This is a genomic window from Aeromicrobium piscarium, from assembly GCF_007421815.1.
GTDB lineage: Bacteria > Actinomycetota > Actinomycetes > Propionibacteriales > Nocardioidaceae > Aeromicrobium > Aeromicrobium piscarium.
Window position 1 is genome coordinate 56,401 of sequence record NZ_VLNT01000002.1, and the last position, 56,513, is coordinate 112,913.

The following is a 56,513-nucleotide window of genomic DNA, read 5'->3' on the forward strand; positions in this document are numbered from 1 at the left end:
GGCGCCACGGGCGGCCTCCTCACTGTCGCCCTCGAACTCCACCAGCACGCCGACCGCCGGGGGCAGGTCGGTCGCACGACGGTGCATGTAGGTCGCGACATTGCCGTCGAAGGCAGCGACGCGACCGAGCTCGATCTTCTCGCCGATGACGCCGGCGAGCGAGGTCACCGCCTCCTCGACGGTCTGTCCGTCATCGAGCTGCGCGCTCTTGAACGCCTCGGCGTCGGCCGGCTTGGCCGCATCGGCCGCTGCGGCCAGACGCTCGGCCAGCTCGATGAACTGCTCGTTCTTGGCCACGAAGTCGGTCTCGGAGTTGAGCTCGACGATCGCAGCACCGGAGTTCGCGACCAGACCGGCCGAAGCCTCACGCTCAGCGCCACGCTTGGCGGCCTTGGCCGCGCCGCTGATGCGCAGCAGCTCGACGGCCTTGTCGTAGTCGCCGTCGGCCTCGGTGAGGGCCTTCTTCGCGTCCATCATGCCCGCGCCGGTGGCGTCGCGGAGCTTCTTGACGTCGGCAGCAGTGATTGCCATGGGTTTCGTCTCGTTTCTCGTTCGGGTCAGGTGGTCACTCGGCCGGCGTGTCGGCGCCGGGAGCGGCAGCCTCAGCGGTCTCGGCCGGCGTGGGCTCGGCGGTCTCCGCCTTGGCCTCCTCGACCGTTGTGGTCTCAGCGGGCGCTGCGGCCTCGGCCTTCGCCGGCGAGACCTGACCGGTCTGCGCGGCGTCCTTCTGCTCGAGCAGCTCGCGCTCCCAGTCGGCCAGGGGCTCCTCGGCGCCGAGCTCGGAGCCCGGGGTCTCCTCGCCCGTCTTGGCGCCGCCGCGGGCCATCAGGCCGTCGGCAGCCGCGTCGGCGACGACGCGCGTGAGCAGGCCGACCGAGCGGATGGCGTCGTCATTGCCCGGGATCGGGTAGTCGACGTCATCGGGATCGCAGTTGGTGTCCAGGATCGCGACGATCGGGATGTTGAGCTTCCTCGCCTCGTCGACCGCGAGGTGCTCCTTCTTGGTGTCGACGATCCAGACCGCATTGGGCGTGCGGTGCATGTCGCGGATACCGCCGAGCGTGCGCGAGAGCTTGTCGTACTCGCGCTTCATCTGCAGCAGTTCCTTCTTGGTGCGGTTGGAGCCCGCGACATCGTCGAAGTCGATCTCCTCGAGCTCCTTCATGCGCTGCAGACGAGCGCTGATGGTCGAGAAGTTGGTGAGCATGCCGCCCAGCCAACGCTGGTTGATGTAGGGCATGCCGACGCGCTTGGCCTGCTCCTCGATCGGCTCCTGCGCCTGACGCTTGGTGCCGACGAACAGGACCGTGCCGCCGCGAGCGACGGTGCTCTTGACGAACTCGTAGGCAGCGTCGATGTAGGCCAGCGACTGCTGCAGGTCGATGATGTAGATGCCGTTGCGCTCGGTGAAGATGAAGCGCTTCATCTTCGGATTCCAGCGGCGGGTCTGATGCCCGAAATGAACGCCGCTCTCGAGCAGCTGACGCATGGTGACGACGGCCATGGCCGTACTTCCTCTCTACCTGGTTGACGACACCGCCGGCGGCGGTGCCCCTGGCGTCCGAACTGAGGCAGGCCACCCGCCGGGGCGGGACCAGGTCTGCGACGGTGCATTCGGCGAAACGCGTCATGCACTTTCGGGCGCGCGAATTTCGCCTCTTTCGAGGCGATGGGGCAAGTCTAGCCGAGGCAGGTGCGGGAGCGAAATCCACACCCCGCCGTGTCGTCGGCGTCGTCCACAGATCGCAATCGACGCCTTCTCCTGAGGTCCTCGTTCGGGTCGACTCGACTCATGACTGCCATGCTCCTCGCCACCACCCTGCTCCTTCCGCACGGCCTCTCCTACGACGGGGCCTGGCTATGGCCGGTCCAGACGCGCTCGGTCGAGCGAGAGTTCGCACCTCCTACGGACCCCTACGGCCCCGGCCACCGCGGTGTCGATCTTCCTGGGCGTGCCGGTGAGACCGTCGTCGCGGTCGCCACCGGCACCGTGACCTTCGCCGGTGATGTCGCGGGCGTCGCCACTGTGACCGTGGACCACGGCGTCGAGCGATCGACCTACCAGCCCGTGCGAGCGACGGTCAGCGCCGGCGATGCCGTGCAGGCCGGTCAGCCGATCGGCGCCTTGCTCGCGGGACACCCATCGTGCCGCACCACCTGTCTGAATCTCGGCCGTTTGCGCGGTGACGACTACCTGGACCCGGCGGCCCTGCTCGGTGCCGACGATGTGCGGCTGATCTCGCCCGACGGACCTCCGCCGTCGCCGCCGTCCTGGGAGCCCGAGGGCATCGTCAACCTCCTCGGCGGACCGGTCACGTCGCCGTTCGGGATGCGCCGCCACCCGGTCACCGGCGAGGTCAAGCTCCACGACGGCGTGGACCTCGGGGCCGCCTGCGGAACCCCGGTCCCCGCCCTGCTGGCCGGCACCGTGACCTTCTCCGCTCACCGGGGGGCCTATGGAGAACAGGTCGAGCTCGCCCACGGCGACGGCCGGGTCACCTCCTACAGCCACCTGAGCAGCCGCGAGGTGCGCGCCGGCGACCGCGTCGAGGCGGGCCATGTCATCGGCCGTGTCGGCACCACCGGCATGTCTACCGGCTGCCACCTGCATCTCATGCTCCTCATCGACGGCACCCCCGTCGATCCGCTGTCAGCGGGCGGCGCGGGGTGAGGGGGTGGGAATCGGTGGTCGAGCGGGGGCCGTATCGAGAACACCTGCCGCCGACACGTGGCCTCGACTCAAGCTCGGGGGTGGGATTGGCGGTAGGCGGCGCGCAGGCGTTCGTTGGTCACATGGGTGTAGATCTGCGTCGTGCCCAAGGAGGCGTGTCCGAGGATCTCCTGCACCGAGCGCAGATCGGCACCGCCCTCCAGCAGATGCGTCGCCGCGGTGTGCCGGAGCCCGTGCGGTCCGAGATCGGGCACACCCTCGACGGCATTGAGACGGCGGTGCACCACCTGACGTACCGTGCGGGGGTCGATGCGGCCGCCTCGCGCGCCCAGGAAGAGGGCCGGGCCACTCGCCGCGGTGACGAGTGCGGGCCGCCCCTGGCTCAACCACCGTTCGAGCGCCTCGGCGGCGGGCACACCATAGGGCACCGTTCGCTCCTTGCGCCCCTTGCCGAGCACACGCAGCACGCGACGCTCACGATCGACATCGTCGAGGTCGGCACCGGTCAACTCGCCGACGCGGACGCCGGTGGCATACAGCACCTCCAGTATCGCCAGATCGCGCCATCCCACCGGATCGTCGGCCGGGACGGCATCGATGACCTCACGGATGTCCTGCTGGCTGAGGGCCACCGGCAGCTCTCGGTGCGCCTTGGGAGACGCCAGCAGCGCGCCCGCGTCCTGCTCAGCACGCCCCGTCCGCACCAGCCAGGCGGTGAACACCCGGACGGCCGTCGACCGCCGCGCCAGAGTCGTCCGAGCGGCGCCCCGCGTCTTGAGCGATGCCAGCCAGCTGCGCAGAGCGCGCAGGTCGAGGCCGGCAGGATCGGCGATCGTGAGACGTTCGGCGTGGACCGCGAGCGAGCGCAGATCGGTCAGATACGCCCGGACCGAATGCTCGGAGAGATCGCGTTCCCGGCGCAGATGATGCTCGTACTCGCCGAGCACCGCGCTCCACCGCTCGCCGATGTCCTCGCTCATGACCGAGCTCAGCCGCCCGCGAACGGCGGAAGCAGATCGACGGTCTGTGCGCCCTCGACCCGTCCTGCACCCGAACGACGCTCGCCGTCCACGAGCACCGAGCATCCCTCGAGGACCGGTCGGGCACTCGGCGAATACGCGCTCAGGGCCTCGATGACGGCGCCGACGGTCGTGGGATCGGTCAGCTCGAGATCCTCGAGCCCGAACTCGGCACGCCCCACGGAGTGCCGCGCTGCGGCGAACAGACGGATGCGGGTCACCTCAACCACCGATCTGGCTCATCGACCGCTCCGGGGCCTCGAAATGCTCGTCGATGCCGTGGCCCGCGGGCTTGCCCCACATCGCCTCACGCCACAGGTCGGCGATCGCGTCGTCGTCGGCGCCCTCACGCAACGGGCCCAGCAGGTCGGTCTCGGTGCGCGCGAACAGGCAGTGGCGGATGGTGCCCTGCGAGGTCAGTCGCGTGCGCCGGCAGTCGGCGCAGAAGGGCTCGCTGATCGAGGCGATGATGCCGATCGTGCCGCGCGCAGTTCCGTCACCGCCCAGCACCTCGAAACGCTCGGCCGGTGCGCCCTCGCGAGGGGCGGGGTGCGGACGCAGCCGATACCCCGCGTCACCGAGGATCTCGCGGACACGAGCGGCGGGCACAAAGGTGCGTGCGTCCCACACTCGGTCGGCGTCGAGCGGCATCTGCTCGATGAACCGCAGTTCGAAGTCGCGGTCGAGACACCATTCGAGAAGCTGTGCGGCATCCTCGCCGTCGTTGATACCCGGCATGAGCACCGCGTTGACCTTGATCGGCGAGAGACCCGCCACTTCAGCGGCGTCGATGCCCTCCAGCACACGTGGCAGCAGCGAGCGCCGGCTGAGCAGCTGCGCGTGGGTCGGGTCCAGGGTGTCGAGGGAGACATTGATCCGCTGCAAGCCCGCGTCCACGAGTGCCTGGGCTCGCGAGGCCAGGCCGACGGCATTGGTGGTCAGGCTCAGATCGACATCGAGTTCTGCGAGATCGCCGACGATCTCGATGAGATCGCGGCGCAGCAACGGCTCCCCGCCGGTCAGCCGGACGGATCTGACACCCAGGTCACGGACGGCGATGCTCGTGAGGCGGGCGATCTCGGCCCGCGTCATCAACGCTTCGTCGGGAGCGAGCGGCAGTCCTTCCGCCGGCATGCAGTAGGTACAGCGCAGATTGCATCGCTCGGTCAGCGAGATGCGCAGGTCGTCGGCGACCCTGCCGTGACGGTCGGCCAACGGACGCGCCACGGGGTGAGGGAGCATCGCTGAGGCAGCCATGGATCCAGTATGACCCAGGACACCAGGGCGCCCCGCCGGGCACTCACCGCGCGTCGTCGCTGGTCTCGACGATGACCGTCGTGGCCTTGACGACCGCCACCGCCACGGCCCCTGGCTCGAGCCCGAGTTCACGCACCGATTCGGTGCTCATCAACGAGACCACGCGATGCGGTCCACACTGCAGCTCGACCTGTGACATCACCGTGTCGCTCACGACCTCGGTGACGATCCCCACGAAGCGATTGCGCGCCGACCGCGCGACGCCGAGTCCGTCCGAGGGCACGACCGCGTGCTCTCGTGCGTAGCGGCCGAGACTCGCACCGTCGACCGAGGCCGGCGATCCCCCACCCGATTCCAAGGCGCCCGAGGACAGCAATCGCCGGACCGTGTCGTCGCTGACTCCGAGGAATCTCGCCGCCTCGGCCACGCGGATCTGCGTCATGGCGCCTGAGTCTAGGGTCCGAGCGGGATCCTCGCTCGGCCGACCGTGGGCGGTGGGCCACGCACGTCTCACCACCGTCGAGAGGTGCGCAGCCCACCGCCCACCGTGACCAGAGGTGCGCAGCTCACCGCCCACCGTGACGAGGCCCGCTAGGCCGGATAGGTCGTGACCTCGGTGGCCTTCACCACGGCGAAGACCTCCGTTCCCGGCACCAGGCCCAGTTCGGCGAGAGCTCCCGCCGTCACCTCGGCGCTCATCTCGGCACCCCCGGGGCCGTCGACGCGCACCCGCACGGTCGCCCCACGCGGCTCCAGCTCGCGGACCCTCGCCGGGAGCACGTTGCGGGGGCTGCCGACCGGGGGCTCGAGGTAGAGGGCCACCGCCCGTGGAGCGAAGGCGGCGATCGCCGGCTGTCCCGGATCCACCGCGATGTGGGCAGCACCGTGCATCTCGGCCCCGCCCGTCGACCGCACACCGTCCTTCGTGGCGGTTCCGGGCCACAGGTTGACATCGGCGATCGACGCGCCGAAGGTACTGCGCGGTCGGGCGAGCACGTCGGCGGTCGGCCCCTCCTCAGCCACCCCACCGTCCTCCAACACGACCACCCGGTCGGCGAGGAGCAGCGCATCGAGCACATCGTGCGTGACGATGACCGACGTCCGGTCGGCCAGGACCCGGCGCAGCATCTGGCGCACCGAGGGCACCATGGTGACGTCCAGCGCGGCCATCGGCTCATCGAGCAGCAGCAACCGCGGCTCGGCGGCGAGAGCGCGGGCCACCGAGATGCGTTGAGCCTGCCCTCCGGAGAGCTGCGACGGCTTACGCCCGGCGTACTCGCCGGCCCCCACCTCGTCCAACCAGCGTCGGGCAGCCTCTCGTGCCGCACGTCGCGGCACGCCCCTACTGCGAGGCCCGAAGGCGACATTCTCGGTCACCGTCAGATGGGGGAACAGCAGGGCATCCTGTGCCAGCAGCGCGATACCCCGGGCGTGGGGCTGCCGCCATAGTCCCCGTCCCCCGGTGTCCACGTCGAACAGCGTCTCGCTGCCGAGGCGCGCGCTGCCCCGATCGGGACGCAAGGTCCCCGCGATCGTGGACAGCAGCGTGGACTTGCCGGCGCCATTGGGACCGAGCACCGCGACCGTCTCTCCGTCCGCGACCTCCAGCCGCAGATCCACTCCCCGCTCCTCGAGGAGAATCTCGCACTCCAATGCCGGCGTATCAGTCACATCTGCCCCCTCGACCCACGCACGAGGCCGATGACGAGCACCGCCACCACCACGAGAACCAGTGACAGCGCCACCGCGGCGTCCGGGTCGACCTCGCGCTGCAGGTAGATCTCCAGCGGCAAGGTGCGCGTCACACCCTGCAGGCTGCCCGCGAAGGTGATCGTGGCGCCGAACTCCCCCAGCGCCCGCGCGAAGGCCAGGATCGCGCCGGAAGCGAGGCCCGGCAGCACCAACGGCAGGGTCACGCGCCGCAAGACGGTGGTCGGCTTGGCGCCGAGGGTTGCCGCCACGATGTCGTAGCGTTGGCCCGCCGTGCGCAGCGTGCCCTCGAGGCTGACCACGAGGAAGGGCAGCGACACGAAGGTCTGAGCGAGCACCACCGCCGCGGTCGAGAAGGCGATCTGGATACCGAGGACCTCCAGGTGCTCACCCAGCAGGCCGCGGCGACCGAAGGTGTAGAGCAGGGCGATGCCACCGACGACCGGGGGGAGCACCATCGGCAGCAGCACGAGCGAACGCAACACCGACTGACCCGCGAAGCGGGTCCGGACGAGCACGATCGCCATCGGCACGCCGAGGACGAGGCACGCCACCGTGCTGATCGAGGCGGTGATCAGGCTCAACCTCAAGGCTGCGACCGATGACTCGGAGGTGATCAAGGAGATGAACTGCGACCAGTCGACGCGAGCCATCAAAGCGAGCAGCGGGAGCAGCACGAAGGCCGCTCCCGCCACCGCGGGGACATAGACCCAGGCCGGGAGGCCGGAGTACTGAGGGGATCTCACGTCACTCAGACTGCACGAAGCCCGCCTCGCCGAGCACCTCCTGGCCCATGGGGCCCAGCACGAAGTCGACGAAGCGCTGAGCCACGTCGCCGTGCTCGCTGTCGGAGAGGACCGCAATCGGGTAGTCGTTGACGGCCTCAGCGGCCTCCGGGAAGGAGATGCTCTCCACCGCATCCCCTGCGCCCACAGCATCCGTGACGTAGACCAGCCCGGCGTCGGCCTCCCCGGAAGTGACCTTGGCGAGCACGTCGGTTACGGCGGACTCCTCGCTGGACGGACTCAGGGTGACACCCGAGCTCTCCTCGACCTCCTTGGTGGCGGCGCCGCACGGCACCTCGGGAGCGCAGATGACCAGGGTGACGTCCTCGGCGGCCAGGTCCTCGAAACCCTCGATGTCCTTCGGATTGCCCGGAGCGGTGACGATCTGCAGCGTGTTGGCGGCGAACAACGTCGGCTCGCCCTCCACCAGGTCATCGCCGGTCGCCTTCTCCATGTTCTTCTCGTCGGCTGAAGCGAAGACATCGGCCGGAGACCCGTTCTGGATCTGCGCCACCAGATCGGAGGACCCCGCGAAGTTGAACTCGACCGAGACTCCTTCGTTCTCCGCCTCGAATCTCTCACCCAGCTCGGTGAAAGTACTGGTCAGCGATGCCGCGGCGAAGACGGTCAGCGTGACCTGCTCGGTCTCCGCCTCGCTCGAGGCCTCGTTGTCTCCATCGCCACCGCACGCGCTCAATCCGCCGATCAGCGCGAGAGCTGCGGCGGCGCCCAAGAAACGTCTCATAGGCGATGATTCTACGCATATGCGATAGATCTGGCCGATTCGACCCGCAGGTGCGATCCCCTGTCGTCCGTCGCGGCACGACCGGTAGCGTTCGGACATGACCGTGAGCCTGGAAACACATCGCACCGAGGTCGAGCGACTGCTGGCCCTCGCCGACCAGAGACGCCGGGCCCGGCCGGCGGACTCGTGCTCCCTCCCCCAGGCGCTCGGCCGCCGACTTGCCCGAGATGTCGCCGCACCTGAGGACGTCCCCGCCTTCGACAACTCCCAGATGGACGGATTCGCCGTCCGGAGTACGGACTTGCGGTCGGCGAAGACCGCACCGGTGACGCTCCCGGTCGCGGCGCCCATCGCCGCTGGCGCATCGGCCGGCTCCCTGACGCCCGGCACAGCCGCCCCGATCATGACCGGGGCGCCGATTCCCGCAGGCGCCGACGCCGTGATCCCGATCGAGCGAACCCGGCCCGGCGATTTCTCCGCCCCTGAGGTCACCTTCGACGCCCCTGCCCCCGGGGGACAGTACGTCCGTCCCCGCGGCGATGACATCCGCGCCGGTGCGGTCCTCATGCCTGCCGGCACCTCGATCTCGGTGGCGGGCATCGGTGCGCTCACCGGGGGCGGCCTGACGTCGGTCGAGGTCGAGCCGACTCTGCGGATCGCGATCATCAGCACCGGTGACGAGATCGCCAACGGCCAGATCCCGGACTCGAACAGCGCGGCACTCGCCGCTGCCTGCGCCGAGATCGGAGCGCACGTCGATCGCTTCATCTGCTCGGACTCCCCGCACGAGTTCGACGAACTGCTCGATCGCCTCGACCACGACCTCGCGCTCACGATCGGCGGGGTCAGCGCCGGCGCCTACGAGGTCGTGCGCCAAGCCCTCTCCCCGCTCGCCGACGCATGGTTCGATCACGTTCCCCTCCAACCAGGCGGCCCCCAAGGTCGCGCCGTACGCGCCGGACTGCCGATCCTGTGCCTCCCGGGCAATCCGGTCAGTTCGCTGGTGTCCTTCGAGTTGTTCATCCGTCCTGGGCTCGCACGTCGATGCGGGCAGGTCGATCCTGATCGCCCTCGTGGCACAGCGCCTCTGGCTGCGCCGCTGACCTCGATCCCCGGCAAGCTCCAAGTGCGGCGCGGGACCCTCGACGAGCACGGAGAGGCGCGGGTGATCGGTGGAGCGGGCTCGCATCTGCTGGCCGCCTACGCTGTGGCCACCCACCTGATCTTCGTGCCCGCCGAGATCGAGGAGTTAGCGGCCGGCGATACAGTGGCGTGGTGGAGGATCGCAGCGCTCTGAGCCATTACCGGGACGACGGCTCGGCACATATGGTCGATGTCTCGGCCAAGGAGTCCACGACTCGCACCGCGGTGGCCGAAGGCCGTTTCGTGACGCGCCCCGATGTGGTCGACCAGATCACCGACGGCCGACTCCCCAAGGGTGAGGCACTCGCCACCGCACGCATCGCCGGTGTGCTCGCCGCCAAGCAGACTCCCACGCTCATCCCCCTCTGTCATCCCCTGCCGTTGTCGAAGATCGAGATCGACCTCCTTCCCGAGACCGATACGGTCGTCATCCGCGCCACCGTCCGCACGACGGCTCCGACCGGGGTCGAGATGGAGGCGATGACGGCGGTGAGCGTGGCGGGACTGACGCTCTACGACATGGTCAAGGCCGTCGATCGCGCGGCCTCGATCGAGGGCATCCGGGTGATCTCGAAACAGGGCGGCACGCACGACTGGGAGGCCGGGGATGCGTGAGCCCACCGGCCTCGTCGTCGTGGCCTCCACCAGTGCCGCGCACGGCGAGGCCGAGGACCGCACCGGCCCGGTGATCGCCGACTGGCTTCGCGAGCAGGGGGTGTCCTGCGGCGATCCGGTGGTGGTGCCCGACGGGCCTCCGGTCGAGACCGCGCTGCGCGATGCCGTCGGCGGCGGCATCGCGGTGGTGCTGACGACCGGCGGGACCGGCATCACCGTGGATGATCTGACTCCCGAGGCCACCGACGCCGTGTTGGAGCGACCGTTGCCTGGAGTCGCCGAGGCGATGCGGGCCCGTGGTCTCGAGGCGACACCCTTCGCGGCGCTGTCCCGAGGACGCGCCGGCGTCGCGGGGCGGACCTTCATCGCGAATCTGCCGGGCTCGCCTGGAGGGGTCCGTGACGGCCTGGAGGTCCTCGAGCCCCTGGTGCATCATCTCCTGGCGCAGCTCGGACATCTCACCGACGACGACCCGCACCCACCCCGAGGAGAAGACCGATGAGCGTTCAGCTGGCCGATATCTGGGACGACGACCTCGAGCTCGACCAGCTCGTCGCCCTCGTCGGCACCCCCGGGCACGGCGCAGTGGCGACCTTCACAGGCTGTGTACGCGATCACGACGGCGGCCGGTCGGTGACCCGCCTGGTCTACGAGGCACATCCAGAGGCGGTCGCCCGTCTGCAGGCGTCGGCGGCACGGATCGCCGAACGCGGGGTCTCCGTGGCGGTCCTGCATCGGACCGGGAGCCTGGCGATCGGCGATGCGGCGATCGCCGCTGCGGTGTCCGCCCCGCACCGCAGCGAGGCCTTCGCCGCGATCGCCGACCTCATCGACGATGTCAAGGCGACCGTCCCGATCTGGAAGCACCAGTTCTACGCCGACGGATCGGACGACTGGGTCAACTCGCCCTGAGCTTCGACACGACACCAGCCCGCATCGGCCTGCCAGGCCAGTCCAGCACGTTCCAGACGATTCAAGGCACGCAGTGCATGGGACGTGCCGATGCGCAGCCGTCGCGCCAGTTCCGCGGGAAAAACCGGGACGCGATCGAGCGCATCGAGCACAGCTCCGGCGACCGGGTCGGGCAGCTCGCTACCGCCGACCTGCGCGGAGAAGCCGAGGAGCTCGGCCACGACATCGGTGCCGCTGCCGACGAGAACGGCTTTGCCGCCGCGGATCGCCTCGTGCGTGCCCTGCGACTGCGCTGAAGTGATGGGCCCCGGTACCGCCATCGTGACCCGACCCAGCCGATCAGCCCAGTGCAGCGTGTTCAGCGAGCCGCTGCGCCGGGCCGCCTCCACGACGACGAGTCCGTCGCTCAGGGCCGCGATGAGCCGATTGCGCGCGAGGAAGCGCGAGCGGGCCGCCGGCGCACCCGGCGGGTACTCCGAGATCACCACCCCGCGCTCGGCGATGCGTCCGAGGAGGGAGGCGTGGGCGCGCGGATAATCCAGGTCGGCCCCGCAGGCGAGGACGGCGATGCCCGGATCGCCCACCAGGATCCCGCCGCGATGGGCTGAGGCATCGATGCCGAAGGCCGCACCGCTGACGATGCTGAATCCGGCATCGGCACCCACCGCCGCGATATCCGCCGCGGCCTCGGCACCGTAGGTCGTGCAGTCGCGGGCGCCGACGACGGCCAGAGCATGGTCGCTGAGGAGCCGAAGGTCCCCCGTGCCTCGGCACCACAGCCCGAGGGGTGCGCCTGCCGCGCCCGATGCCCCCTCGGTGTGCTGGAGGTCGCCCAGCTGCACCGGCCACTCCTCGTCCTCGGGCGTGACCCATCGCACCCCGTTGTCGCGACCGCCACTCTCGACCCCGGCACGATCACGTTCCGCCCGTCGCAGGCCTCTAATCCACGTCTCGGGCCAGCTTGCGGTAGGCGACCTGAGCCGCTCCAGCAGCCCGATGGCACCGCCCGAGGCCTCGAGCGCGGACGGCAGTCGCGGATCACCGGGCTCGACCGCCAGGGAGAGCAGCAGCCGCGCCTCCCGCACATGTTCGCTCGCGTCGCCCATGTCAGGCTGCCTGCAGTCGCTCACGCAGTGCCCCACCGATCGACGTGCCCCTCCGCAGGGCGAGCGCGGTACTGACGTCGTCATCGTCCGGCTGCTCGTGACCGACCAGATCCGCCACGGTCCACGCCACCCGCAGCACCCGGTCGGCCGCCCGAGCACTGAGCTTGCCGCCCTGGAGCTGCTGCTCGAGCACGGCCCTGGCGGGGGTGGTCGGTGGGAGCTCCTTGCGGATCACGACACCTGAGACCTCGCTGTTGAGCCGGGCGCCGTACGGCTCCAGACGCAGCCGTTGACGATCCCGCGCGGAGCCGACATCTTCCGCCCATCGCGCACTCGTTCGCCGGCACGCCAGGCTCTCGGCGAGCTCCGGGCGGGTGGGAGCGCGCAGCACCCGATGCAGGTCGATCCGGTCACGCACCGGCCCGCTGATCTTGTCACCGTATCGGCGGCGCTGCACCGGAGTGCACTCGCACCGTTCGACGACCGAACCGCTGTAGCCGCACGGACAGGGATTGGCGGCCAGCACCAATTGGAAGCGCGCCGGGAACACCGCCGTCTGCGCGGCTCGTGAGACGACGACCGTGCCGCTCTCCAGGGGCTGACGGAGAGCATCGATGACATTGATCGCGAACTCCGGAGCCTCATCCAAGAACAGAATCCCTCGGTGCGCGAGACTCATCGCGCCGGGACGGATCTGCCGGCTGCCTCCACCGACGATCGCCGCGGCGCTGGCCGAGTGATGCGGATCGATGAACGGCGGACGGCTCAGCAGCGGGGCGTCCGCGGGCAGCACCCCCGCGACCGAGTGGACCGCGCTGACATCGAGCGAGGCGGCCAGGTCCAGATCGGGCAGCAGGGCCGGTAGGCGTTGGGCGAGCATCGTCTTGCCGATGCCGGGAGGCCCGGTCATCGCCACATGGTGGCCGCCTGCCGCCGCGATGACCGTCGCGAGTCGAGCGTCGTCCTGTCCGGCGACATCCGCCAGATCGAGCTGGTCGACCCGACGGCTCGACCATCCCGCCTCTTGCGTGGTCTCCAGCGGCTCGACCGGTGGGTCGTCCGCCGGGGGTTGCTCGCCGGTCAGCACCGCGATCACGTGACGCAGCGATCGCACCCCGAGCACCTCGACTCCGGGGACGAGGCCCGCCTCGGCCGCATTGGCCTCCGGCACGACGACTCGCTCGACCCCGGCTTCGGCCGCCGCCAAGACCGCCGGCAGCACCCCGCGGATGGCGCGGACACGGCCGTCCAGCGCCAGTTCACCGAGGAAGACCGTGTCGGCGCATCCCTCCGCGGGAACGAGGCGCTTGGCCATGAAGACGGCCACGGCGATCGCCAGATCGTAGTGGGATCCGTTCTTGGGGAGCGAGGAGGGCGCGAGGTTGATGGTGACCCGATGCTCGGGCCAGCCGGTGCCGGAGTTGACGACGGCCGAGCGCACGCGGTCTCTGGCCTCGCTGACCGTCGCATCGCCGAGCCCGACGATGACCGTGCCGGGCATGCCCGAGGAGACATCGACCTCGACCTCGATGGGGCGTCCACGTAAGCCGTCGAGGGCGACGGACCGGGTCGCGCCGGCCATCAGGCGACTCCCGCCACACGCTCGACACGTGGGGCGCCCCGCGCCGGGACCACCACCGCGACCACGTCGATCCGCACCGCCGGCGGATGCAGCCCGCTGACCTCGAGCCAGTGCGCCGCGAGCCGTCGTAGCGTGGCCGCCTTGCGAGGACCCACTGCCTCCAACGGCGTCCCGAAGGCGTCTCCCGACCTGGTCTTGACCTCACAGATCACCAGCGTGTCGCCGTCGCGCGCGACGATGTCGATCTCACCGAACCGCGAGGTCCAGTTGCGATCGAGCACCACCATGCCCGCTTCTCGGAGGAAGTCGTACGCGAGCCGTTCCCCATAGGCGCCCAGCGCCTTGTTCCGTGCGTAGGTCATGCAGCGATCGTGCGGCCGCAGCGGCCCTCGGACCAGACCCGTCCGCGGATCTGTGGACGACCGAACGCCACGTCGATCCTGTGGACGAACCGCCATCCGCCGTGTGCGTCAGCGCGCGAACATGCTCCGCACGCGCACCCACAACGGATCCCCTGCGCCGAGCCCGTTCGCCAGGCGCATGGGGCCGGCGATCAGACCGCCACCGCAGAATGTCGCCAGCAGCGCGAGATAGAGCGCCGCGGCACCGTACGCCGCGTTCTCACCGAATCCGAGCGAGAGATCCCGCGGCGAGACGAAGGAGACGATCGCGACACTCCACGCGCAGACCGCCAGGAGCGACACGAGGCTCGCCAGCGCGATCCGCGCGAAGATCGGCGGCTCGACGTTCACCGTGCGGGCCGCGACCCAGCCTCCGAGGCTCGTCGAACGTTCACCCGATCGGAAGGGCACCACGACCCAGGCGGCAGCCGCGCGTGTGAGGACACGGCCCGTGCGCCGTAACCGGACGAGCACGACGACACCGCACGGCGCCATGAGCAATGCCACGAGTCCGATCACGAGATCCTCCCCGCGAGGAAGGACCCGCCAGGCAACAGACAGCCCGGCGAAGAGGACGGCGACGCATCCGCCTCCAGCCGCCGCCGCGAAGGCCACGACGCCCACGAGCAGACGGGACCAGCGCTCATAGTCCGCGCGCAGGCGGCGCACCGCCTGGTCGGTCTCCCACGCGCTCGCGTCACCGGTTTCCGGCCCTCTCAAGAACGCGCGCGACTCCGGAAGGAGGAAGGAGAAGGACACCGTCTCCTGCTAGTCGCTCTCAGGCAGTTTGAAGTCCGAGTCCTGGAGCTCTTCGACGTTGACGTCCTTGAAGGTCAGCACCTTGACATTCTTGGCGAACCGAGCGGGGCGGTAGATGTCCCACACCCACGCGTCGGCCATCGTCACCTCGAAGTAGGCGTCGCCGGTCTCCGAGCGCACCTTCACATCGACCGCATTGCACAGATAGAAGCGTCGATCGGTCTCCACGACGTACTTGAAGATCCGCACGACATCGCGGTACTCCCGGTACAGCGCAAGCTCCATCTCGGTCTCATAGCGTTCGAGATCCTCAGCGCTCATGCCGCCACCACCTCAACGAATCGAGGGCGGCATGGGATAGTCCCGAAACTTCGCTCGCTACGTTCGCTCATGGCTGCCCTCCTGTCGCGGTCATCGCCGCTTGAACGTTGACGTACGTCATCCGATGCTCCGCACACGGACCGTGTTCGCGCAAGGCCTGCTCGTGCCGCGCGGTCGAGTATCCCTTGTGCACCGCGAATTCGTACTGCGGGTACTTCTCGTGCAGATCCACCATGATCCGGTCGCGCGTCACCTTGGCGATGATCGACGCCGCCGCGATCGACGCGGAGACCCGGTCGCCCTTCCACACGGCGAGTCCTGGTGTGCCCAGGCCGTCGACGCTGAATCCGTCGGTCAGCACATAGGCGGGGACGATCTCCAACCGGGCGAGAGCGCGACGCAGAGCTGCCACATTGGCGCGATGCAGCCCCAGGCGATCGCACTCCCCCGGCTCGACCACGACGACCGACCAGGCGCGCGCACGTCGAGTGATGAGCTCGAAGCAGGACTCGCGACGCTTGGGGGTGAGCAGCTTGGAGTCGGCCAGGCCGTCGATCGGCTTGTCGAGCACGGCCGCGGCGGCCACCAGCGGCCCCGCACAGGCTCCTCTGCCCGCCTCGTCGACACCCGCGATCGGCGTCAACCCACGGCGGATCAGCGCCCGCTCATAGCCGTACAGGCCGGCATCGCGGCGGATTGTGGGCCCGGAGAGGAGTGTGGTCACGGCACCTTCTCGAAGGCGTCGGTCCCTCCGATGAAACCGAAACGGCTGAACGGCCAGACCCGCAGCCAGGCCTTGCCGACGACATCGTCCTCGCGGATGAATCCGCCGCCGGGATCACCGAGGTGGTAACGGGAGTCCGAGGAGTTGCCTCGATTGTCGCCCTGGACCCACAGATAGCCCTCCGGCACCTCCACCTCGAAGGTGCGATCGGCATTCGCCTCGGCATCGGCGAGGTACGGCTCGTCGATGGATTCGCCGTTGACCTGCAGCCGGCCTTCGTCATCGCAGCAGGAGACCGTGTCTCCCCCGACGCCCACGACGCGCTTGATGAGATGCCCGCCGGAGGGGTACAACCCGATGACCTCGAGCGAGCGCTGGACGATATTCCCCGGCCCTGCCGACTCGGCGGAGCCGAGCCAGCCCCCCGGATCGTCGAAGACGATGATGTCTCCGCGCTTCGGATCGCCGGTCCAGTAGGAGACCTTCTGCACGAGCAGCTTGTCGTCGATCTGCATCTCCGGCTCCATCGAGGCGGAGGGGATGTAGAACGCCTGGACGAAGAAGGTCTTGACGATGACGGCCAGCACGACTGCCGTCACGATCAGCAGGATCGACTCCTGCCACACAGGCAGCTGGCGCTTCTCGGTCGTCACTCGATGAAGCGTACCGGGCACCTAGACAACGCTGTCGGGGGCACGCTGGAACGCGAGACGACCCCGCCGCGGCGGGGTCGTCTCGGGTAGGGAACGCGGAGGTCAGTCCTCGCGCTTCTCCTTGATCTTGGCAGCCTTGCCGCGCAGGTTGCGCAGGTAGTACAGCTTGGCGCGACGGACGTCACCGCGCGTCGCGACCTCGATCTTGTCGATGACCGGGGAGTGAAGCGGGAACGTACGCTCCACGCCGACACCGAAGCTCACCTTGCGGACGGTGAAGGTCCGTCCGACGCCCGAGCCCTGCACCTTGATGCAGACACCCTGGAACACCTGCACACGCGAGCGGTTGCCCTCGACGATGTTGACGTGGACCTTGAGCGTGTCGCCGGCGCGAAACTCGGGGATGTCGCTGCGCAGCTGGCTGGCAGCGATCTGATCGACGACATTGGTCATGACTGCTCCTCATCGATGCCACAGGTCACCGACGGATTCGATGAACGATATTGGACGGTGCTGCAAGCGACGGGTCTCCCCTGTGGCAGAGGCGTCGGCACCGAGGGTCCATTCTGCCACAGCAGTCGATGACCTCGGTAATCGGCATACCGCTCCGTAGCCGCGAAGCGATGATGCGTCGTGGCCGCCCTCGCGACCACGACGCATCATCGTTCTTTCACCCGCAGCGTATGCGGGGGCTCTGGAGGTCAGTCGAACTTGTATCCCTCGCCGTGCAGCGCGAGGTCGATGCCGGCGATCTCGTCCTCCTCCTTGGCCCGGAAGCCGATCATCGCGTCGATCAGCTTGCCGAGCGCGTACGCGATGACGAAGGAGTAGACCGCCACCGCGACGGCCGGGACAGCCTGCACGATCAGCTGATCGATGCCGCCGCCGTTCAGCAGTCCGGAGCCGCCGCCCTGCAGCGCCACGCCATCGCCATTGGGCTCCCAGGAGACGAAGCCCAGGTAGATGCAGCCGATGAAACCGGCCACGAGGTGCAGTCCGACCACGTCGAGCGAGTCGTCGAAGCCGAGCTTGAACTTCAGGTCGATGGCGAAGGCACAGACGGCGCCCGCGATGAGACCGAGCACGATGGCCGCCAGCGGTGTGAGATTGAAGCAGGCGGGCGTGATCGCGACCAGGCCCGCGACGACACCCGAGGCGGCGCCGACCGCGGTCGCCTTGCCGTCCTTGAAGTGCTCGACCACGATGAAGCCGATGATGCCGGCGGCCGGAGCCGCGATGGTGTTCAGGAAGATGATGGCACCCGAGCCGTCGTCCTCGGCGGCGCCCGCATTGAAGCCGAACCAGCCGAACCACAGCACCGCGGCGCCGATCAGCACTAGCGGGACATTGTGCGGTGCCGAGTCCTCCTTGCTGAAGCCCACGCGGCGCTGGCCGAGGACGATGGCGAGAGCGAGCGCTGCCGCACCGGCGCTGATGTGCACGACGGTGCCGCCGGCCCAGTCCATCACGGCTCGTCCGCCGACCTCGAACTGCTCGATCCAGCCGCCGCCCCAGACCCAGCCTTGGGAGGGGAAGTAGACGATCGTCGCCCAGAGGCCGGCGAACAGCATCCACGGGAAGAACCGGGCGCGATCAGCGACAGCTCCGGAGATCAGCGCCGTCGTGATGACCGCGAAGGTCGAGCCGAAGGCGATGCCGGCCAGGTCCGCCGGGGCCTCCTGCGCGGTAGTGGTGAGCCCGAAGTCGGAGAACGGGTTGCCGACCAGGAGGCCGATACCCTCGCCGCTCAAGGTGCCCAGGTTGTTGCCGTAGAGGATCCACAGCACGAAGACCAAGCCCATCGCGCCGAAGCTGAGCATCATCATCGAGACGACGCTCTTCGCCTTGACCAGACCGCCGTAGAAGAAGGCCAGTCCGGGGGTCATGAACAGAACAAGGGCCGCGGTGACCAGCAGCCAGATCGTTCCGGGTTCCATATCAACCTCTTTGCGTGTCGGTGAAGGTACAGCCTCGACACGGCGGCGCTGCCGTGACTGGCACTGCACCGATGCTCATCGGACGCGGTTACGAACTCCCGCCGCGGCTGTTTCAGCGCGGTAACACGAAACGCGTTGAGGTTAAATCTAGGTGGCCTGCCCCGGGAGTTCGCCCCTCATGCGTGTTCACCAGGACGCCTGGATCCTTGGGTGGTGGCCTACGCACCCCTCACCTCCTTGGGTGGTGGCCTACGCACCCCTCGAAGCCGACGAGAGGTGCGTGACTCACCGCTCGAGGTCCGGGCGGCGCGCTCGGGTGCGCTCGACGGCCTGCTCATGGCGCCAGCGCGCCACATTGCCGTGGTGACCCGAGAGCAGCACCTCCGGCACGTCGCGCCCGCGCCAGCTGGCGGGTTTGGTGTAGACGGGGTACTCGAGCAGGCCATCGGCGTGCGACTCCTCGACCAGGGAGTCGGGGTTGCCCATGAACCCCGGGATCAGCCGCACCACGGCCTCCGTGATCGCCAGCGCGGCGACCTCTCCCCCGTTCAGCACGAAGTCCCCGAGGGAAAGCTCCGCGAGCCGCCAGCGATCGGCGATCTCATCGATGACACGTTGATCGATGCCCTCATAGCGTCCGCAGCAGAAGACCAGGTGGCGCTCTGCGCTCAGCGCGGCCGCGCGACCCTGATCGAAGACCTCGCCCGAGGGTGTCGGGACGATGACCACGCTCTCCTCGGTGCAGACGGAATCGAGCGCCTCACCCCAGGGCTCGGGGCGCATGACCATGCCTGCGCCACCGCCATAGGGAGTGTCGTCGACCGTGCGGTGACGATCGTGCGTCCACTCGCGTAGATCGTGGACCTGGATGTCGAGCAGCCCTCGCTCGCGAGCTCGCCCTGGCAGCGACAGGGCGAGTGGATCGAGGTACTCGGGGAAGATCGTGATGATGTCGATGCGCACGCCGGTCAGGCCCCTTCGGGACGCGAGACCTCGGCGGTGTCGGGATCGAGCAGCCCCGGGACGTCCACGACGACCACACGGCCGCCGTCGAGATCGACCTCGGGGACCAGCGCCGCGACGAAGGGCACCAGCACCTCAAGTCCGGACGCGTCGATCGCCAGGGTGTCGTGGGCGGGCAGATGCACGACATCGGTCACGACGCCGATGGGCGCTCCCGCCTCGGTGACGGCGTCCAGCCCGATGAGCTGACGGTCGTAGAAGGCGTCCTCTTCGTCGGGCAGTTCGTCGGGATCGATGCGAGCCTCCAGCACGCTGCCCCGCAACGCCTCGGCCGCGGTGCGGTCGGCGACTTCCTGGAACTTCACGATGAAGCGTCCAGAATGCGGCCGCGCGGACGCCACGGTCAGGGTCCCGTCCCCGCAAACGACCGACGAGCCCGGAGCGAAACGTCGCTCGGGCTCGTCGGTGCGGACGTCGACCGTGACATCGCCGCGCACGCCGTGCGCTCGGCCGATCCGGCCGATGACGACCAGCATGGCCGGGTCAGCGCTGGCGGTCGACGTCGACGAAGTCGATCCGCGCGCCGCCCGACCCGGCGATGGCCGAGCTGACGGTGCGGATCGCTGTGGCGGTGCGTCCCCCGCGGCCGATCACCTTGCCGAGGTCATCGGGATGGACCCGGACCTCGTACAAGTCACCGCGCCGGGTCTGCTTGGTGCGGACCGTGACGTCGTCGGGATGCTCGACGATGCTGGCGACGAGGTGCTCGACGACCTCCCGCAGGGGCGCACCCATGATCACTCGGCCTCGGGAGCCGGGGTCTCGTCGGCCGGAGCCTCGGCAGCGGGCTCAGCGGCCTTCTCCTCGGCCTTCGGCTTGCTCTTGCCCGTCGTGGCACCCTTCTTGGGCTCGCTGTGGAGCTCCTTGAGGGCGGCGTCGAACAGGTCGGCCTTGTTCGGCTTGGGCTCGGGCTGCTTCAGGGTCGCCTGCCCGCCGATGTCACCGGTCAGCTTGAGGATCGCGGTGACGGCCTCGGTCGGCTGAGCGCCGACACCGAGCCAGTACTGCGCGCGCTCGGAGTCGACGTGGATCGTCGAGGGCTCGGTCTTGGGGTTGTACGTGCCGATCTCCTCGATCACGCGACCGTCGCGCTTGGTGCGCGCGTCGGCGATGACGATGCGGTAGAACGGGGTGCGGATCTTGCCCATCCGCTTGAGGCGAATCTTGACTGCCACGGGTGTGGTGTCTCCTTGTGATCTGAGCTGTCGGTGACGACGCCACGGCATGTGGGGCAGGCCGCGCGACGTCGGGGGGCCGGACCGTGCAGTTGAGAGGGACCGCATGGCACCGGACGCAAGGCACCATTGTGCCAGAGGAGCACGGCGGCTCCAAACACCCCCTGACGCCCGGAGCCCGAACCGCGAGCGGTGGCTGGCGGCGAGCCGTCAACACCCGGGAGCCCCGGGTGGTTGACCACGCACCGCAATCCTGACCGGGCCGACGGCGGTGAGCCATCCCGCACGTCAGGCGACCGAGTACGTGACAACTCGCCGCTCCCGCCGCCGGACTCAGCTCGCGGGAGCGGCGAACTGCGCGGCGTAGAGGCGCTGGTACGCCCCGCCGGCCTCGATGAGCTCGTCGTGGGTGCCCTGCTCGACGATCGCCCCGTGCTCCATCACGACGATGTGGTCGGCGTCGCGGATGGTGGAGAGTCGATGAGCGACGACGAAGCTCGTGCGACCGCTCCGCAGCCGCGTCATCGCCTCCTGGACGAGGGTCTCGGTGCGCGTGTCGACCGAGCTGGTGGCCTCATCGAGGATCAGGATCGCCGGGTCCGCGAGGAAGGCGCGGGCGATGGTCAGCAGCTGGCGCTGTCCGGCGCTCACTCCCCCACCGTCGTCGTCGATACGGGTCTCATAGCCGTCGGGCAGGGTCCGCACGAAGTGGTCGACGTGGGCGGCCTCGGCGGCACGGGCGATATCGTCCGGTGACGCGTCCTCGGCACCGTACGCGATGTTCTCGCCGATGGTGCCGGAGAACAGCCAGGTGTCCTGCAGCACCACGCCGAACTGATCGCGCAGGTCGGCACGACGCAGCTCGGCGATGTCGACTCCGTCGAGCGTGATGCGCCCGGCGTCGAGATCGTAGAACCGCAGCAGCAGATTGGTCAGCGTCGTCTTGCCCGCACCGGTCGGCCCGACGATCGCGATCGTCTGGCCCGGTTCCGCGACGAGGGAGAGATGCTCGATGAGCGGTTCGTCGGTATAGGAGAAGGACACATCGTCGAAGACGACGCGTCCGCGGACGGGCTGGACCGGTTCGCGCGCGTCGATCTCGGTGGGTTCGCGAGGCTCGTCCAGGAGCCCGAAGACCCGCTCTGCCGAGGCGAGACCGGACTGCAGCAGGTTGATCATCGCCGCGACCTGAGTCAGCGGCTGAGTGAACTGGCGCGAGTACTGGATGAACGCCTGCACCGAGCCGATCGACAACGTGCCCGATGCCACGCGGACTCCCCCGATGACCGCGACGAGCACGTAGTTCAGGTTGGACACGAACATCATCACCGGCTGGATGACACCGGAGATGAACTGTGCTCGGAAGGAGGCATCGAACAAGGCGCCGTTGCTGGCGTCGAACTCCTCGCGTGCCCGCTCACGCCGTCCGAACACCTTGACGACCTCGTGACCGGTGAAGGTCTCCTCGACGTGCGCGTTGAGGCGACCGGTCTGGGTCCACTGGGCGATGAACTGGGGTTGCGAACGCTTCATGATCTGTCCGGTCACCACGATGGCCACCGGGATCGTGACGACCGCGATGACGGTCAGCAGCGGCGAGATCGTCAGCATCATGATGAGAGTGCCGAGGACCATCAGCAGGCTGGTGAGCATCTGGCTGAGCGTCTGCTGCAGCGACTGCGCGACATTGTCGATGTCATTGGTGGTGCGCGACAGGATCTCGCCGCGCTCCTGGCCGTCGAGATAGGACAGCGGCACGTGATGCACCTGGTCCTCGACATCGCGGCGGAGTCCGGCCACCATGCGCTGGACCGCGGTGGTGGCGAGTACACCTTGGAACCAGGTGAACAGCGAAGCCACGAGATAGAGCGCGACCGCGCCGAGCAGCACCCACGCGAGAGCCGTGAAGTCGATCCCGCGGCCGGGAGTCAGATCGACGGAGCCAATGAGCTGCGCGAGGCGGTCGTCGCCCTGCTGTCGCAGCTGCTCGACCACCTCTTCCTTGGTGGCCCCCTCGGGAAAACGGCTGGAGAGGAATCCGTCGAAGACGAGGTCGGTGGCATGTCCGAGGATACGAGGACCCACCACCGAGAGCGCGGTGCCGATGAACCCGAATGCCACGATGCCCCAGACGACGACGCGCTCGGCGAACAGTCGTCGCAGCAGCCGCGCGAAGGTGCCGCGGAAGTCGGCCGGTTTGGCCGGCGGCCCAGCCTGGTGGCTCATGCCGCCTCCTGCTCGCTCAGCTGGGAGAGCACGATCTCGCGATACACCTCGTTGTCCTCCATCAGTTCGGTGTGCGTGCCCGTGCCGACGACATTGCCTCGGTCCATCACGACGATCCGGTCGGCATCGCGGATGGTGCTGATCCGCTGCGCCACGATCACCACCGCCGCCTCGGCCGTCACGGGCCGCAGCGCTCGGCGCAGGGCGGCATCGGTGGCGAAGTCGAGGGCGGAGAAGGAATCGTCGAAGAGATAGAGGAGCGGACGCTTGACGAGAGCGCGAGCGATCGCCAGGCGCTGACGCTGCCCGCCGGAGACATTCGAGCCGCCCTGGCTGATCGGAGCCTCGAGACCACCGGGCATGCGTTCGACGAAGTCGCGTGCCTGGGCGATCTCGAGTGCCTCCCACAGCTCCTCGTCGGTCGCGTCCGCGCGCCCGAATCGCAGATTGGAGGCGACCGTCCCGGTGAACAGCATCGCCTTCTGGGGTACGAGCCCCATCACCGCCCAGACATCGGCCGGGCGCAGATCGCGCAGATCGCGACCATCGAGGAGGACCGCGCCGCCGGTGACATCGAAGAGCCGGGTCATCAGGCCGAGGACCGTCGACTTGCCGCTGCCCGTGCCGCCGACTATCGCCGTGGTCTCGCCGGGGCGCACGACGACCGAGGCGTGCCGGACCACGTCGTGCTCGGCGCCCGGATAGCGGAACGAGGCATCGTCGAGGTCGAGCCTGCCCTGGGTGATGGCGACCGCGGGGATGTCGGGGCTCACGTCGATGACCGGCTCGGTGTCGAGGACCTCCGTGATGCGCTCGGCGGAGACCTCGGCGCGGGGCCACAGCATGAAGATGAAGGTGGCCATCATGACCGACATCAGGATCTGGATCAGGTAGTTCTGGAAGGCCGTGAGCGCACCGATCTCCAAGTCGCCGGACTCGATGCGGTGGGCTCCCCACCAGATCGCCAGCACGACCGAGAGGTTCATGATGCCCATCAGCAGCGGGAAGAAGATGCTCATGAGCCGGCCGGCGGAGATCGCCACATCGCGGTAGGCCGTGTTGGCGTCGCCGAAACGCTCGGTCTCGTAGCGTTCCTTGACGAATGCGCGGATGACGCGGATGCCGGTGATCTGCTCGCGCATGATCCCGTTGATCCCGTCGATCCGGCTCTGCATGAGCCGGAAGAGCGGGCGCATCCGACGGATGATGAGCGACAGGGTGATGACGAGGACCGGCAGGACGATGACCAGCACGCCGGAGAGCTGCACATCCTGACGGAGCGCCATCACGATGCCGCCGATCCCCATGATGGGCGCGACGAGCAGCATCGTGAGTCCCATGAACAGCAGGAGCTGCACCTGCTGGACGTCGTTCGTGGAGCGGGTGATGAGGGTCGGCGCGCCGAACTGCGACATCTCGCGCGCGCCGAAGCCGTCGACGGCCCCGTAGACGCCGGCACGCAGATCGCGTCCGACGCCCATCGCCACCTTGGACCCGATGTAGACCGCGACGATATTGGTGATCACCTGCACGACGGTGACGGCGAGCATCAGCCCGCCGACCCGCCAGATGTACCCGACATCACCCTGGGCGACACCGTCGTCGATGATGTCGGCGTTGAGGCCCGGCAGATACAGGGTGGCCAGGGTCTGCACCAGCTGGAAGACCGCGACCCAGGCGATCGCACCACGATAGGGGCGCAGATGCCTGCGCAGGAGTCCGATCAGCACCTGGTCAGCCTACGCCCGGGCACCGACGGTTCCCGTCTGATGGAACCCTCCGGCCGGAGAGGCCCGAGCCGCCCCGCCCTCGGGCGGTGACCTACACACTCCTGCGCCGAGTGGCGCCCGAACCGAGAGGTGAGTGACGCACCCCTCAAGCCGTCCGAGAGGTGCCTAACTCACCGCCCTCCAAACCGAGAGGTGCGTAGGTCACCGCCCCGGTGGGCGATGGCGACCCTAGACGACGAGATCGAGGGCGACGACGATGATCAGGCCGGTCACCGAGAGCACGGTCTCCATGATCGACCACGACTTGATGGTCTGGCCGACCGAGAGCTTGAAGTACTCCTTGACCAGCCAGAAACCGGCGTCGTTGACGTGCGAGAAGAACACCGACCCCGCACCGATCGCCAGCACCAGCAAGGAGACCTCCCCTGCCGCCAGGTCACCGGCGATCGGTGCCATGATGCCGGCAGCCGTCACCGTGGCGACCGTCGCCGAGCCCGTCGCCAGGCGGATCAGCACCGCGACACCCCATGCCAGCACGACCACTGAGAACCCGCTGTCGCTGACCCAGTCGGCGATCACACCCGCGATGCCGGTATCCACCAGAGTCTGCTTGAAGCCGCCGCCCGCACCCACGATCAGCACGATCCCCGCGATCGGAGGCAGCGACTTCTCGATGCTGCCCATGATGTCGCCCCACGACATGCCGCCACCACGCCCCAGGGTCGCCATCGCCACCAGCACCGCCAACAAGAGGGCCACGAAGGGGGTGCCGATGAAGTCGAGCGCCGACTTCAGCACACCCTCCTGGCCCACCACGTCCGCGAGCGTCTTGCCGAGCATCAGCACGACCGGCAACAGCACCGTCGCCAAGGTGAGCGCGAAGGACGGACGCTTGCCGCCCCGCTCGTCACTGCTGTCGAAGAGCTCCGGCGGCGGAACATCGACCCATCGGGCAGCGACCTTCGCGAACAGCGGACCAGCGACGATGATCGTGGGGATCGCCGCGAGCACGCCCAGACCGAGGGTCAACCCCAGGTCCGCGTCGAGGGCGTCGACGGCCGCGAGCGGACCCGGATGCGGTGGCACGAAGCCGTGCATCGCCGAGAGACCGGCCAGCGCCGGGAGCCCGAGGGCGATCAGCGACTTGTTGCTGCGCCGCGCCACCAGGAAGATGACCGGCATCAACAGCACGAGACCGATCTCGAAGAACATCGGCAGACCGATGATCGCGCCGATCGCCGCCATCGCCCAGGGCAGCATCCGGTCGCTGGAACGACCGATGATCGTGTCCACCACCTGGTCCGCGCCCCCGGAGTCGGCCAGCAGCTTGCCGAACATCGCGCCGAGCGCGATCAGCGTGCCGACACTCGCGACCGTGTCCCCGAGACCTCCGGAGAAGCTCTCGACCACATCGGCCATCGGCTGACCGGCCACCGCTCCCACCGTCAGCGAGCCGAGGATCAGGCCGAGGAAGGGATGGAACTTGAAGAAGGTGATGAGCACGACGATGACGGCGATACCGATCAACGCGGCGATGATCAGCTGGACGCTCCCCGCGGCGGGCGTCACCGGGTCGGCGGTGAACAGGTCGGTGATCATGCTGACCTCTCAGGGATGCGATAGCGACGCAGGAACGCACGGGCGATGTCGTCCGGCGGCAGGGTGATGTCGAAGACTCCGCCGTTCTCGTCGGCGGCGAGCTGCTCCAACGTGTCCTCCTGGGACTGCAGGAGCGATGCCGGCATGAAATGGTCCCTATGCTCCATCCGCTCACGGATGAGATCGTGATCGCCGACCAGGTGCAGGAAGATCGTCCGCGGAGCGTGCCGGGTCAGCACGTCCCGGTAGGCGCGACGCAATGCCGAGCAGCTGATGATGCCACCGGTCTCGTCGTGATCGGCCAGCCATCGACCGATGTCCTCCAGCCACGGCCACCGATCCTCGTCGGTCAACGGGGTCCCCTCGGACATCTTGGCGATATTGGCCGGAGGGTGAAAATCATCGCCATCGGCGTACTCGATGCCCACGAGATCGGCGACGGCGTGTCCGACCGCGGACTTCCCGACCCCCGAGATACCCATGACCACCACGAGCGGTGCTGCTGTCATGGTGCTGACATTAGGACCGCGGCAGGCGAAGCGCCACCACCGCGCGAGAATCAGTCCTCGAGGGCTGCCACGACGGCGCGTTCGAGATCCTCGAAGGCCGTCAACTCGACGACCTCGCCGTCGACGAAGAAGGTCGGCGTGCCCTCGACACCGAGGGCACGACCTTCCTCGAAGTCCGCGGCGACCCGCATCACCGTGGCGTCATCGGCGACCGCGGCATCGTAGTCGTCGAGATCCAGTCCGATCTCCGCAGCCAGCTGGCGGAAATAGGGTGTCTGGTCGACAGCACTGGTGCCGTGCCATTCCTCCTGCGTCTCGAGCAGCCGCGCATACATCTCCTCGAAGCGGTCCTGCTCCCCCGCCGCCTCAGCGGCCAGCGCGGCCGGTACCGAGTTCGGATGGCCCGGCATCGGGAAATAGCGAACCGCGAACGCGATACGGCCCTCGTAGTCCTCGCGCAGCTGCTCGACATGTGGGTAGAACGCGCGACAGACCTCGCACTCGAAGTCGATGAACTCGACCACCGTGACCGACGCGTCGTCGGGCCGATCGAGGAAACGTGTGTCGTCCGCGATGAGCGACGCATCGGCCGGCGAGATCGGCGCGTCCTCGCGGGGTTCGGACGAACTCTGCGACCAGACCCCGATACCGCCGATGACGGCGACCACCGCGATCACCACCGCGATCCCGATGAGGATGCGATTGCGAGGTGCCGTCACAGCAGGTCTCGCAGCTCCTTGGGCAGCTCGAAGTCGTCAGCGCCTCCTTGCGGGAAGCCGAACGCTCCGGCGCCGTTGCCCGGCTCCTTGGGCTGCTCGGACGCGGCTGCCGCACGCTTGGCGGGGTTGCCCGAGACCTTCTTGCCCTTCTTGCCCTTCTTGGCCTGCGGCTTCTGCTTGGCGCCCGCACGCTTGCTGACACCCGGCATGCCCGGCATCGGCCCCATGCCCGGCATGCCCGGCATTCCACCGCCCTTGGCCATCTTCTGCATCATCTTGCTGGCCTCGAAGAAGCGCGTCACCAGCTGGTTGACGTCGCTGACCTGCGTACCGGAACCCTTGGAGATCCGGGCTCGGCGGGAGCCGTCGATGATCTTGGGATTCTCGCGCTCGGCGGGGGTCATCGAGCGGATGATCGCCTTGATCTTGTCCATGTCGCGCTCGTCGAAGTTGGCCAGCTGGTCCTTGAACTGGCCCATGCCGGGCATCATGCCCAGCAGCTTGGTCATCGAGCCCATCTTCGCCAGGGCTTCCATCTGCTGCAGGAAGTCCTCGAGGGTGAAGGTGCCGCCCGCGACCTTCTCGGCGGCGGCCTGCGCCTGATCGGCGTCGAAGGCCTTCTCGGCCTGCTCGATGAGGGTGAGGACATCGCCCATGTCCAGGATGCGCGAGGCCATCCGGTCGGGATGGAAGACATCGAAGTCGTCGAGCTTCTCGCCCGTCGAGGCGAACATGATCGGGCGGCCGGTGATGGAGCGGATCGACAATGCCGCGCCACCGCGGGCGTCGCCGTCGAGCTTGGACAGCACGACACCGGTGAAGTCCACACCCTCGGCGAAGGCCTCGGCCGTGGTGACGGCGTCCTGACCGATCATCGCGTCGATGACGAAGAGGACCTCGTCGGGATTCACCGCGTCGCGGATGTCCGAGGCCTGCTTCATCAGCTCGGCATCGATACCGAGACGTCCGGCGGTGTCAACGATGACGACATCGTGCAAGGTCCGCTTGGCCTCGGCGATCGCATCGCGGGCGACTTGCACGGGGTTGCCGACCCCGTTGCCCGGTTCAGGGGCGAAGACCGTGACCCCGGCCTGCCCACCGACGACCTGGAGCTGGTTGACCGCGTTGGGTCGCTGCAGATCCGCCGCGACGAGCATGGGCGAGTTGCCCTGCGCCTTGAGCCAGCGGCCGAGCTTGCCGGCGAGCGTGGTCTTACCGGCGCCTTGCAGGCCGGCGAGCATGATGACGGTGGGCGGGTTCTTGGCGAACTGCAGTCGCCGTGTCTCCCCACCCAGGATCGAGACGAGCTCCTCGTTGACGATCTTGATGACCTGCTGCGCCGGGTTCAGCGCCTGGCTGACCTCCGCGCCGCGGGCGCGCTCCTTGACGTTGCCGATGAAGGCGCGCACGACGGGCACCGCCACGTCGGCGTCGAGCAACGCGACCCGGATCTCCCGGGCGACCTCGTCGATGTCGGCCTCGGACAGCTTGCCCTTGCCGCGGAGCGTCTTGAACGCCGACTGCAGCCGGTCTTGGAGCGAATCGAACATAGGGCTTCAGGGTATCCGAGCCGCCGAACCCGCCGCTGCCGGTATGCCGGGCTCGGCTCGGTCCGGGCGCCGGAGCGTGGGCGGTGGGCCATCACGCACTCGTGTGGTCCAGGTGCGGGAACACTCACCGATCGCCGGTGAGGGCGGCGGTGACGCGGGTCCGCAACGACTCCGCGGCCTCGGCTGTCAGGGGTCGGGACGACCGATCGACGACGTAGAAGACATCACGCGCCTCGTCCCCGTAGGTGTCGGTATGCGCCGATCGGATCCCGTATCCCGCCGCGGTGATGGCGCGGCAGACCACCCACAGGAGGGCGCGGCGGTCCGTCGCCCGCACCTCCAGCAGCGTCGCGGTCTGCTCCATCGCCTCGAGGACGGTGACCCGTGGTCTCGTGTCACCGGGATCGAAGGTGAGTCGCCGCGCGAGATCGACCGAGCCGTCCACCACGGCACGAAGCCTCTCGCGCAGGACCCGAGCGTCGAGATCGGGCCGCGACACCTCCCACAGGGTGGCGGCGCCGGCGCCATCGCTCGCCACGCGTACCGAGCGGATCGAGAGGCCGGCCAACGACATGGCACCGGCGAGATCGCCCAGCACGCCGGTGCGGTCGCCGCAGACGACCAGCACCAGCGAGCCGTCGTGGTGGTTCTCGGTGGACACCGCGAGGGTGGTCGGTCCCACCCCCAACAGATCGGGCAGCGGCGTTCCGGACGGCCAACCCGCCGAGACGAGGTCGTCATCGGGGGCACCGGCCAGCACCGCGCGGACCTTGCCCACCAGGCCCTCCACCAGTCCCCTCCTCCAGCGGCTCCACGCCTGGTCGCTCGTGGCGAGCGCGTCACCGGCCGTCAACGCGGCGAGCAGATCGAGGAAGGACGAGGTCCGCACGATCTCGGCGACATTCGCGGCCGTCTGCGGATCCTCGATATCGCGCCGGGTCGCGACGGTGGGCAACAGCAGGTGCCAGCGGACGAGACGCCCGACCATCGTGCTCTCGACGGCATCGAAGCCCCAACGACGGCAGATCGCCTTGGCCATCGGCGCACCCACCTCACTGTGGTCACCGGCACGACCCTTGCCGATGTCGTGGAGCAGGGCCGCGACGACCAGGAGGTCCGGACGGGCCACCTCACGACTGGACCGCATCACCTGCACGCAGGTCTCGATGCTGTGCCGGTCGATGGTGAAGCGGTGGACCGGCGATGACGAACCCCGCAAGCGGATATCGCGCCATTCGGGCAGCAGCGGCTCGATGAGACCGGCGATATCGAGTTCCTCCCACACGTCGACCAGGCCGGGCCCGGCCCCCAGCAGTTCGACCATCCACCGGCGGGTGGAGGCCGGCCAGACCGGTGGCCAATCCCCCAGCTGCCGCACGAGACGCCCGATGGACGCGGCGTTCATCGGCAGCGATCTGCGCGCCGCGGTGGCAGCGAACCGCAGCAACAGTTCCGGATCGCTCGCGGGATCCGCCTGCCGGGTCACCACCACCTCGCCGGCCAGCACGCCGACGCCCGATGCGACCGGTTCGATGAGCGGTCCCCGGGCGCCGACGCGGCGGTGTGGATCGCGGGCGACCGTCGCGTCCACGCGACGCCAGGTCACAGAGGCCAGGTGCGCGATCCGGCGGCCGATGTCGCGCACCTGCAGGTCCAGCGTGGCCGGGCCGAGCGACCACCGCTCGGCGACCTCGGGGACGAGCTCGGGCAGCAGCCGGTCGCTGCGCCGGCTCGCGACCTCGTGCAGTGTGTCCCGGATATCCAGCAGTCGCTCCCGCAGCGACTCGGCCTCGTCGCGCGGGAGGTCGACCAGCCACGTCGCGAGCAGCGCACGCAATGTCACGGAATCGCGCAGACCGCCACCGGACTCCTTGAGATCCGGCACGGCCGCGTGGGCGAGCCATCCGAATCGGTCGATGCGCTCGTTACGGGCCGTCCTGACATCGCCGATCCGTCGCCGGGCCTCACGACGCCAGTCGCCCAGCACTCGGGTTCGCGCGGAAGCGACGACCTCGGCGTCGCCGACGACACAGCGAGCATCGAGCATGCCCATCGCCGCCCGGTAGTCCTCACCTGCCGTGCGGACCGTCTCATCGACCGAACGGACCGCGTGATCGAGGACGACGCGCCGATCCCACAGGGGATACCAGACCTCCTGAGCGATCCGGGCGACCTCGGCCTCGTCGACGCCCGCGTCGTGCAGCAGGACGACGTCGAGGTCGCTGTAGGGCGAGAGCTCGCGCCGCCCATAGCCCCCGACCGCGACGAGGGCGAGGCCACCGTGAGAACTCGTCCCGGTGGCCTCGCCGAAGACCCTCGTCAGCAGGCGGTCGGCCTCGTCGGACCGCTCACGCCGGCCTCGTGCGAGGTGCGCTGCGAGATCAGCGCTCAGATCGCGGCCTCATCGGTCTCACCGGTGCGGACTCGCACGACGGAGTCGACGGGGACGACCCAGACCTTGCCGTCGCCGATCTTGCCGGTCTGCGCGGCCTGGGCGATGGTCGAGACGACCGTCTCGGCCTCCATATCGTCGATGACGATCTCCACGCGGATCTTGGGCACCAGCGAGACATCGTACTCCGCTCCCCGGTAGACCTCGGTGTGGCCCTTCTGCTGGCCGTACCCGCTGGCCTCGGTCACGGTCATACCCGCCACTCCGGCCGCGGCGAGTGCCTCGCGGACTTCCTCCCACTTGTGCGGTTTGATGACTGCGGTCACGAGCTTCATGGCTCAGGCTCCTGTCGTGAAGGTGGATCCGCCGGTGTTGGCCAGATCGTATGCGGACTCTCCATGCTCGGCGAAGTCGATCCCCGAGACTTCCTCTTCCTCGTCGACGCGCCATCCCAGGACCACCTTGACGATGAGGCCGACGATGAGCGTGGCGATACCGGACCAGAGCATCGCGTAGATCGCGATGCTCGCCTGGACGACGAGCAACCGGACACCGTCACCGTAGAACAGGCCACCGGCGGTCGCCAGGAAGCCGATGCCCACGGTGCCAACCAGGCCGCCCACGAGATGGACCCCGACGACATCGAGCGAGTCGTCATAGCCGAAGCGGTACTTCAGGCCCACCGCCAAGGCGCACAGCGCGCCCGCGACCGCGCCGAGGATCAGCGAACCGATCGGGCTCAGCGCCCCGCACGCCGGCGTGATCGCGACCAGACCGGCCACCACGCCGGAGGCCGCGCCGAGGCTGGTGGCCTTGCCGTCGCGGATCTTCTCGACCACGATCCAGCCCAGGATCGCCGCGGCGGCCGCTGCCGTGGTGTTCACCCACACCAGCCCGGTCTCGCTGACGAATCCCTCGAGATCGAAGCTCTCCGCGTCGGGGACATAGGAGCCGACGTTGAAGCCGAACCACCCGAACCACAGCAGACCGGCACCGAGCATCGTCAGTGGGAGATTGTGCGGACGCATCGGCTCCCGGCCGAAGCCTCGGCGTGCGCCGATCAGCAGCACCAGGACGAGGCCGGCGACGCCGGCGTTGATGTGGACGACCGTCCCTCCGGCGTAGTCGACGGGGGCGACCGCCGCGACTCCGTCGACGAGGCCGAAGAGTTTCGCCGCGAGCCCACTCGCCGCATCGGACAGGAAGCCGCCGCCCCACACCTGGTGGGCCAGCGGGAAGTAGGAGAACGTCACCCAGAGCGGCAGGAACAGCAGCCACGCCGAGAACTTGACGCGATCGGCGATGGCGCCGCTGATCAGGGCCGCGGTGATGATCGCGAAGGTGACCTGGAAGGCGATGCTCACGTAGTCGGTGGCCGCCACCCCCTGCAGGCCGAACAGATCGAAGGGGTTGCCGAACAATCCGAGGACGTCCGAGCCGTACGCCGTCGACCATCCCCAGAGGATGAAGACGGCGGGGATGAGGGCGAGCGCGCCGAACGACATCATGATCATGTTCAGTACGGATTTCGCGCGGGTCATCCCGCCGTAGAAGAGCGCCAGCCCAGGCGTCATCAGCAGCACGAGCGATGCCGATGCGAGAATCCAGGCGGCGTACGCGGCGTAGCCGGTATCCATGAGACCTCCAACGAGAACCACGGACGCGAGGATCGCGCCCGTGGTCCTACGGTGGTCGTCGGTCATTTCGCCACCGCCACGTAGATGTTGCGGTTGCGTATCGACATCGCCGCCTGTGTTACATCGGCATGTCGTCCGACGCTCAGGCGAGCAGCGCGTCGACGAACTCCTCGGCGTCGAAGGGCGCGAGGTCGTCGGCGCCTTCGCCCAGTCCCACGAACTTGACGGGGACGCCGAGCTCGCGTTGCACCGCCACGACGATGCCGCCCTTGGCGGTGCCGTCCAGCTTGGTGAGCACGACACCGGTGACGTCCACCACCTCGGAGAAGACCCTGGCCTGCGTCAGACCGTTCTGACCGGTCGTCGCGTCGATGACGAGCAGCACCTCGGTGACGGGCGCCTGCTTCTCGACCACGCGCTTGACCTTGCCCAGCTCGTCCATGAGCCCGGCCTTGGTGTGCAGGCGACCGGCGGTGTCGACGAGCACGACATCGGTGCCCTCGGTGATACCGCGCTTGACCGCGTCGAAGCCGACGCTCGCCGGGTCGCCTCCCTCGGGACCGCGGACCGTCGGCACGCCGACCCGCTCACCCCAGGTCTCCAGCTGATCGGCCGCGGCCGCACGGAAGGTGTCCGCGGCGCCGAGCAACACCGTCTTCTCCTCCGCGACGAGCACCCGCGCGAGACGGCCCACCGTCGTGGTCTTTCCGGTGCCGTTGACCCCGACCACGAGCACCACTCCGGGGGCGCCGTCGTCGCCGGTCGAGTGCAGGGTGCGGTCCAGTGACGGCCCCACCAGCCCGATGAGCTCCTCGCGCAGGATGGTGCGAGCGCGGTCGGTATCGGAGACCCCCTCGGTCGAGAGCCGAGCGCGGAGGTTCTCGACGAGCTCCGTCGTGGGACCGACGCCGACATCGGCCGCCAGCAGGGTGTCCTCGATCTCCTCCCAGTCGTCATCGCTGAGTTTGCCGCCGCCGAGCAGGCTCAGAAGGCCCTTGCCCAGGCTGCTCTGCGAGCGGGCCAACCGGGCCCGCAGCCTCATCATCCGGCCTTGCGGAGGCTCGGGCGCCTCGACGGCCGGAGCCGTGGGCTCGTCGACGGTGGTCTCGGTCGCGGGAGCGCCCGTCTCGTCCAGCTCGACGAAGTCGTCCTCGAGCAGTCCATCGTCGACCGGGCCCGGTTCGGGCTCCTCGGGGTGGTCGATGGTGCGCTCGGTGATCTGGTCGAGGTCACGGGGCGACGGCAGGCCGCGGTTCTTGCGCGATACCAGCAGTCCGATGCCGGCGCCGGCCACGACGACGACCGCGATGAGCAGGATGATGAGCAGTTCGGTGGTCACGGCATCCACCCTAGGAGATAGCCACGCCCGTACTCGACGCCCCGCCGCGCGGCCGCAGCATCACGCCCCTCTCGTCCCCGCGAGTGGGATCAGACCCGGACGGAGGCGGCATCGAGCCGGATCACGCGGTCGATCCGGTCCAGCACCTCGGGCGCATGCGAGATCACGATCACGCTGCGGTCCGGCGCGAGGGCCAGCAGGTCGTCCAGCAGCGCCCGCGCGGTCGGAGCATCGAGATGCTCGGTCGGCTCGTCGAGCACGACGATCCGGTGATCGCCCAGCAGCAGTCTCGCCAACGCCAACCGCTGACGCTCCCCACCGGACAGCCTGCTGCCGTGCTCCCCCACCGGAGTGTCGAGGCCGCGCGGGAGCGAGCGCACGAATTCGCCGAGCCCCGCCCGGTCGAGGGCCGTCATCGCGGACTCGTCCTCGACCTCGGGATCGGCGATCCGTAGATTCTCACGGATCGTGGTGTCGAAGATGATCTCGTCCTGGCCCAGATACCCGATCCGGCCGCGGACATCGTCCGATCCGAGCTCACGGACATCGACGTCGCCCAGCTGGATGTTCCCGGCGCGGGGCTCGATGAGGCGCAGCAGCGTGTACGCGAGGGTCGACTTGCCGATACCGCTCGGTCCGGTGATCGCGACGATCTCGCCCTCGTCGACGTCGAGGTCGATGCCGTCGACCAGGGTGCTCTCCCAGCCCACCGCGAGTCCCCGCAGCCGCAGCGACCAAGCGGACGGAAGGGCTGTGGACTGGTCGGGCTCCGTGATCGGGGCAGGGAGAGCAGTGAGCGCGGCGATGCGGGCGTCGGCGTCGTCGACAGCGGGGCGGTGACGTTCGGCATCGCCCCATGCCTCGAGCGGCTCGGACAGCGCGATCGGCGCGAGGACGAGGACTCCCACGACCACGACGGGAGCACCGGCCGACCAAGCGGCGACGAGTGCGACGGCGGCGCCGGTCACCGCGAGCACGATGGCCGAGGCGAGACCCACCGCACCGGCCCCATGCCGTTGCGCACCGGCGAGCTCGGTCACCGACCGGCCCGTCTCCGCGCGGAATCGGTCACCGGCGCCGAAGGCCACGAGGTCCGGGCCGGCGAGCACGATCTGCGACACATCGGCGGCCAGCCGCCCCCGGGCCGCGGCCGCCCGCCGCCCGTCGCGTCGAGCGGCGATGCGGGCGACCGTGGACCTGATCGCCACCGCGCTCACCACGACCCCGCCCGCGACCACCAGGCCGGAGCGCAGGTCGAGGGCGGCGACCACGCCGATGACGACCATCGAGGCGAGCAACCCGGTCCACCAGGGCAGCCGGACTCTCAGCAGCCGATCCTGACGGGTCTGGACATCGCTGACCACGCGGCTCACTACATCGCCACGCCGCTGCCCGGTCAGCCCCGCCGGAGCGATCCGGTTCAGCTGGCGGTAGACCTCCACTCGGTCCGTCGTCGCATCCCGGAGGGCGACATCGTGGGTCATCAGCCGTTCGACATAACGGAACACGGCACGAGCGATGCCGAAGGCGCGGACGGAGACGATCGCCACCATGAGATAGAGCACCGGGGGCTGCTGGGCGGCACGGACGATGAGCCATGCGGCAGCCAGCAGCAGCCCGATCGCCGAGAGCTGGGCGAGCACCCCCATGAGGACACCCAGCCCGAGCCGGCCCGCGCGCCCGGTCATGCGGCCACCGCCTCGGCCGGGGTGATGGTGACGACGCGGTCGGCGGCCGCGATGGTCTCGGGACGATGAGCGACCGCGAGCACCGTGGCACCCAGGCCGCGGATCGCGGCGATCAGGGCCGCCTCGTGGGCGGCATCCAGGCCTGCCGTCGGCTCATCCAGGAGCACCAGCCACGCACCGGTCTCACGCACTCGCAGCAGTGCACGGGCCACCGCGAGGCGGCGGCGCTCCCCCGCCGACAGATCGGCCGCATCCTCTCGGACGGGACGATCGACGGCCAGAGGCAGCCCCGCGTCCGCCAAGGCTCGCTCAACCGCGGTGCGCGCGGCGCCAGGACAGCCGAGCGCGATGTTCTCGCCGATCGTGCCCTCGATCAGTCCCGGCACCTGCGGGACCCACGCGATCTGCTCGCGCCACGCGGCGATGTCGAGCTCGGCGAGATCGGTGCCGCCGACGCGGACCGCGCCCGCCTTCGGCTCAATCATGCCGAGCAGCACCGCCAGCAGCGTCGACTTGCCACCGCCGGAGGGACCGGTGACGGCGACGAACTCGCCCGGATGGATCGCGAGCCGGTCGAGGAAGAGCGATGGCCGCCCCCGATCGCCGTAGTCGACCTCCAGGTCCTCGACGATCACGGCTGAAGCCTCCTTCGGCGGGGGCCTCTCACCTCGATGCCGCTCGTGATCGAGCAGCTCGAGGATCTCGACGGTGGCCTCGGCGCCCTCGGTGGAGTCGTGGAACAGCGTCCCGACACGCCGGACCGGCAGATAGGCCTCTGGGGCCAGGAGCAGCACCAGCATCGCCGGACCGAGCTCCATATCGCCCTCGACGACCCGCAGGCCCACGCTCACCGCGACGAGCGCGACCGAGATCGTGGAGAACAGCTCCAGCACCAGCGAGGAGAGGAAGGCCAGCCGCAGCGCCCGCATCGACTCGGCGCGATGCTTGTCCCCCACCTCGCGAAGGCCCCTCTCCTGCGGGCGGCCGAAGATCTTGAGCACGACGAGTCCGTCCAGCACGTCCGCGAAGTGCCGCCCCAGCCGTTCCATCGCGGCCCATCGGCGCTGGACCTTGTCCCGCGTGAGCAGACCGACCAGCGCCATGAACACGCCGATCAACGGCAACGTCAGGATGATGATGGCAGCAGACAGCAGATCGACCCAGGCGATGACCGCGATCACCGCGGCGGGAACGATCGCAGCCAGTGCCAGCTGCGGCAGGAAGCGGCCGATATAACCGTCGAAGGCGTCCATGCCAGGACCGAGCAGCGCGATCACCCGCGAGCTCTCGGGGCGCGGCCCCAGCCGACGGGGATCGAGCAGGTCGCCGACAACCTCCGCCCGCAGCTCGGCCTTGACACGCACCGATGCGCGCTCGGCCACCACCGAGTGGAGCCAGGCCACCACAGCGCGCAGGACGAAGGCGGACACGATGCCGAGCGGCAGCGCCACGACGGCCTGACCGTCGAAGCGTCGCGCCACGACCTCGGCCACCATCCAGGCGACCACGATGACGAGCACCGCGGTGGCCGTGCCGAGGACCACGCTCCACGCCAGGTGCCGGCGGACCGTCGCGGACCGCCGCACCAGGCGTGGATCGAGCGGCCTAGTGGGCATCGGCGGGCATGTTCTCGGTGCTGATGCGCTTACGGAAGACCCAGTACGACCAGATCTGGTAGCCGATGACGATCGGCAGGAAGACCACCGCGGACCAGGTCATGATCTTCAGCGTGTAGGGCGTCGAGGAGGCGCCCTCGACCGTCAGCCCGTACGCCGGGTCGACCGTGGACGGCATGACCTCGGGGAACAGCGCCACGAACAGCATCGTCACGACCAGCCCGATCGCGAGGAAGGTGCCGGTGAAGGCCCACCCGTCGCGCTGGGCGTACGAGGCGAGCATCGCCGCCACGAAGGCGGCGGCGCCGAGGACGCCGATCACCCACACGACCGCGTCCCCATGCGAGAGACCGGTCCACACGATGAAGGCGACGGCCAGCACGCCTGCCACGAGGCCACAGCGCTGAGCGAAGACGTGGGCGCGCTCGCGGATGTCGCCCGCGGTCTTGAGCGCCACGAACAGCGCGCCGTGAACCAGGAAGACCGACAGCGTGACCAGCCCGCCGAGCAGCGCATAGGGGTTGAGCAGGTTGAAGAATCCGCCGACATACTCCCCGCTAGCGTCGATCGGGACGCCGCGGACGATATTGGCGAAGGCGACACCCCACAGCAGCGCCGGCACGAAGGACCCGATGATGATCATCCAGTCCCAGCGGTCCTTCCACTGCTGCTCGTCGCGGGTACCGCGGTACTCGAAGGCGACACCCCGCACGATCAACGCGATCAAGATGAGGAACAGGGGCAGATAGAAGCCGCTGAACAGCGTCGCGTACCACTCGGGGAAGGCGGCGAACATCGCACCGCCGGCGACGATGAGCCAGACCTCGTTGCCGTCCCAGACCGGGCCGATGGTGTTGATGAGGACCCGGCGTTCCTTGTCGTTCTTGGCGAAGATGCCGACCAGCATGCCGACCCCGAAGTCGAATCCCTCGAGCACGAAGTAGCCGACGAACAAGAAGGCGATGAAGATGAACCAGAGTGTGGTGAGTTCCATGAGTCCGTCCTCGCTCAGTACGCGAACGCCAACGGGGCGTTGGGGTCGTCATCGGGTTCTTCGGCGGGCGGGTTGGCATCGGGCAGCCCCTTGCCGATGAAGCGCAGGAGCAGTTTGACCTCGATCACCGCGAGGATGCCGTAGAGCAGCGTGAAGCCGATCATCGACGTCCAGACCTGCGCTGCGGATACCGACGGCGAGACGCCTGTCGCTGTCGGCATCAGTCCGAAGACGACCCACGGCTGGCGTCCCATCTCGGTGAAGATCCAGCCGAAGGAGTTGGCCGCGATCGGCAACAGCGGCAGCATGACGGCGGTGAACAGCAGCAGTTTGGTGCGCCGGGTGCCGACCTGTGGCGTACGGCCCCCGCGGATCGACCAGAGCAGCCAGGCACCGCCGATCATCGCCAGCGCGCCGGCGGTGATCATCATTCGGAAGCTCCAGTAGGTGACCGGGATGTTCGGCGAGAAGTCGTCGAGTCCGGTCTCGCTGTAGGTCTCGCGGTATTCCTCGTTGAGGGAGTCGATGCCGCGCACCTCCCCGTCGAACGACCCGGTGCCGAGGTAGGACAACAGGTGCGGGATCTCCAGTTGGAAGATCGGCTCGCTGCCGTCGAGGGTGCCGATCGTGAGCAGCGAGAACGGCGCGGGCTGCGCATCCTCGTAGAGTCCCTCGGCGGCGGCCATCTTCATCGGCTGGACCTCGGTCATGACCTTGCCCTGGATATCGCCCGTGACGATGGTGCCGAGGCCGGCGATCAAGAGGGCGATCGCGCCGAGCTTGACGCCGCTGCGGTAGGCGCTGGCGTCCTCGCCCGGCTTGCGGACGAGCTTCCAGAAGGCGACACCGGCCACGAAGCCGCCGCCGACCATGAAGGCGGCGAACAGGGTGTGCGGCAGGGTGATGAGCACGACCTTGTTGGTGAGCACATCGGCGAAGCTCTCGAGCTCGGCGCGTCCGCGCTCGGCGTTGTAGGTGTAGCCGACCGGGTTCTGCATGAACGAGTTGGCTGCCAGGATGAAGTAGGCACTGACCGCGGTGCCGATGGCGGCGATCCAGATGCACGCGAGGTGCAGGCTCGGCTTGAGCCGGTCCCAGCCGAAGATCCACAGGCCGAGGAAGGTCGACTCGAGGAAGAACGCGAGGAGGCCCTCGATCGCGAGGGGGGCGCCGAAGATATCGCCCACGAACCTCGAGTAGGACGACCAGTTCATGCCGAACTGGAACTCCTGCACGATGCCGGTGACGATGCCCATCGCGAAGTTGATGAGGAAGAGCTTGCCGAAGAAGCGGGTGAGCCGGAGCCACTTCTCGTCCCCGGTGCGCCGCCACGCCGTCTGCATGATGGCCACGAGGAAGGCCAGCGAGATGGTCATCGGCACGAAGAAGAAGTGGTACACCGTGGTGATACCGAATTGCCAGCGCGCGAGGTCCAGTGCCTCCATCGCCATCGTCCTTTCGCCACAATCGACACGACCCTGTGCCGACTGGATCAGACTACGCCCGCGCGAGGGTCAAGTTCCATTTTTCACAAGGCTTTGTGATGATCTTCACAAGCGAGCCTCCGGAGCCGGTTCCGCTCCCCTTCTCCAGGGCCCCGCGAGTGGTGCGTGGCGGCCGGTGGGAGCGGTGACCTACGCACCTCTCGCCCAGCAGGGCGGTGGGTTACGCACCTCTCGCGACCCACGAGGGGTGTGTAGGTCACCGCCCACGCTCGCGAGGGGTGTGTAGGTCACCGCCCACGGAACCGTCAGACGACGAGGGGTTCGAGGACGGCGCGGAGCTGCTCGGGCACCGGGGTCACCTCGCGGCCCTCCCCCGTCACGTAGACGTGCACGAAGCGACCGACCGCCGCCGGCTGCTCGTCGCCCTGGAAGAGCCCGATCTCGTAGACGACGCTGGACCGCCCGAGCCTGGTGACCGCGAGCCCCGCCTCGACCGGCAACGGGAAGCGCAGCTCGCGCAAGAACCGGCAGCCGGTCTCCGCGACGATGCCGTAGGCGTCCAGCCTGCGGATGTCGGTGCCGCTCGCCTCGATCAGGTACCCGTTCACCGCCGTGTCGAAGTACGAGTAGTACTTGACGTTGTTGACGTGCCCGTAGACATCCTCGTCCTCCCAGCGGGTGCCGATGGGACGCAGGACCGGATAGTCCGAGCGGAGCCGTTCGGTCACGATGCTTCTTCCTCGTCGTCACGCAGTCGCTGGCTGATGACGGCGGACACGCCGTCGCCGCGCATCGAGACGCCGTACAGCGCGTCGGCGACCTCCATCGTGCGCTTCTGGTGGGTGATGACGATGAGCTGGCTGTTGGCGCGCAGCTCCTCGTAGATCTCCAGCAGCCGCCCGAGGTTGGTGTCGTCGAGCGCGGCCTCGACCTCGTCGAGGATGTAGAAGGGGCTCGGCCGGGCCTTGAACAGCGACACCAGGAAGGCCACGGCCACCAGCGACCGCTCACCCCCGGACAACAACGAGAGGCGCTTGACCTTCTTGCCCGGCGGACGGGCCTCGACGTCGATGCCGGTGGTCAGCATGTTCGACGGATCGGTCAGCACGATCTTGCCCTCGCCGCCGGGGAAGAGCCGGCTGAAGACGTGCGCGAACTCGCGCTCGACGTCCTCCCACGCCTCGGTGAAGACCTGCTCCACCCGCCGGTCGACCTCCTCGACGATCTCCAGCAGGTCCTGGCGGGTCTTCTTCAGGTCGTCGAGCTGTTCGGAGAGGAACTGGTGCCGCTCCTCCAGGGCGGTGAACTCCTCGAGGGCGAGTGGATTGACCTTGCCGAGCATCGCGAGCGACTTCTCGGCCGTCTTGAGCCGTTTGGCCTGCTCCTCGCGCACGAATGGCACCGGCTCGGCGTCCTCCTCCCCCAGCGCCGGCACAAGCTGCTCGGGACCGTACTCGGCCACCAAGGTCTCCGGGTCGATGCCGACCTCGGAGAGCGCACGCTCATGGAGCTGCTCCAACCGCAGCACCAGCTGGGAGCGCGCCATCTCGTCGCGGTGCACGGAGTCGGTCAGCTGCTTGAGCTCGTTCTCCAGATCGCGCACGCTCGTGCGCACCTCGCGCACCTGCTGTTCGCGACCGGCTCGGGCCTGCTCGATCTGCGTGCGACGTTCGGAGGCCCGACCGGCGGAGGTCTCGAGGCGTTGCAGTGCGGTGTCGATGCCCCCGAGCACGGCCGTGGCCGTCTCAGCCTCGCGGCGGCGCTGCTCGCGTCGCTGGGCAGCGCGCTCCCTGGCCTCACGCTCGGCGGCAGCCGCTCGCAGCATGTTCTCGACCTGGGTCGCGAGGGCGCGGGCGCGCTCCTCTGCGGTACGCAGCGCGAGACGGGCGTCGGTCTCACCGCGGCGGGCGGCCGACGCGGCGTCGGCCAGCTCCTCCAGATGGCTGGTGTCCGGCTCCTCCTCGGGCGCGGACTCGGCCTGCTCGACCCGCTCCTCCAGCTCGGCGAGACCCGCCAGGGCCTCCTCACGCGCGACCTTAGCCTGCTCGATCGAGGCCTCCAGCCGTTCAGCCTCCGCCGTGGAGGCGCGCGAGGCGGTGCCGAGCTCGCCGAGCTTCTCGGCGACCGCGGACATCGCGGCGTCCGACTCGTGCAGGCGGCTGAGGGCGGCGTCGACCAGGCTCTGTGCCTCCTCGTGCTCTGCGGCCGCCTTCTCGGTCTCGAAGCGGAGCCGATCGAGCTCGGCACCGACCTGGGAGAGCTGGGTGTCCGCCTCCTCGATCGCGGCGGTCACCTCTAGCAGGCTCTGGCTCGCCGACGAGCCACCCTCGGCGAAGTGCGCGCCGAGCCGGTCGCCCTCGCCGGTGACGGCCACGACCTCCGGCACGGAGGCCACGAGTGCCCGCGCGGCGGCTAGGTCGTCGACGACCGCGACCTTGTCGAGCAGTCGCCGCAGGGCCGGTCGCAGCTCGGCCGGCGCGTCGATCAGGTCGATCGCGTACGAGGCTCCGGACGGCAGATCCGGCCAACCACCGCCGAGGTCGGGCGCCCCGCCCAGGACGATGCCCGCGCGGCCGAGATCCTCCTCCTTGAGCCTCTCGATGGCCCCGACGGCCGCCGGGGCGCCGGACACCGCGAGCGCATCGGCGGCGGCACCGAGCGCCGCCGCGAGTGCGGCTTCGTGTCCTGGATGCACGCTGATGAGAGTGGCCACCGAACCGAGGAGGCCGTCGACCTCCTCGGGGACCGCGAGCAGAGCCCCCGCGCCGTCCTTGCGCGCGAGGCCGAGCTCCAGCGCCTCCTTGCGGGCGCGCAACGCATCCTGGCGACGCTCGGCCTCGTGCCGGCGCTGCTCGAGGGACTTGGCCGTCTCCTCGGCGGCCGCCAGTCGCTCCTCGGCGGTCTCCAGCTCCTCGTCAAGGCCGGTCTCCCCCGCGTTGAGGCCCGCGATCTGGCTCTCCAGCGTGGTGAACTCGCGCTGAGCCTGTTCGGCGCGCTCCCGCGCGGCTTGGGCAGCGGTGGTGAGCCGGCCGATCTCGTCGTCCGCCCCGGCGGCACGGCTCTTGACCGTGCTAAGTTGACCATGCAATCGGGCGAGACCCTCGCGTCGATCGGCGGCGGCCCGGAGCAGGCCCGCGATCCGTTTCTCCTCGGCGGTGTACTCCTCCTCCGCCGCGCCTCGACGCTCGATGATCTCGGCGAGCGACTGCTGAGCCTGCTCGACCGTGCGCTCCAGCTCGGCGTGCTCGTCACGGGCGCGGCGGGCGTCGGCCTCCAGCTCCTCGGGGTCGCGGCCGGGGACCCGATCGTCGTCGGCCTCGGCCTGAGCCAGCCGGATGCGCTCGCGCGCAAGACCAGCCATGCCGTTGAAGCGCTCGCGCACGCTGGTCAGCGCGTACCAGGTCTCATTGGCAGCGGCGAGCTGCGGCGCATCGGCCGCGAGCGCCTGCTCCAGCTCGACCTCGGCGGCGCGAGTCTCCCGCAACGCGATCTCGGCATCGCTCTGGCGCTGCTTGAGCACCTGCTCGTCGGCCAGCTCGGTCTCCATCGTGCTGGTGGCAGTCACGATCTCATCGGCCAGCAGCCGCGCACGGGCGTCGCGGACGTCGGCCTGGATGACGGCGGCTTTGCGGGCCACCTCGGCCTGACGTCCGAGGGGTTTGAGCTGCCGGCGCAGCTCGGTGAGCACGTCGTTCAGCCGGGTGAGATTGCCCTGCGTGGCCTCCAGCTTGCGCAGGGCCTTCTCTTTGCGCTTGCGGTGCTTCAGGACGCCGGCCGCCTCCTCGACGAATCCGCGGCGCTCCTCGGGCGTCGCGCGCAGGATCGTGTCGAGCTGTCCCTGCCCGACGATCACATGCATCTCGCGGCCGATGCCCGAGTCGCTCAGCAGCTCCTGCACATCGAGCAACCGGCAGGTGTTGCCGTTGATCGCGTACTCCGAGCCGCCGCTGCGGAACATGGTCCGCGAGATGGTGACCTCGGTGTAGTCGATCGGCAGCGCGCCGTCGGTGTTGTCGATGGTGAGGACGACCTCGGCGCGCCCGAGCGGCGGCCGGCCGGCAGTGCCGGCGAAGATGACATCCTCCATCTTGCCGCCGCGCAGCGACTTGACGCCCTGCTCGCCCATGACCCACGACAACGCGTCGACGACATTGGACTTGCCGGAGCCGTTCGGGCCCACCACAGCGGTGATGCCGGGCTCCAGCTGCAGCGTCGTCGAGGACGCGAAGGACTTGAAGCCTCGCAGCGTGAGGGTCTTGAGATACACCACGTCTCCCGAAGCGGCCGGCAGAAGGACTACTGGCTCACCCTAGTTGATGGTGGCGGGCGGCTCGCGCAACCCGCGCCGCGCGACGGCGAACGGTCCCATGCCTGGGCACGGGACCGGAATCAGCGCGAGGCGGGCTCGAACAATTCGGCGACGTCGTCGACGCGCGATCCGAGCGCCTCGACCAGGCCGTCGTTCTCGACCTTGAGTCGCAGCACCTCGGCCTCGAGGTCGGCGACCCGGCGGCGCAGACGAGCCAGTTCACCGGCGGCGTGATCGTACGACGGGCCTGCCAGATAACCGACGAGCGCTTTGGCCATGAGTGTCCTTCACAAGAGTTCAGACGGGTGTTGGCAGCCATGACTGCCATCGTCCAGTGTCTCACCGGCACATCGAGAGGGTCAAATCACCCGACCACAGGCTTGCCCTCACCACCGGCCGTCGACTACTAGGGTGGAGGCCGTGTCCGATCTCTTCACCTCACCGACCGGCGACTGGACCGCAGTCTCCCCACGACTCGCGACGGCCCGTCGACTCATCGGCGCCGTCTGCGGCGGAGTGCTGCTGCTCATCGGGATCATCCTGGCGATCGTCCTGTGGTGGTGGCTGGGCCTTCCCGTCGCCCTCATCGGCCTCGTCATCGCCGGCTGGGTGTGGTGGTGGGCGCCCCGCAACCGGCGCAGTTGGGGGTATGCGGAGGGCGAGGAGGACTTCGTCGTGCGCGGCGGCATCATGTTCCGCCGGCTCGTCGCCGTGCCCTACGGACGCATGCAGTTCGTCGACGTCGAGGCAGGCCCGATCGCGCGCCAGTTCGGCTTCGCGACGGTCACCCTGCACACGGCCAGCACCAAGACCGCCGCGGGCATCCCGGGTGTGCCGATCGACGAGGCGAACCGACTGCGCAACCGTCTGACGGAACTCGGCGACTCCGGGGGCGCCGGTGTCTGAGCTGCCACCGGACGACCTCGAGTCGCCCGAGGAGCCGGGTACCCCGGCCGTCCCCGCCGGCGCCCAGACCGATGGACGCCGCACCCATCCGCTGACCGCCCTCGTCCAGGGCGGCATCTGGGCGGGTCTCGGCATCGTGGGCCTGTTCAACGCCTTCGTCAACGGCGACACCTTCAGCCTGTTCAGCGGCGCCATCGCCGTGGCGGCGGCGGTGGCCGGCGGTCTGCTGATCGGACTGGTCGCGGGCTTCCTCCGGTGGTACTTCACCCGATACTTCATCGACGGAACCGAGTTACGCATCGAGTCGGGAGTCATCTTCCGCACCTCGCGGCGCATCCCCTACGAGCGCCTCCAGTCCGTCGACATCGACGAGCCCTTCCTCGCTCGCCTGGTCAAGCTCTCCGAGCTGCACATGGAGATGGCCGGCGGGGGCGAATCGCGGTCGACGCTGCGCTTCCTCCCCCTCGACGAGTCGCGCCAGCTACGTCGCGTCCTGCTCGCGCGCGCCCACGGGGCGGGTGCCGACGAGGCCGTGGGGGTGGCCGAGGAGCAGCGAGAGGTCATCACCGTCGTCGGCCCCGATCGCATCATCATCGGCACGCTGCTGTCCCTGGACTTCCTCTTCGCCGTCGCCGCGATCGTAACCCTGTTGATCGTCGGCTTCGCGGTGCCCGATGCGTGGGCCGTGCTGGGCGGCATCATCCCCACCGGCTTCTGGTTGGTCCAGATCATCGGCAGTCGCGTGATCGCGCAGTGGAACTTCACGCTGTCGCGCGGATCTCGGGGCCTGCGGATCGAGCGGGGCCTGCTCTCACGCAGTTCGCAGACGATCCCGTACGAGCGTGTGCAGGGCATCGCGGTGGTGGAGCCGTTCATCTGGCGCAAGCTCGGGTGGCAGCGCCTGTCGGTCGACATCGCCGGATACGGGGCGTCGTCCGACGAGGAGAACGGTGTCTCGGACACCACGCTGCTGCCGATCAGCGATCCGCCGCTCGCCCGAGCGGTCGCCGAGGAGCTCATCGCCGGATCCGATCCCGACGCCGTCGAGCGCACTCCGGTCTCTCGCCGGTCCTGGATCTTCGCCCCGATCGGCTATCGCTTCCGCTGGGTGGGTGCTTCGGACCGGACCTTCATCGCCCGCGAGGGCTGGATATCGCGGCACGCGGATCTGGTCCCGCACCACAAGACGCAGTCGGTCGCGCTCCGTCAGGGTCCCTTGCAGCGCTGGCGCAAGGTGGCCACGGTCGAGGTGCACACCCCTCCGGGCCCGGTGAACGCTGAAGGCCGCCACCTGGATGCCTCGGTCGCCCGCGACATCGCCGACCAGCAGATCGCCCGCGCCCCGCACTAGCCCCCGGAGGTGGCGTCCTCGGCGGCGATATCGATGGCTCCGGCCAGCTCGCGCGAGTCGAGCCAGCCGTCCGGCAGGTGAACACGTTTGGGCGATCCCTGTCGGCCACGTGGCGTCCCGAGCTCGGAGACCGGATACGGCTCGTCGGGATCGAGTTCGACGAGCAGGGAGTCGAGGGCGGCGTACGACGACACCATGCCGAGGTCCTCGCGGATGCGGCCTCCGGCCGGGAACCCCTTGAGATACCAGGAGACGTGCTTGCGGAACTCCACGCACCCGCGCTCCTCACCCAGCCATTCGCCGAGCAGCTCAGCGTGGCGACGCATCACGCCCATCACCTCACCGAGGCGGGGCAGTTCCTGCGCCGTCTCCCCCGCGAAAGCCGCGGACAGATCGCGGAACAGCCACGGCCGGCCTAGACAGCCGCGGCCCACGACCACGCCATCGCAACCGGTCCGCTCGACCATGGCGATGGCGTCGGCGGCCTCCCAGATGTCGCCGTTGCCGAGGACGGGTATCGAGGAGACGGCCGCCTTCAGCTCGCCGATCGAGTCCCAGTCGGCGCGGCCCGAGTAGTGCTGGGACGCCGTGCGCCCGTGCAGCGCGATCGCCGCCGCGCCCGTGTCCTCGGCGATGCGTCCGGCATCCAGATAGGTCAGGTGGTCGTCGTCGATGCCCTTGCGGGTCTTCATCGTGACGGGGACGCCGTACGGACGCGCCGCTTCGACGGCCTCGGTGAGGATCTGTCCGAGGAGCGTCGCCTTCCAGGGCAGCGCCGCTCCCCCGCCCTTGCGTGTGATCTTGGGAACGGGACAACCGAAGTTGAGATCGACGTGGTCGACCCCGTGCTCGCCGCACAGCACCCGGACGGCCTCGCCCATCGTGGCGGGATCGACGCCGTAGAGCTGCACGGACTTGACCGACTCGTTGGGGGCGAAGGTCAGCATCGACAGGCTGACCCGGTCCCGTTCGACGAGCCCCCGCGAGGTGATCATCTCGCAGACGTAGAGACCGGCCCCCTGCTCGGCGCACAGTTGGCGGAAGGCCGCGTTCGTGACACCGGCCATCGGCGCGAGCACGACCGGTGTCGCGACCTCGATGGAGTCACCCAGGCGCAGAGGTCCGGGCAGCGTGGCAGTGGGCATGGCATCCAGTCTCCCAGCCCCCGCAACCAGAAGCTCACGAACCTACTCCTCAGGGGCAGGGGTGTCCTCGGGGGCGGGGACCGTCCAGCGGATCGCGGAGGCCGCGTCGGTGACCTGCAGGTCGATCGACTCCACCTGGCGGTCCGCGGGGAGGAGGTAGACGAGACACTGCTCGATCTCCTCGCCGGCCTCCAGATCGGCGGGCACAGGCGTGGGCGGGCACGGCTCGAAGGAACCGACGATCGAGTTGGCGGTCAGCAGCGTGCGGTCATCGGTGTGCGCGAAGATCGGCAGCGAGGTGGTTCCCGGCGTGCCGGGCCCCTCGTTGACCACCGTCACCCGCACATATCGCGGGGAGGAGGCGGCGTCCTCCTCAGACAGCGAGAACAGCGAGAAGTCGGCGATATCGCCGGTGTCGACCGCCGTGACAGTGACCGTCAGCGCGGTCGCGTCCTCGGCATCCTCGGGGTAGGCGACGGTCGCGCTCTCACCGAGGTCCAGCTCCGTGCCGCCCTCGTTCAAGGTCACGCCGTCCGGTACCTCCAGGCCGGTCGGCTCCTCCTCGTCATCGCCGCCGGAGCAACCGCTCGCCACGAGGGCGAGCGCCAGCATGGTGCCGACGTACCACGGTGTCCTGCTCACGAGAGTCAGCGTGCCGGACGGCCGGTCAGGCGCCGATGAGGCGCGCCGCGAGGTAACCCTCGACCTGATCGAGAGCCACGCGCTCCTGATTCATGGTGTCCCGCTCGCGGATCGTCACCGCCTGATCGTCGAGGGTGTCGAAGTCGACCGTGATACAGAACGGCGTGCCGATCTCGTCCTGCCGGCGGTAGCGCTTGCCGATCGCCTGGGCGTCGTCGAAGTCGACATTCCAGTTACGGCGCAGCTGCGCGGCGAGGTCGCGCGCCTTCGGCGAGAGAGCCTCGTTGCGCGAGAGCGGCAGCACCGCGGCCTTGACCGGGGAGAGCCGCGGATCGAGCTTGAGCACCGTGCGCTTGTCGACCCCGCCCTTGGCGTTCGGGGCCTCGTCCTCGGTGTAGGCATCGACCAGGAAGGCCATCATGGACCGGTTGAGCCCGGCCGCGGGCTCGATGACATAGGGGATCCACCGCTCGTTGTTCTGCTGATCGAAGTACGAGAGATCCTGGCCCGAGTGCTCGCTGTGGGTCTTGAGGTCGAAGTCCGTGCGATTGGCCACGCCCTCCAGCTCGCCCCACTCCGAGCCGGTGAAACCGAAGCGGTACTCGATGTCGACGGTGCGCTTGGAGTAGTGCGAGAGCTTCTCGGCCGGATGCTCGTACAGCCGCAGGTTCTCCGGATCGACGCCGAGGCCGGTGTACCAGGACATCCGCTCGTCGATCCAGTAGTCGTGCCACTCCTCGTCCGAGCCCGGGGCGACGAAGAACTCCATCTCCATCTGCTCGAACTCGCGCGTGCGGAAGATGAAGTTGCCCGGCGTGATCTCGTTGCGGAAGCTCTTGCCGATCTGACCGATGCCGAACGGCGGCTTCTTACGCGAGGTGGTCATGACCTGGGCGAAGTTGATGAAGATGCCCTGGGCGGTCTCGGGACGCAGGTAGTGCAGTCCCTCATCGGACTCGACAGGGCCGAGGAAGGTCTTGAGCAGGCCGTTGAACATGCGCGGCTCGGTCCACTCGCCGCGCGTACCGCAATTGGCGCAGACGATATCGGTCATCGGGACGGCATCGGGGTCGTCGAGCCCCTTCTTCTCCGCGTAGGCCTCCTGCAGGTGGTCCTGGCGGAAGCGCTTGTGGCAGGACAGGCACTCCACGAGCGGGTCGACGAAGGCCGACAGATGCCCTGAGGCCTGCCACACCGGAGTCGGCAGGATGACCGAAGAGTCGAGGCCCACGACATCGTCGCGGCCCTGCACCATGGTCTTCCACCACTGGCGCTTGATGTTCTCCTTCAGCTCGGTGCCCATCGGCCCGTAGTCCCAGGCTGAACGGGTACCTCCGTAGATCTCCCCGCACTGGTAGACGAATCCTCGGCGCTTGCAGAGGCTGATGACGGTATCGAGAACGGAGGCGGGCATCGCAGACTTCCAATCCGGCTGGGTGTCGGTGGGCTTTCGCAGTGCGTCGTAACGCTCTGCGCCCAGGGTCGCCTCAGCCTACTCGGCCCGGACGTTTGCCGGGCTCCCACCCGAGACTTCCTCCTGGATGGCAGAACCCAGGTGACCGCCATCACTCAGGTCACCCGGATTTGACAACCATTCCGGCGACTTATGAGAATGGTTCCCATGCACAGGTCTGTCCTTCCCGCCCTGCTCACCGCATCCGCACTGACCCTCGCGGCATGCGGCGGCACCGACGACTCCGGTGACGACGGCGTGTCCGTCGTCGCGTCCTTCTATCCCGCGCAATATCTCGCCGAACGTGTCGGCGGCGATCTCGTCGAGGTCTCCACCCTCACCTCGCCGGGCGTAGAGGCCCACGACCTCGAGCTCACCGCACGCCAGATCGGCGAGCTGCGCGATGCCGACGTCCTGGTGTACCTCGAGCACTTCCAGGCGGCGGTCGACCACGCGGTCGAGCAGGCCGACCGGGATGCTGGCACCACGGTCGACCTGGCCGCGGGTGTCGAGCTCCTGGAGGAGTCCGACGGCGGCCACGACCATGCCCACGAGGAAGAAGGGCACGAGGACCACGACCACGGCGAGGAAGGCCATGAGGAGGACCACGCCCACGAGGAGGACGGCCACGACCACGGCGGCGTCGATCCGCACCTGTGGCTCGATCCCGCCAACCTGGAGCCCGCGGCCACCGCGATCGCCGATGCCCTGAGCGACGCCGATCCGGGCAATGCCGACACGTACCGAGCCAATGCCGACGAACTCGTCGAGGACCTCACGACCCTCGACGAGGAGTTCGAGACCGGCCTGGCGCAGTGCGAGCGCCGCGAGTTCGTCACCAGCCACACCGCATTCTCCTACCTCGCGCACGCCTACGACCTCACCCAGGTGCCGATCGCCGGCATCGACCCGGGCACCGAGCCCTCGTCGGCGCAGCTCGCCGAGATCACCGACCTGGTCCAGGAGGAGGGCATCACCACGATCTTCACCGAGACGCTGGTGTCCCCCGCCCTCGCTGAGACCATCGCCCGCGAGACCGGGGCACGGACGGCTACGCTAGACCCGATCGAGGGCCTCACCGACGAGACCGCCGATGCCGATTACCTGTCGCTCATGCGAGACAACCTCGCCGCACTGCAAGAGGCCAACACCTGCCGATGACATCACCGCTCACCGCCCGCGGGGTCGAAGTCGACCTCGCGGGCGGTCCCGTCGTCCGCGGCGTCGACCTCACGGTCGGCACCGGCGAGTTCGTGACACTGCTCGGCGCGAACGGGTCGGGCAAGTCCACCCTGGTCCGCGCCCTCGTGGGGCTGATCCCGGCGCGCGGCTCGATCGAGCTGTTCGGCACACCGCTCGCACGTTTCCGCGACCGCTGGCGCTTGGGTTACGTTCCTCAACGGCCCGGCAGCTCGAGCGGCGTGCCGGCGACTGTGCGCGAAGTCGTCACGAGCGGACGCCTCGCCCATCGCCCCTTGCTCGGCTTCGCCTCCCGGTCGGACCGGGCCGCGGTCGATGAGGCCATCTCCCACGTCCGGCTGGGCGCGAAGGCGGACCAGCCGATCACCGAGCTCTCCGGTGGTCAGCAGCAGCGCGCCTATATCGCGCGGGCGCTGGTCGGCGATCCGCAACTGCTGGTCATGGACGAGCCCACCGCCGGAGTCGACGCCGAGAGCGCCTCGGTACTGGCTTCGCTCATCGGCCACCTCGTCGATGATCACGGCATGGCGGTGCTCATGGTGGCGCACGAGCTCGGCCCCATGCGTGCGCTCGTGGACCGTGCGGTCGTGATCGACGCGGGACGTGTCTCCTACGAGGGCCCGGTCGACGGCGTCAGGCACGACCACGCGCACGACCATCCCCATATCGGTGCGCCCGAGCGGGTCCGCCCGGTTCCCGAGGAGGGTCCGCTCGGATGACCGACCTGCTCGCCTACGACTTCATGCGCTACGCGCTCATCGCCGCCATCGTCACCGGGCTCGCGGCACCGGCGGTCGGCACGTATATCGTGCAGCGGCGTCTCGCCCTGCTCGGCGACGGGCTCGGCCACGTCGCGCTGACCGGCGTGGCGCTCGGCCTCTTGACCAATGTCGCCCCGACGCTGACGGCCGTGGCGGTCGCGGTGCTCGGCGCGGTGGCGATCGAACTGTTGCGCACCTACGCCAAGACAAGCGGGGACGTCGCGCTCGCGATGCTCTTCTACGGAGGCATCGCCGGTGGCGTCATGCTGGTCAACCTGGCCGGAGAGTCGGCATCGACGCTCAACTCCTTCCTGTTCGGCTCGATCACCACGATCGACGCGGCCGATCTGGTCACGGTCGCGATCCTGGGGCTCGTCGTGGTCCTGCTCTCGATCGGGTTGTCACCGCAGCTGTTCGCGGTCTGCCAGGACGAGGATCACGCGCGCGTGAGCGGTGTGCCGGTGCGGCTCTACACCATGTTCATCGCCGTGCTGGCGGCCGTCACCATCACGGTCGCGATGCGCACCGTCGGACTCCTCCTCGTGTCCGCACTGATGGTCGTGCCCGTCGCAGCGGCACAGCAGCTGACTCGCTCGTTCCGGAGCACGCATCTGGTCGCGATGGTGCTCGGCCTCCTCGCCGCCGTCGGCGGGGTCGTGGCGAGCTACGAGATCGACACGCAGCCCGGCCCGACGATCGTCATGTTGGCCCTCGCGGTGTTCGCGGTGGCGGCCGTGACTCGCGGGGTCGTGTCGTTGCGACGTTCGGCCCCGTAGACTGGCTGCGATGAGCACCACCAGCGAGACCCCCCAGCGCAACACTCGGCAGCGTCGCGCTGTCCAATCGGTCATGGCCGACCTCGAGGGTTTCGCCAGCGCTCAGCAGATCCACGACATCTTGAAACAACGGGGCGAGTCCGTCGGCCTGTCGACGGTCTACCGCAACCTGCAGGCGCTCGCCGATGCCGACCTCCTCGATGCCCTGCGCAATGACGACGGCGAGACGCTCTACCGCCGTTGCTCCTCGGGGCATCACCACCACCTGGTTTGCCGCGAGTGCGGACGCACCGTCGAAGTGGAGGGCCCAGCCGTCGAACGGTGGGCGGATGCGACCGCCGAGAAGCACGGTTTCCGCAACGTCGAGCACACTCTGGAGATCTTCGGCACATGCGCCGACTGCGCGTCCTGAGCCGAACCGAGTGGTCCGCGCGGGCGGAGGAGCACCGCGCACGCGTCGAGCCCTGGACCCGAGAGCGTGTAAGGCGCCGTGAGGTCGGCGAGAAGCATCCCGTGTGGGACTTCCTCTTCGAGTACTACAACCTCTCCCCCGGTGGCCTCGAGCGCTGGCATCCCGGTCTGGGCCACGCCCTGGCCGAGGCACCCGAATACGTCCGGCTCGCATCGTACGCCCGCCTCGACGATCGCACCGTGACCGCAGATCCGTCGCGGCTGCCGGCCCGGTTGCCGGGATTGACCTGGACGCGTGAGCTGCTGTCGCGTACCGCCGGGCGTCCGGCGCGCTGGGGCTGCTTCGGCCTGCACGAATGGGCCATGGTGTATCGCCAGCCCGGCGACCGGCGCCATGCCGCCCGCCTGCGGCTCGGACCTTCGGCGACAGACGCGGTCGTGGAGTCCCACCGTCTGGCATGCACCCACGCCGACGCCTACCGCTTCTACACCGCCGACGCACGTCCCCTCAATCGACCGGCACCCACGCGCGACAACCAGCTCGAGTTGGAGCAACCCGGCTGTTTACACGCGAACATGGATCTGTACCGCATCGCGTTCCGGATGCTGCCTTTCCTCGACTCGGACACCGTCGCCGATGCCTTCGAGCTGGCCGCCGAGATCCGCGAGGTCGATATGCGCGCCTCGCCCTATGATCTCCGCGCCCACGGCTTCGATCCGATCGCGGTCGAGACGGCGGAGGGCAAGGCGGAGTACGTCCGGCGGCAACGTGACGTCGCCGCTCGGGCCGAGCCGCTGCGCGAGCGGCTGTTGCGGGCGACGCATCGCCTCATCGAGAACGCACAGGAGGACGCGGCATGACCGACGACGACCCGGTGGCGAAGGACGGCGATGACCTCACCGCCCGCGACGTCTACGCGATCTGGCAGATCCGCGACGCGGTGTTCGCCGTCGAGCAGCAGTGCGACGAGCCCGATGTCGACGGCATCGACCTACTGCCCACGACCACGCATCTGTGGTGCGCCGATGCGAACGGTCTGACCAGCTACCTGCGCACCTATGTCACCGAAGACGGTACGCGTCGAATCGGCCGGGTCGCGACGCGCAAGGACGCCCGGGGCCGAGGGCTCTCCAGCAGGCTACTGCGCTGCGTCCACGATCGCTGGGGCGCCGAGGAGATCCGCATCGGCGCGCAGGCCTATCTGGAAGAGTGGTACGGCTCCTTCGGCTACGAACGATCCGGCGACGGCTACGTCGAGGCCGGTATCCCCCACGTGCCGATGATCCGTCTAGGCTCCTGACCCCCGGCGCGCCGGGGGGAGCGGTGAGTTACGCACCCCTCGAGCCTGCTGGCGGTCCGGCAGGCACCTCTCGCGAATGTTGAGAGGTGCGTAACTCACCGCCCACGACAACGAGGGGTGCGTAACTCACCGCCCGATGGTGGAGGTCAGGCCGGTTCGACCGGGACCTGCTCAGGAGCGGCGTCACCCTGCTCCGCCGAAGGCAGCGCCAGCGCTGCGAGAGCCGACTCGATCCGCTGACGCAACGAAGCCTCGTACTCGATGATCGGCTGGAGCGCGTCGCGGTACTGAGTGCCGTAGGTGAACGATGCGCTGCCCCCGGCGTCGAGCTCGGTGGCAGCCGCGGTGGCTTCGTCGATCACGTGCTGCAAGGCGGCGTCGACCCCCGCCGCGAGCTCCTCCTGGCCTGGCGGGACCTCGACAGCGTCGAAATCCGCCCGCGTCTGATTCATGAGCGGAATCAGCTCATCGCGGACCGGCGCGCCACTGGCCACCGGTCCACCAACCACCCGTTGAGGCAGGTCGGCATCGAGGGCCTCCTGCGCAGCGGCCACGAAAGGCGCACCCACCGCCCATTCCTCGACGACATCCGCAGCGACGTCGAGTCGTTCCTGCAACGCCGCCCGGCGCTGCAGAGCATCGCGGAAGTCCACGGATCGGTCACTGCCGTACTCGGGAACGTCCTGCGCAGCGGGGAGTCCCGCACGCAGGTCTTCGGCCAACTCGATCCCGTGGTGGGGCTCGGCCTGCAGATCGACCGTGCTCAACCGCTCGGTGAGCTCGATCTGGAAGGAATCCAGGGCACCGTTCAGGCGCGCCGCCTCGGCCTCAGCTCGCTCGACCGCCTCGTTCTTCTGATGGCGATCGACCAGATAGATGCCGGTGCCGCCGACGAGCAGCAACAGCACCGTCAGCAGGCCGAGGGTCGGGCGGATCCTCATCGCAGCGGCGCAACCTCGTGTCGTCGCAGTCCGTACGTGACGGCATCGACGAGCGCCTTCCAGGAGGCCTCGACCATATTGGCGCCGACACCGACCGTGACCCACGTGGCCACCCCGTCGGTCGTGTCGATGAGCACCCGGGTGATCGCATCGGTCCCGTGCCCCTGATCGAGGATGCGGACCCGGAAGTCGGTGAGATGGAAACGCGCCACATCGGGGTATACCTGCTCGATCGCCTGGCGCAGCGCGTGGTCGAGCGCGTTGACGGGACCGTTACCCTCGCCGATGACCGCGAGACGGTGACCGCCCGCCCGCAGCTTGACGGTCGCCTCCGCGAGGGCCTCGCCGGCCCCGGCCGACTCGGCGATGACCCGCCAGGACTCGATATCGAAGTAGCTCGGGCGGCCCCCCTCGACCTCCTCCATGAGCAACAGTTCGAAGGAGGCGTCGGCCGCCTCGAAGGTGTAACCCTCCTGTTCCATGCGCTTGACCCGGTCGGTCACGCGCGAGAGGGTCTCCGCGTCCCCGGAGAGATCGAAGCCCAGCTCGCGCCCCTTCAGCTCGATGGTGGCGCGGCCCGCCATCTCCGAGACGAGCAGGCGCATGTCGTTGCCGACGAGCGCAGGGTCCATGTGCTGATAGAGATCGGGGTCGACGCGGATGGCGCTGGCGTGCAGACCCGCCTTGTGCGCGAAGGCCGAGACTCCCGTGTACGGCTGCCGGGCCGATGGCGGGTAGTTGGTGATCTCGCTGATCGCGTGGGCGATCCGGGTCGCGTCGCGTAGCGCCCCCTCGGGCATGACCGACATGCCGAGCTTGAACTCGAGGTTGGCGACGCTGGTGATGAGGTCGGCATTGCCGGTGCGCTCGCCGTACCCGTTGATGCAGCCCTGTAGGTGGGTCGCACCCGCGCGCACGGCGGCCAACGAGTTCGCCACGGCACAGCCGGTGTCGTTGTGGGCGTGGATGCCGAGGCGCGCCCCGGTCGTCTCCTTGACCTCGGCGACGATATCGCCGACCCAGTGCGGCAGCATGCCGCCGTTGGTATCGCACAGGACCGCGACCTCGGCGCCGGCCTCGATCGCCGTGCGGACGACCTCCAAGGCGTATGCCTTGTTGTCCAGGAAGCCGTTGAAGAAGTGTTCGCAGTCCAAGAACACGCGCTGCCCTTCGCGACGCAGGTGCTCCACGGTGTCGCGCACCATGGCGAGGTTCTCCTCCAAGGTGGTGCGCAGCGCGAGCTCGACGTGCTTGTCGTGGCTCTTGGCGACGAGGGTGACCACCGAGGCGCCGCTATCGCGCAGGGCCGCTACCAGCGGATCATCCGCGGCGGCG

At 68.9% G+C, this 56,513-nt stretch carries 57 protein-coding genes (2 of these 57 only partly in view); 13 read left to right on the forward strand and 44 right to left on the reverse strand.

The features are described from left to right. Positions 1-531 carry the 5' portion of a translation elongation factor Ts gene (tsf, locus tag FNM00_RS03095; protein ID WP_143911553.1) on the reverse strand. 285 nt of this gene lie to the left of the window's left edge, so the window shows 531 of its 816 coding nt (coding positions 1-531); the start codon lies at positions 529-531; the stop codon falls past the left edge of the window. Between the two features lie 34 nt (positions 532-565). After that, entirely contained in the window at positions 566-1,504 is a 939-nt protein-coding gene (gene rpsB / locus FNM00_RS03100; protein ID WP_143911554.1) for a 30S ribosomal protein S2, read from the reverse strand. A gap of 288 nt (positions 1,505-1,792) precedes the next feature. Between rpsB and FNM00_RS03105 the strand changes: the two genes are divergently transcribed. Then, positions 1,793-2,671 carry a peptidoglycan DD-metalloendopeptidase family protein gene (locus FNM00_RS03105; RefSeq protein WP_143911555.1) on the forward strand — a complete coding sequence of 293 codons (879 nt, stop codon included), beginning with the start codon at positions 1,793-1,795 and terminating at the stop codon, positions 2,669-2,671. A 68-nt stretch (positions 2,672-2,739) separates the two neighbouring features. Here FNM00_RS03105 and FNM00_RS03110 read toward each other — a convergent pair whose 3' ends face one another. From FNM00_RS03110 to modA, 7 genes are all read right to left on the reverse strand, one after another. Next, positions 2,740-3,651, reverse strand: a complete 912-nt coding sequence (locus FNM00_RS03110; protein ID WP_143911556.1) for a tyrosine recombinase XerC — start codon at positions 3,649-3,651, stop codon at positions 2,740-2,742. An 8-nt stretch (positions 3,652-3,659) separates the two neighbouring features. Continuing rightward, positions 3,660-3,911, reverse strand: coding sequence for a MoaD/ThiS family protein (locus tag FNM00_RS03115; RefSeq protein ID WP_143911557.1), 252 nt, complete (start codon positions 3,909-3,911; stop codon positions 3,660-3,662). Between the two features lies 1 nt (position 3,912). Continuing rightward, a complete protein-coding gene (gene moaA / locus FNM00_RS03120; protein ID WP_143911558.1) occupies positions 3,913-4,947 on the reverse strand; it encodes a GTP 3',8-cyclase MoaA in 1,035 nt (344 codons plus the stop codon). 43 nt (positions 4,948-4,990) lie between these two features. Continuing rightward, on the reverse strand, positions 4,991-5,389 hold the full coding sequence (locus FNM00_RS03125; protein WP_143911559.1) for a TOBE domain-containing protein: 399 nt from the start codon (positions 5,387-5,389) through the stop codon (positions 4,991-4,993). Positions 5,390-5,538: 149 nt separating this feature from the next. Beyond that, a complete protein-coding gene (locus FNM00_RS03130; protein ID WP_246065044.1) occupies positions 5,539-6,618 on the reverse strand; it encodes a sulfate/molybdate ABC transporter ATP-binding protein in 1,080 nt (359 codons plus the stop codon). Then, complete coding sequence (locus FNM00_RS03135) at positions 6,615-7,403, reverse strand: ABC transporter permease (RefSeq protein ID WP_246065045.1); 789 nt, start codon at positions 7,401-7,403, stop codon at positions 6,615-6,617. The genes FNM00_RS03130 and FNM00_RS03135 overlap by 4 nt, the downstream gene beginning before the upstream one ends. Position 7,404: 1 nt before the next feature. Continuing rightward, positions 7,405-8,187 carry a molybdate ABC transporter substrate-binding protein gene (modA, locus tag FNM00_RS03140; RefSeq protein WP_143911560.1) on the reverse strand — a complete coding sequence of 261 codons (783 nt, stop codon included), beginning with the start codon at positions 8,185-8,187 and terminating at the stop codon, positions 7,405-7,407. Positions 8,188-8,284: 97 nt separating this feature from the next. Here modA and FNM00_RS03145 point away from each other — a divergent pair, with 97 nt between their 5' ends. The 4 genes from FNM00_RS03145 to FNM00_RS03160 are packed head-to-tail and all read left to right on the forward strand — an operon-like array spanning position 8,285 to position 10,857. Continuing rightward, positions 8,285-9,484: a molybdopterin molybdotransferase MoeA gene (locus FNM00_RS03145; RefSeq protein WP_143911561.1), complete on the forward strand. Its 1,200-nt coding sequence runs from the start codon at positions 8,285-8,287 to the stop codon at positions 9,482-9,484. After that, on the forward strand, positions 9,460-9,945 hold the full coding sequence (moaC, locus tag FNM00_RS03150; protein ID WP_425456793.1) for a cyclic pyranopterin monophosphate synthase MoaC: 486 nt from the start codon (positions 9,460-9,462) through the stop codon (positions 9,943-9,945). The genes FNM00_RS03145 and moaC overlap by 25 nt, the downstream gene beginning before the upstream one ends. Continuing rightward, positions 9,938-10,447: a MogA/MoaB family molybdenum cofactor biosynthesis protein gene (locus tag FNM00_RS03155; protein WP_143911563.1), complete on the forward strand. Its 510-nt coding sequence runs from the start codon at positions 9,938-9,940 to the stop codon at positions 10,445-10,447. Before moaC ends, FNM00_RS03155 begins: the two co-directional genes overlap by 8 nt. Beyond that, the gene (locus FNM00_RS03160; protein WP_143911564.1) at positions 10,444-10,857 is read left to right on the forward strand and encodes a molybdenum cofactor biosynthesis protein MoaE; all 414 of its coding nucleotides are present in this window, start codon (positions 10,444-10,446) and stop codon (positions 10,855-10,857) included. The genes FNM00_RS03155 and FNM00_RS03160 overlap by 4 nt, the downstream gene beginning before the upstream one ends. Here FNM00_RS03160 and dprA read toward each other — a convergent pair. The 30 genes from dprA to FNM00_RS03310 all read right to left on the reverse strand — a co-directional run bounded on the left by dprA (position 10,818) and on the right by FNM00_RS03310 (position 44,569). Further along, positions 10,818-11,963, reverse strand: coding sequence for a DNA-processing protein DprA (gene dprA / locus FNM00_RS03165; RefSeq protein WP_143911565.1), 1,146 nt, complete (start codon positions 11,961-11,963; stop codon positions 10,818-10,820). The two genes, FNM00_RS03160 and dprA, sit on opposite strands and share 40 nt — an antisense overlap. A gap of 1 nt (position 11,964) precedes the next feature. Continuing rightward, positions 11,965-13,545, reverse strand: a complete 1,581-nt coding sequence (locus FNM00_RS03170) for a YifB family Mg chelatase-like AAA ATPase (protein WP_143911566.1) — start codon at positions 13,543-13,545, stop codon at positions 11,965-11,967. Further along, positions 13,545-13,907 (reverse strand): YraN family protein, encoded by a 363-nt coding sequence (locus FNM00_RS03175; RefSeq protein WP_143911567.1) that lies wholly within the window; start codon positions 13,905-13,907, stop codon positions 13,545-13,547. Before FNM00_RS03175 ends, FNM00_RS03170 begins: the two co-directional genes overlap by 1 nt. Positions 13,908-14,015: 108 nt before the next feature. Beyond that, positions 14,016-14,705 (reverse strand): hypothetical protein, encoded by a 690-nt coding sequence (locus tag FNM00_RS03180; protein WP_143911568.1) that lies wholly within the window; start codon positions 14,703-14,705, stop codon positions 14,016-14,018. A gap of 9 nt (positions 14,706-14,714) precedes the next feature. Beyond that, a complete protein-coding gene (locus tag FNM00_RS03185; protein WP_087624844.1) occupies positions 14,715-15,026 on the reverse strand; it encodes a DUF2469 domain-containing protein in 312 nt (103 codons plus the stop codon). A 67-nt stretch (positions 15,027-15,093) separates the two neighbouring features. Continuing rightward, positions 15,094-15,750, reverse strand: coding sequence for a ribonuclease HII (locus FNM00_RS03190; RefSeq protein WP_143911569.1), 657 nt, complete (start codon positions 15,748-15,750; stop codon positions 15,094-15,096). Next, a complete protein-coding gene (gene lepB, locus FNM00_RS03195; protein ID WP_246065046.1) occupies positions 15,747-16,403 on the reverse strand; it encodes a signal peptidase I in 657 nt (218 codons plus the stop codon). The genes FNM00_RS03190 and lepB overlap by 4 nt, the downstream gene beginning before the upstream one ends. A gap of 102 nt (positions 16,404-16,505) precedes the next feature. Further along, the gene (gene rplS / locus FNM00_RS03200; RefSeq protein ID WP_143911570.1) at positions 16,506-16,856 is read right to left on the reverse strand and encodes a 50S ribosomal protein L19; all 351 of its coding nucleotides are present in this window, start codon (positions 16,854-16,856) and stop codon (positions 16,506-16,508) included. Between the two features lie 248 nt (positions 16,857-17,104). Beyond that, a complete protein-coding gene (locus FNM00_RS03205) occupies positions 17,105-18,340 on the reverse strand; it encodes an ammonium transporter (protein WP_143911571.1) in 1,236 nt (411 codons plus the stop codon). A gap of 285 nt (positions 18,341-18,625) precedes the next feature. Continuing rightward, on the reverse strand, positions 18,626-19,303 hold the full coding sequence (trmD, locus tag FNM00_RS03210) for a tRNA (guanosine(37)-N1)-methyltransferase TrmD (protein WP_143911572.1): 678 nt from the start codon (positions 19,301-19,303) through the stop codon (positions 18,626-18,628). A gap of 5 nt (positions 19,304-19,308) precedes the next feature. Further along, positions 19,309-19,839 (reverse strand): ribosome maturation factor RimM, encoded by a 531-nt coding sequence (rimM, locus tag FNM00_RS03215; protein ID WP_143911573.1) that lies wholly within the window; start codon positions 19,837-19,839, stop codon positions 19,309-19,311. Between the two features lie 7 nt (positions 19,840-19,846). After that, positions 19,847-20,098: an RNA-binding protein gene (locus tag FNM00_RS03220; RefSeq protein WP_143911574.1), complete on the reverse strand. Its 252-nt coding sequence runs from the start codon at positions 20,096-20,098 to the stop codon at positions 19,847-19,849. A 2-nt stretch (positions 20,099-20,100) separates the two neighbouring features. Next, the gene (gene rpsP, locus FNM00_RS03225) at positions 20,101-20,538 is read right to left on the reverse strand and encodes a 30S ribosomal protein S16 (RefSeq protein WP_143911575.1); all 438 of its coding nucleotides are present in this window, start codon (positions 20,536-20,538) and stop codon (positions 20,101-20,103) included. Between the two features lie 333 nt (positions 20,539-20,871). Further along, positions 20,872-22,764 (reverse strand): ABC transporter ATP-binding protein, encoded by a 1,893-nt coding sequence (locus FNM00_RS03230; RefSeq protein WP_143911576.1) that lies wholly within the window; start codon positions 22,762-22,764, stop codon positions 20,872-20,874. After that, positions 22,761-24,494, reverse strand: coding sequence for an ABC transporter ATP-binding protein (locus FNM00_RS03235; RefSeq protein WP_143911577.1), 1,734 nt, complete (start codon positions 24,492-24,494; stop codon positions 22,761-22,763). The genes FNM00_RS03230 and FNM00_RS03235 overlap by 4 nt, the downstream gene beginning before the upstream one ends. Positions 24,495-24,722: 228 nt before the next feature. After that, complete coding sequence (locus tag FNM00_RS03240; protein WP_143911578.1) at positions 24,723-26,093, reverse strand: GntP family permease; 1,371 nt, start codon at positions 26,091-26,093, stop codon at positions 24,723-24,725. Continuing rightward, entirely contained in the window at positions 26,090-26,602 is a 513-nt protein-coding gene (locus tag FNM00_RS03245) for a gluconokinase (RefSeq protein WP_143911579.1), read from the reverse strand. The genes FNM00_RS03240 and FNM00_RS03245 overlap by 4 nt, the downstream gene beginning before the upstream one ends. A gap of 50 nt (positions 26,603-26,652) precedes the next feature. Further along, a complete protein-coding gene (locus FNM00_RS03250) occupies positions 26,653-27,321 on the reverse strand; it encodes a DsbA family protein (protein WP_185972945.1) in 669 nt (222 codons plus the stop codon). Next, positions 27,318-28,871 (reverse strand): signal recognition particle protein, encoded by a 1,554-nt coding sequence (gene ffh / locus FNM00_RS03255; protein ID WP_143911580.1) that lies wholly within the window; start codon positions 28,869-28,871, stop codon positions 27,318-27,320. The genes FNM00_RS03250 and ffh overlap by 4 nt, the downstream gene beginning before the upstream one ends. A gap of 124 nt (positions 28,872-28,995) precedes the next feature. Beyond that, complete coding sequence (locus FNM00_RS03260) at positions 28,996-31,263, reverse strand: [protein-PII] uridylyltransferase (RefSeq protein ID WP_143911581.1); 2,268 nt, start codon at positions 31,261-31,263, stop codon at positions 28,996-28,998. Next, positions 31,260-31,598 carry a P-II family nitrogen regulator gene (locus tag FNM00_RS03265; RefSeq protein WP_143911582.1) on the reverse strand — a complete coding sequence of 113 codons (339 nt, stop codon included), beginning with the start codon at positions 31,596-31,598 and terminating at the stop codon, positions 31,260-31,262. The genes FNM00_RS03260 and FNM00_RS03265 overlap by 4 nt, the downstream gene beginning before the upstream one ends. A gap of 3 nt (positions 31,599-31,601) precedes the next feature. Beyond that, the gene (locus FNM00_RS03270; protein WP_246065047.1) at positions 31,602-32,921 is read right to left on the reverse strand and encodes an ammonium transporter; all 1,320 of its coding nucleotides are present in this window, start codon (positions 32,919-32,921) and stop codon (positions 31,602-31,604) included. A 121-nt stretch (positions 32,922-33,042) separates the two neighbouring features. Continuing rightward, complete coding sequence (ftsY, locus tag FNM00_RS03275; protein WP_143911584.1) at positions 33,043-34,239, reverse strand: signal recognition particle-docking protein FtsY; 1,197 nt, start codon at positions 34,237-34,239, stop codon at positions 33,043-33,045. 89 nt (positions 34,240-34,328) lie between these two features. Further along, the gene (cydC, locus tag FNM00_RS03280; protein ID WP_143911585.1) at positions 34,329-35,927 is read right to left on the reverse strand and encodes a thiol reductant ABC exporter subunit CydC; all 1,599 of its coding nucleotides are present in this window, start codon (positions 35,925-35,927) and stop codon (positions 34,329-34,331) included. Continuing rightward, positions 35,924-37,543, reverse strand: a complete 1,620-nt coding sequence (cydD, locus tag FNM00_RS03285) for a thiol reductant ABC exporter subunit CydD (RefSeq protein WP_143911586.1) — start codon at positions 37,541-37,543, stop codon at positions 35,924-35,926. Before cydD ends, cydC begins: the two co-directional genes overlap by 4 nt. Further along, positions 37,533-38,537, reverse strand: coding sequence for a cytochrome d ubiquinol oxidase subunit II (gene cydB / locus FNM00_RS03290; protein WP_143911587.1), 1,005 nt, complete (start codon positions 38,535-38,537; stop codon positions 37,533-37,535). The genes cydD and cydB overlap by 11 nt, the downstream gene beginning before the upstream one ends. Before the next feature lie 14 nt (positions 38,538-38,551). Further along, positions 38,552-39,982, reverse strand: coding sequence for a cytochrome ubiquinol oxidase subunit I (locus FNM00_RS03295; RefSeq protein WP_143911588.1), 1,431 nt, complete (start codon positions 39,980-39,982; stop codon positions 38,552-38,554). A 305-nt stretch (positions 39,983-40,287) separates the two neighbouring features. Continuing rightward, complete coding sequence (locus tag FNM00_RS03300; RefSeq protein ID WP_143911589.1) at positions 40,288-40,710, reverse strand: acyl-CoA thioesterase; 423 nt, start codon at positions 40,708-40,710, stop codon at positions 40,288-40,290. After that, positions 40,707-44,249: a chromosome segregation protein SMC gene (smc, locus tag FNM00_RS03305; protein WP_143911590.1), complete on the reverse strand. Its 3,543-nt coding sequence runs from the start codon at positions 44,247-44,249 to the stop codon at positions 40,707-40,709. The genes FNM00_RS03300 and smc overlap by 4 nt, the downstream gene beginning before the upstream one ends. Positions 44,250-44,371: 122 nt before the next feature. Then, a complete protein-coding gene (locus FNM00_RS03310; RefSeq protein WP_143911591.1) occupies positions 44,372-44,569 on the reverse strand; it encodes a hypothetical protein in 198 nt (65 codons plus the stop codon). Positions 44,570-44,711: 142 nt separating this feature from the next. Between FNM00_RS03310 and FNM00_RS03315 the strand changes: the two genes are divergently transcribed. Beyond that, entirely contained in the window at positions 44,712-45,197 is a 486-nt protein-coding gene (locus FNM00_RS03315) for a PH domain-containing protein (protein ID WP_143911592.1), read from the forward strand. Next, a complete protein-coding gene (locus tag FNM00_RS03320; RefSeq protein WP_143911593.1) occupies positions 45,190-46,548 on the forward strand; it encodes a PH domain-containing protein in 1,359 nt (452 codons plus the stop codon). Before FNM00_RS03315 ends, FNM00_RS03320 begins: the two co-directional genes overlap by 8 nt. On the opposite strand, the gene dusB is transcribed toward FNM00_RS03320, so the two are convergent. Genes dusB through FNM00_RS03335 form a run of 3 tightly spaced genes read right to left on the reverse strand, consistent with a single transcriptional unit; the run spans position 46,545 to position 49,749 of the window. Further along, on the reverse strand, positions 46,545-47,693 hold the full coding sequence (gene dusB / locus FNM00_RS03325) for a tRNA dihydrouridine synthase DusB (RefSeq protein ID WP_143911594.1): 1,149 nt from the start codon (positions 47,691-47,693) through the stop codon (positions 46,545-46,547). The genes FNM00_RS03320 and dusB overlap by 4 nt on opposite strands. Positions 47,694-47,735: 42 nt before the next feature. Next, positions 47,736-48,335, reverse strand: coding sequence for a hypothetical protein (locus FNM00_RS03330; RefSeq protein WP_143911595.1), 600 nt, complete (start codon positions 48,333-48,335; stop codon positions 47,736-47,738). A gap of 25 nt (positions 48,336-48,360) precedes the next feature. Beyond that, complete coding sequence (locus FNM00_RS03335) at positions 48,361-49,749, reverse strand: glycine--tRNA ligase (protein ID WP_143911596.1); 1,389 nt, start codon at positions 49,747-49,749, stop codon at positions 48,361-48,363. A 207-nt stretch (positions 49,750-49,956) separates the two neighbouring features. On the opposite strand from FNM00_RS03335, the gene FNM00_RS03340 reads away from it, so the two are divergent. The 6 genes from FNM00_RS03340 to FNM00_RS03365 are packed head-to-tail and all read left to right on the forward strand — an operon-like array spanning position 49,957 to position 54,237. Beyond that, on the forward strand, positions 49,957-50,949 hold the full coding sequence (locus FNM00_RS03340) for a metal ABC transporter substrate-binding protein (protein ID WP_143911597.1): 993 nt from the start codon (positions 49,957-49,959) through the stop codon (positions 50,947-50,949). After that, on the forward strand, positions 50,946-51,707 hold the full coding sequence (locus FNM00_RS03345; RefSeq protein WP_143911598.1) for a metal ABC transporter ATP-binding protein: 762 nt from the start codon (positions 50,946-50,948) through the stop codon (positions 51,705-51,707). The genes FNM00_RS03340 and FNM00_RS03345 overlap by 4 nt, the downstream gene beginning before the upstream one ends. Next, positions 51,704-52,525, forward strand: a complete 822-nt coding sequence (locus FNM00_RS03350) for a metal ABC transporter permease (RefSeq protein WP_143911599.1) — start codon at positions 51,704-51,706, stop codon at positions 52,523-52,525. Before FNM00_RS03345 ends, FNM00_RS03350 begins: the two co-directional genes overlap by 4 nt. Positions 52,526-52,535: 10 nt before the next feature. Then, positions 52,536-52,937 (forward strand): Fur family transcriptional regulator, encoded by a 402-nt coding sequence (locus FNM00_RS03355; protein WP_143911600.1) that lies wholly within the window; start codon positions 52,536-52,538, stop codon positions 52,935-52,937. Next, positions 52,916-53,797: a 3-methyladenine DNA glycosylase gene (locus tag FNM00_RS03360; RefSeq protein ID WP_143911601.1), complete on the forward strand. Its 882-nt coding sequence runs from the start codon at positions 52,916-52,918 to the stop codon at positions 53,795-53,797. The genes FNM00_RS03355 and FNM00_RS03360 overlap by 22 nt, the downstream gene beginning before the upstream one ends. Further along, a complete protein-coding gene (locus tag FNM00_RS03365; protein ID WP_143911602.1) occupies positions 53,794-54,237 on the forward strand; it encodes a GNAT family N-acetyltransferase in 444 nt (147 codons plus the stop codon). The genes FNM00_RS03360 and FNM00_RS03365 overlap by 4 nt, the downstream gene beginning before the upstream one ends. Positions 54,238-54,383: 146 nt before the next feature. On the opposite strand, the gene FNM00_RS03370 is transcribed toward FNM00_RS03365, so the two are convergent. Then, a complete protein-coding gene (locus tag FNM00_RS03370; protein ID WP_143911603.1) occupies positions 54,384-55,178 on the reverse strand; it encodes a hypothetical protein in 795 nt (264 codons plus the stop codon). Next, on the reverse strand, positions 55,175-56,513 hold the 3' portion of the coding sequence (cimA, locus tag FNM00_RS03375; RefSeq protein WP_246065048.1) for a citramalate synthase. The gene runs 284 nt beyond the window's last position; the window shows 1,339 of its 1,623 coding nt (coding positions 285-1,623); the start codon falls outside the window, past its right edge; it ends in the stop codon at positions 55,175-55,177. The genes FNM00_RS03370 and cimA overlap by 4 nt, the downstream gene beginning before the upstream one ends.

What these genes read in the sequence shown, in the direction of transcription:
- FNM00_RS03350 (WP_143911599.1), top strand. Translation starts at nt 51,704, where the DNA reads ATGACCGACCTGCTCGCCTACGACTTCATGCGCTACGCGCTCATCGCC.
- cydD (WP_143911586.1), bottom strand. Translation starts at nt 37,543, where the DNA reads ATGCCCACTAGGCCGCTCGATCCACGCCTGGTGCGGCGGTCCGCGACG.
- FNM00_RS03360 (WP_143911601.1), top strand. Translation starts at nt 52,916, where the DNA reads ATGCGCCGACTGCGCGTCCTGAGCCGAACCGAGTGGTCCGCGCGGGCG.
- FNM00_RS03365 (WP_143911602.1), top strand. Translation starts at nt 53,794, where the DNA reads ATGACCGACGACGACCCGGTGGCGAAGGACGGCGATGACCTCACCGCC.
- FNM00_RS03240 (WP_143911578.1), bottom strand. Translation starts at nt 26,093, where the DNA reads ATGATCACCGACCTGTTCACCGCCGACCCGGTGACGCCCGCCGCGGGG.
- cydB (WP_143911587.1), bottom strand. Translation starts at nt 38,537, where the DNA reads ATGGAACTCACCACACTCTGGTTCATCTTCATCGCCTTCTTGTTCGTC.
- FNM00_RS03205 (WP_143911571.1), bottom strand. Translation starts at nt 18,340, where the DNA reads ATGGAACCCGGAACGATCTGGCTGCTGGTCACCGCGGCCCTTGTTCTG.
- FNM00_RS03155 (WP_143911563.1), top strand. Translation starts at nt 9,938, where the DNA reads ATGCGTGAGCCCACCGGCCTCGTCGTCGTGGCCTCCACCAGTGCCGCG.
- dusB (WP_143911594.1), bottom strand. Translation starts at nt 47,693, where the DNA reads ATGCCCACTGCCACGCTGCCCGGACCTCTGCGCCTGGGTGACTCCATC.
- FNM00_RS03230 (WP_143911576.1), bottom strand. Translation starts at nt 22,764, where the DNA reads ATGAGCCACCAGGCTGGGCCGCCGGCCAAACCGGCCGACTTCCGCGGC.
- FNM00_RS03160 (WP_143911564.1), top strand. Translation starts at nt 10,444, where the DNA reads ATGAGCGTTCAGCTGGCCGATATCTGGGACGACGACCTCGAGCTCGAC.
- FNM00_RS03245 (WP_143911579.1), bottom strand. Translation starts at nt 26,602, where the DNA reads ATGACAGCAGCACCGCTCGTGGTGGTCATGGGTATCTCGGGGGTCGGG.
- FNM00_RS03310 (WP_143911591.1), bottom strand. Translation starts at nt 44,569, where the DNA reads ATGGCCAAAGCGCTCGTCGGTTATCTGGCAGGCCCGTCGTACGATCAC.
- FNM00_RS03345 (WP_143911598.1), top strand. Translation starts at nt 50,946, where the DNA reads ATGACATCACCGCTCACCGCCCGCGGGGTCGAAGTCGACCTCGCGGGC.
- FNM00_RS03175 (WP_143911567.1), bottom strand. Translation starts at nt 13,907, where the DNA reads ATGACCTACGCACGGAACAAGGCGCTGGGCGCCTATGGGGAACGGCTC.
- cydC (WP_143911585.1), bottom strand. Translation starts at nt 35,927, where the DNA reads ATGACCGGGCGCGCGGGCCGGCTCGGGCTGGGTGTCCTCATGGGGGTG.
- FNM00_RS03340 (WP_143911597.1), top strand. Translation starts at nt 49,957, where the DNA reads ATGCACAGGTCTGTCCTTCCCGCCCTGCTCACCGCATCCGCACTGACC.
- FNM00_RS03110 (WP_143911556.1), bottom strand. Translation starts at nt 3,651, where the DNA reads ATGAGCGAGGACATCGGCGAGCGGTGGAGCGCGGTGCTCGGCGAGTAC.
- FNM00_RS03185 (WP_087624844.1), bottom strand. Translation starts at nt 15,026, where the DNA reads ATGAGCGCTGAGGATCTCGAACGCTATGAGACCGAGATGGAGCTTGCG.
- rplS (WP_143911570.1), bottom strand. Translation starts at nt 16,856, where the DNA reads ATGACCAATGTCGTCGATCAGATCGCTGCCAGCCAGCTGCGCAGCGAC.
- FNM00_RS03125 (WP_143911559.1), bottom strand. Translation starts at nt 5,389, where the DNA reads ATGACGCAGATCCGCGTGGCCGAGGCGGCGAGATTCCTCGGAGTCAGC.
- ffh (WP_143911580.1), bottom strand. Translation starts at nt 28,871, where the DNA reads ATGTTCGATTCGCTCCAAGACCGGCTGCAGTCGGCGTTCAAGACGCTC.
- FNM00_RS03265 (WP_143911582.1), bottom strand. Translation starts at nt 31,598, where the DNA reads ATGAAGCTCGTGACCGCAGTCATCAAACCGCACAAGTGGGAGGAAGTC.
- FNM00_RS03105 (WP_143911555.1), top strand. Translation starts at nt 1,793, where the DNA reads ATGACTGCCATGCTCCTCGCCACCACCCTGCTCCTTCCGCACGGCCTC.
- moaA (WP_143911558.1), bottom strand. Translation starts at nt 4,947, where the DNA reads ATGGCTGCCTCAGCGATGCTCCCTCACCCCGTGGCGCGTCCGTTGGCC.
- rpsB (WP_143911554.1), bottom strand. Translation starts at nt 1,504, where the DNA reads ATGGCCGTCGTCACCATGCGTCAGCTGCTCGAGAGCGGCGTTCATTTC.
- FNM00_RS03170 (WP_143911566.1), bottom strand. Translation starts at nt 13,545, where the DNA reads ATGGCCGGCGCGACCCGGTCCGTCGCCCTCGACGGCTTACGTGGACGC.
- modA (WP_143911560.1), bottom strand. Translation starts at nt 8,187, where the DNA reads ATGAGACGTTTCTTGGGCGCCGCCGCAGCTCTCGCGCTGATCGGCGGA.
- rimM (WP_143911573.1), bottom strand. Translation starts at nt 19,839, where the DNA reads ATGCTGGTCGTCATCGGCCGGATCGGCCGAGCGCACGGCGTGCGCGGC.
- FNM00_RS03295 (WP_143911588.1), bottom strand. Translation starts at nt 39,982, where the DNA reads ATGGAGGCACTGGACCTCGCGCGCTGGCAATTCGGTATCACCACGGTG.
- FNM00_RS03355 (WP_143911600.1), top strand. Translation starts at nt 52,536, where the DNA reads ATGAGCACCACCAGCGAGACCCCCCAGCGCAACACTCGGCAGCGTCGC.
- FNM00_RS03370 (WP_143911603.1), bottom strand. Translation starts at nt 55,178, where the DNA reads ATGAGGATCCGCCCGACCCTCGGCCTGCTGACGGTGCTGTTGCTGCTC.
- FNM00_RS03335 (WP_143911596.1), bottom strand. Translation starts at nt 49,749, where the DNA reads ATGCCCGCCTCCGTTCTCGATACCGTCATCAGCCTCTGCAAGCGCCGA.
- FNM00_RS03145 (WP_143911561.1), top strand. Translation starts at nt 8,285, where the DNA reads ATGACCGTGAGCCTGGAAACACATCGCACCGAGGTCGAGCGACTGCTG.
- FNM00_RS03220 (WP_143911574.1), bottom strand. Translation starts at nt 20,098, where the DNA reads ATGGGTGCGCCCCTGCGGGAGGTCGTCGAGCACCTCGTCGCCAGCATC.
- dprA (WP_143911565.1), bottom strand. Translation starts at nt 11,963, where the DNA reads ATGGGCGACGCGAGCGAACATGTGCGGGAGGCGCGGCTGCTGCTCTCC.